The sequence below is a fragment of the Enterobacter cloacae complex sp. IR5403 genome (assembly GCF_049238705.1).
Classification (GTDB): domain Bacteria; phylum Pseudomonadota; class Gammaproteobacteria; order Enterobacterales; family Enterobacteriaceae; genus Enterobacter; species Enterobacter hormaechei_C.
The window spans coordinates 230,687-287,087 of the sequence record NZ_JBMKHP010000002.1; the positions used below are offsets into that span (position 1 = coordinate 230,687).

The 56,401-nt window shown below is 60.5% G+C and carries 50 protein-coding genes and 2 pseudogenes (2 of these 52 cut by a window edge); 28 read left to right on the forward strand and 24 right to left on the reverse strand.

Going from position 1 to position 56,401, the window contains the following annotated elements:
• A protein-coding gene (locus tag ACOTW6_RS04055; protein ID WP_063133767.1) for a YbdK family carboxylate-amine ligase crosses the window boundary here: on the reverse strand, window positions 1-904 show its 5' portion. It extends 218 nt beyond the left edge of the window; the window shows 904 of its 1,122 coding nt (coding positions 1-904); it begins with the start codon at window positions 902-904; the stop codon falls past the left edge of the window.
• A 105-nt stretch (window positions 905-1,009) separates the two neighbouring features.
• Between ACOTW6_RS04055 and ACOTW6_RS04060 the strand changes: the two genes are divergently transcribed.
• Window positions 1,010-1,900, forward strand: coding sequence for an oxidoreductase (locus ACOTW6_RS04060; protein WP_213788919.1), 891 nt, complete (start codon window positions 1,010-1,012; stop codon window positions 1,898-1,900).
• Window positions 1,901-2,120: 220 nt separating this feature from the next.
• On the opposite strand, the gene ACOTW6_RS04065 is transcribed toward ACOTW6_RS04060, so the two are convergent.
• From ACOTW6_RS04065 to ACOTW6_RS04075, 3 genes are all read right to left on the reverse strand, one after another.
• Window positions 2,121-2,657 (reverse strand): GNAT family N-acetyltransferase, encoded by a 537-nt coding sequence (locus tag ACOTW6_RS04065; protein WP_062932245.1) that lies wholly within the window; start codon window positions 2,655-2,657, stop codon window positions 2,121-2,123.
• Window positions 2,658-2,913: 256 nt separating this feature from the next.
• Entirely contained in the window at window positions 2,914-3,369 is a 456-nt protein-coding gene (locus ACOTW6_RS04070; RefSeq protein WP_213788918.1) for a hypothetical protein, read from the reverse strand.
• A 290-nt stretch (window positions 3,370-3,659) separates the two neighbouring features.
• Window positions 3,660-4,541 carry a LysR family transcriptional regulator gene (locus ACOTW6_RS04075; protein WP_213788917.1) on the reverse strand — a complete coding sequence of 294 codons (882 nt, stop codon included), beginning with the start codon at window positions 4,539-4,541 and terminating at the stop codon, window positions 3,660-3,662.
• A 105-nt stretch (window positions 4,542-4,646) separates the two neighbouring features.
• Between ACOTW6_RS04075 and budA the strand changes: the two genes are divergently transcribed.
• The 4 genes from budA to ACOTW6_RS04095 all read left to right on the forward strand — a co-directional run bounded on the left by budA (window position 4,647) and on the right by ACOTW6_RS04095 (window position 8,514).
• Entirely contained in the window at window positions 4,647-5,426 is a 780-nt protein-coding gene (budA, locus tag ACOTW6_RS04080; RefSeq protein WP_003858848.1) for an acetolactate decarboxylase, read from the forward strand.
• On the forward strand, window positions 5,398-7,119 hold the full coding sequence (gene alsS, locus ACOTW6_RS04085; RefSeq protein WP_407057589.1) for an acetolactate synthase AlsS: 1,722 nt from the start codon (window positions 5,398-5,400) through the stop codon (window positions 7,117-7,119). The genes budA and alsS overlap by 29 nt, the downstream gene beginning before the upstream one ends.
• Window positions 7,120-7,139: 20 nt before the next feature.
• Complete coding sequence (locus ACOTW6_RS04090) at window positions 7,140-7,910, forward strand: (S)-acetoin forming diacetyl reductase (protein WP_003858846.1); 771 nt, start codon at window positions 7,140-7,142, stop codon at window positions 7,908-7,910.
• A gap of 130 nt (window positions 7,911-8,040) precedes the next feature.
• Entirely contained in the window at window positions 8,041-8,514 is a 474-nt protein-coding gene (locus tag ACOTW6_RS04095; protein WP_015571193.1) for a cold-shock protein, read from the forward strand.
• Window positions 8,515-8,583: 69 nt separating this feature from the next.
• Here ACOTW6_RS04095 and ACOTW6_RS04100 read toward each other — a convergent pair whose 3' ends face one another.
• From ACOTW6_RS04100 to ACOTW6_RS04120, 5 genes are all read right to left on the reverse strand, one after another.
• Window positions 8,584-9,288, reverse strand: coding sequence for an ABC transporter ATP-binding protein (locus tag ACOTW6_RS04100; RefSeq protein WP_032103075.1), 705 nt, complete (start codon window positions 9,286-9,288; stop codon window positions 8,584-8,586).
• Entirely contained in the window at window positions 9,275-10,111 is an 837-nt protein-coding gene (locus tag ACOTW6_RS04105; protein WP_062932243.1) for an ABC transporter ATP-binding protein, read from the reverse strand. Before ACOTW6_RS04105 ends, ACOTW6_RS04100 begins: the two co-directional genes overlap by 14 nt.
• Complete coding sequence (locus tag ACOTW6_RS04110; protein ID WP_015571190.1) at window positions 10,104-10,937, reverse strand: ABC transporter permease; 834 nt, start codon at window positions 10,935-10,937, stop codon at window positions 10,104-10,106. The genes ACOTW6_RS04105 and ACOTW6_RS04110 overlap by 8 nt, the downstream gene beginning before the upstream one ends.
• Entirely contained in the window at window positions 10,937-11,950 is a 1,014-nt protein-coding gene (locus ACOTW6_RS04115) for an ABC transporter permease (protein ID WP_062932242.1), read from the reverse strand. The genes ACOTW6_RS04110 and ACOTW6_RS04115 overlap by 1 nt, the downstream gene beginning before the upstream one ends.
• Before the next feature lie 98 nt (window positions 11,951-12,048).
• The gene (locus ACOTW6_RS04120; protein WP_062932241.1) at window positions 12,049-13,617 is read right to left on the reverse strand and encodes an ABC transporter substrate-binding protein; all 1,569 of its coding nucleotides are present in this window, start codon (window positions 13,615-13,617) and stop codon (window positions 12,049-12,051) included.
• 200 nt (window positions 13,618-13,817) lie between these two features.
• Between ACOTW6_RS04120 and ACOTW6_RS04125 the strand changes: the two are divergent.
• Window positions 13,818-14,515, forward strand: a pseudogene (locus ACOTW6_RS04125) (GNAT family N-acetyltransferase).
• Window positions 14,516-14,608: 93 nt separating this feature from the next.
• On the opposite strand, the gene betA reads toward ACOTW6_RS04125, so the two are convergent.
• Genes betA through betI form a run of 3 tightly spaced genes read right to left on the reverse strand, consistent with a single transcriptional unit; the run spans window position 14,609 to window position 18,360 of the window.
• Entirely contained in the window at window positions 14,609-16,273 is a 1,665-nt protein-coding gene (gene betA / locus ACOTW6_RS04130) for a choline dehydrogenase (protein WP_062932239.1), read from the reverse strand.
• Between the two features lie 13 nt (window positions 16,274-16,286).
• Complete coding sequence (gene betB, locus ACOTW6_RS04135) at window positions 16,287-17,759, reverse strand: betaine-aldehyde dehydrogenase (protein ID WP_062932238.1); 1,473 nt, start codon at window positions 17,757-17,759, stop codon at window positions 16,287-16,289.
• 13 nt (window positions 17,760-17,772) lie between these two features.
• Window positions 17,773-18,360 (reverse strand): transcriptional regulator BetI, encoded by a 588-nt coding sequence (gene betI / locus ACOTW6_RS04140; protein ID WP_003858827.1) that lies wholly within the window; start codon window positions 18,358-18,360, stop codon window positions 17,773-17,775.
• A 128-nt stretch (window positions 18,361-18,488) separates the two neighbouring features.
• Here betI and betT point away from each other — a divergent pair, with 128 nt between their 5' ends.
• The 5 genes from betT to ACOTW6_RS04165 all read left to right on the forward strand — a co-directional run bounded on the left by betT (window position 18,489) and on the right by ACOTW6_RS04165 (window position 24,165).
• A complete protein-coding gene (gene betT, locus ACOTW6_RS04145) occupies window positions 18,489-20,522 on the forward strand; it encodes a choline BCCT transporter BetT (RefSeq protein WP_062932237.1) in 2,034 nt (677 codons plus the stop codon).
• A gap of 241 nt (window positions 20,523-20,763) precedes the next feature.
• Complete coding sequence (gene sitA / locus ACOTW6_RS04150) at window positions 20,764-21,675, forward strand: iron/manganese ABC transporter substrate-binding protein SitA (RefSeq protein WP_062932236.1); 912 nt, start codon at window positions 20,764-20,766, stop codon at window positions 21,673-21,675.
• A 2-nt stretch (window positions 21,676-21,677) separates the two neighbouring features.
• Window positions 21,678-22,484 (forward strand): iron/manganese ABC transporter ATP-binding protein SitB, encoded by an 807-nt coding sequence (gene sitB, locus ACOTW6_RS04155; RefSeq protein WP_047052905.1) that lies wholly within the window; start codon window positions 21,678-21,680, stop codon window positions 22,482-22,484.
• On the forward strand, window positions 22,481-23,332 hold the full coding sequence (sitC, locus tag ACOTW6_RS04160) for an iron/manganese ABC transporter permease subunit SitC (RefSeq protein WP_063133781.1): 852 nt from the start codon (window positions 22,481-22,483) through the stop codon (window positions 23,330-23,332). Before sitB ends, sitC begins: the two co-directional genes overlap by 4 nt.
• A complete protein-coding gene (locus tag ACOTW6_RS04165; protein ID WP_063133782.1) occupies window positions 23,326-24,165 on the forward strand; it encodes a metal ABC transporter permease in 840 nt (279 codons plus the stop codon). The genes sitC and ACOTW6_RS04165 overlap by 7 nt, the downstream gene beginning before the upstream one ends.
• On the opposite strand, the gene entD is transcribed toward ACOTW6_RS04165, so the two are convergent.
• A complete protein-coding gene (gene entD / locus ACOTW6_RS04170; protein WP_121479219.1) occupies window positions 24,101-24,790 on the reverse strand; it encodes an enterobactin synthase subunit EntD in 690 nt (229 codons plus the stop codon). The genes ACOTW6_RS04165 and entD overlap by 65 nt on opposite strands.
• Before the next feature lie 81 nt (window positions 24,791-24,871).
• A complete protein-coding gene (locus tag ACOTW6_RS04175; RefSeq protein WP_047052915.1) occupies window positions 24,872-27,112 on the reverse strand; it encodes a TonB-dependent siderophore receptor in 2,241 nt (746 codons plus the stop codon).
• Between the two features lie 146 nt (window positions 27,113-27,258).
• Between ACOTW6_RS04175 and fes the strand changes: the two genes are divergently transcribed.
• The 3 genes from fes to entF are packed head-to-tail and all read left to right on the forward strand — an operon-like array spanning window position 27,259 to window position 32,535.
• Complete coding sequence (gene fes, locus ACOTW6_RS04180; RefSeq protein ID WP_121479217.1) at window positions 27,259-28,458, forward strand: enterochelin esterase; 1,200 nt, start codon at window positions 27,259-27,261, stop codon at window positions 28,456-28,458.
• Between the two features lie 10 nt (window positions 28,459-28,468).
• Window positions 28,469-28,681 carry an MbtH family protein gene (locus ACOTW6_RS04185; RefSeq protein ID WP_062932231.1) on the forward strand — a complete coding sequence of 71 codons (213 nt, stop codon included), beginning with the start codon at window positions 28,469-28,471 and terminating at the stop codon, window positions 28,679-28,681.
• Window positions 28,678-32,535: an enterobactin non-ribosomal peptide synthetase EntF gene (gene entF, locus ACOTW6_RS04190; RefSeq protein WP_121479216.1), complete on the forward strand. Its 3,858-nt coding sequence runs from the start codon at window positions 28,678-28,680 to the stop codon at window positions 32,533-32,535. Before ACOTW6_RS04185 ends, entF begins: the two co-directional genes overlap by 4 nt.
• An 89-nt stretch (window positions 32,536-32,624) precedes the next feature.
• Here entF and fepC read toward each other — a convergent pair whose 3' ends face one another.
• From fepC to fepD, 3 genes are read right to left on the reverse strand one after another with little or no spacing between them, the layout of a single operon-like run.
• Window positions 32,625-33,425: an iron-enterobactin ABC transporter ATP-binding protein gene (gene fepC / locus ACOTW6_RS04195; protein ID WP_121479215.1), complete on the reverse strand. Its 801-nt coding sequence runs from the start codon at window positions 33,423-33,425 to the stop codon at window positions 32,625-32,627.
• Window positions 33,422-34,411 carry an iron-enterobactin ABC transporter permease gene (fepG, locus tag ACOTW6_RS04200; RefSeq protein ID WP_072203935.1) on the reverse strand — a complete coding sequence of 330 codons (990 nt, stop codon included), beginning with the start codon at window positions 34,409-34,411 and terminating at the stop codon, window positions 33,422-33,424. Before fepG ends, fepC begins: the two co-directional genes overlap by 4 nt.
• A complete protein-coding gene (fepD, locus tag ACOTW6_RS04205) occupies window positions 34,411-35,415 on the reverse strand; it encodes a Fe(3+)-siderophore ABC transporter permease (protein ID WP_121479214.1) in 1,005 nt (334 codons plus the stop codon). The genes fepG and fepD overlap by 1 nt, the downstream gene beginning before the upstream one ends.
• 108 nt (window positions 35,416-35,523) lie before the next feature.
• Here fepD and entS point away from each other — a divergent pair, with 108 nt between their 5' ends.
• Window positions 35,524-36,750: an enterobactin transporter EntS gene (gene entS / locus ACOTW6_RS04210; RefSeq protein ID WP_121479213.1), complete on the forward strand. Its 1,227-nt coding sequence runs from the start codon at window positions 35,524-35,526 to the stop codon at window positions 36,748-36,750.
• 77 nt (window positions 36,751-36,827) lie between these two features.
• On the opposite strand, the gene fepB is transcribed toward entS, so the two are convergent.
• Window positions 36,828-37,787 carry a Fe2+-enterobactin ABC transporter substrate-binding protein gene (gene fepB, locus ACOTW6_RS04215; RefSeq protein WP_121479212.1) on the reverse strand — a complete coding sequence of 320 codons (960 nt, stop codon included), beginning with the start codon at window positions 37,785-37,787 and terminating at the stop codon, window positions 36,828-36,830.
• A 188-nt stretch (window positions 37,788-37,975) separates the two neighbouring features.
• Here fepB and entC point away from each other — a divergent pair, with 188 nt between their 5' ends.
• From entC to ACOTW6_RS04250, 7 genes are all read left to right on the forward strand, one after another.
• Window positions 37,976-39,151, forward strand: a complete 1,176-nt coding sequence (gene entC, locus ACOTW6_RS04220; protein ID WP_032608824.1) for an isochorismate synthase EntC — start codon at window positions 37,976-37,978, stop codon at window positions 39,149-39,151.
• A gap of 9 nt (window positions 39,152-39,160) precedes the next feature.
• Window positions 39,161-40,771 carry a (2,3-dihydroxybenzoyl)adenylate synthase EntE gene (gene entE, locus ACOTW6_RS04225; RefSeq protein WP_213788915.1) on the forward strand — a complete coding sequence of 537 codons (1,611 nt, stop codon included), beginning with the start codon at window positions 39,161-39,163 and terminating at the stop codon, window positions 40,769-40,771.
• 10 nt (window positions 40,772-40,781) lie between these two features.
• Window positions 40,782-41,636, forward strand: a complete 855-nt coding sequence (locus tag ACOTW6_RS04230) for an isochorismatase (protein WP_121479210.1) — start codon at window positions 40,782-40,784, stop codon at window positions 41,634-41,636.
• Entirely contained in the window at window positions 41,636-42,388 is a 753-nt protein-coding gene (entA, locus tag ACOTW6_RS04235) for a 2,3-dihydro-2,3-dihydroxybenzoate dehydrogenase EntA (protein WP_176691873.1), read from the forward strand. Before ACOTW6_RS04230 ends, entA begins: the two co-directional genes overlap by 1 nt.
• Window positions 42,388-42,801, forward strand: coding sequence for a proofreading thioesterase EntH (gene entH, locus ACOTW6_RS04240; protein WP_032647647.1), 414 nt, complete (start codon window positions 42,388-42,390; stop codon window positions 42,799-42,801). Before entA ends, entH begins: the two co-directional genes overlap by 1 nt.
• 149 nt (window positions 42,802-42,950) lie before the next feature.
• Window positions 42,951-45,056 (forward strand): pyruvate/proton symporter CstA, encoded by a 2,106-nt coding sequence (gene cstA / locus ACOTW6_RS04245; RefSeq protein ID WP_047737918.1) that lies wholly within the window; start codon window positions 42,951-42,953, stop codon window positions 45,054-45,056.
• Between the two features lie 115 nt (window positions 45,057-45,171).
• On the forward strand, window positions 45,172-45,369 hold the full coding sequence (locus tag ACOTW6_RS04250; RefSeq protein WP_006809671.1) for a YbdD/YjiX family protein: 198 nt from the start codon (window positions 45,172-45,174) through the stop codon (window positions 45,367-45,369).
• On the opposite strand, the gene ACOTW6_RS04255 is transcribed toward ACOTW6_RS04250, so the two are convergent.
• The 3 genes from ACOTW6_RS04255 to ACOTW6_RS04265 all read right to left on the reverse strand — a co-directional run bounded on the left by ACOTW6_RS04255 (window position 45,366) and on the right by ACOTW6_RS04265 (window position 47,492).
• Entirely contained in the window at window positions 45,366-45,770 is a 405-nt protein-coding gene (locus ACOTW6_RS04255; protein ID WP_032670385.1) for a helix-turn-helix domain-containing protein, read from the reverse strand. The two genes, ACOTW6_RS04250 and ACOTW6_RS04255, sit on opposite strands and share 4 nt — an antisense overlap.
• Entirely contained in the window at window positions 45,742-46,047 is a 306-nt protein-coding gene (locus tag ACOTW6_RS04260; RefSeq protein WP_045142683.1) for a type II toxin-antitoxin system RelE family toxin, read from the reverse strand. Before ACOTW6_RS04260 ends, ACOTW6_RS04255 begins: the two co-directional genes overlap by 29 nt.
• Before the next feature lie 356 nt (window positions 46,048-46,403).
• Window positions 46,404-47,492: an oxidoreductase gene (locus tag ACOTW6_RS04265; RefSeq protein ID WP_121479208.1), complete on the reverse strand. Its 1,089-nt coding sequence runs from the start codon at window positions 47,490-47,492 to the stop codon at window positions 46,404-46,406.
• 159 nt (window positions 47,493-47,651) lie between these two features.
• Between ACOTW6_RS04265 and ACOTW6_RS04270 the strand changes: the two genes are divergently transcribed.
• The 4 genes from ACOTW6_RS04270 to ACOTW6_RS04285 all read left to right on the forward strand — a co-directional run bounded on the left by ACOTW6_RS04270 (window position 47,652) and on the right by ACOTW6_RS04285 (window position 52,555).
• Window positions 47,652-49,154 (forward strand): sugar ABC transporter ATP-binding protein, encoded by a 1,503-nt coding sequence (locus ACOTW6_RS04270; protein WP_062932220.1) that lies wholly within the window; start codon window positions 47,652-47,654, stop codon window positions 49,152-49,154.
• Complete coding sequence (locus tag ACOTW6_RS04275; protein ID WP_062932219.1) at window positions 49,151-50,146, forward strand: ABC transporter permease; 996 nt, start codon at window positions 49,151-49,153, stop codon at window positions 50,144-50,146. Before ACOTW6_RS04270 ends, ACOTW6_RS04275 begins: the two co-directional genes overlap by 4 nt.
• A 19-nt stretch (window positions 50,147-50,165) precedes the next feature.
• The gene (locus ACOTW6_RS04280) at window positions 50,166-51,230 is read left to right on the forward strand and encodes a sugar ABC transporter substrate-binding protein (RefSeq protein WP_062932218.1); all 1,065 of its coding nucleotides are present in this window, start codon (window positions 50,166-50,168) and stop codon (window positions 51,228-51,230) included.
• A gap of 83 nt (window positions 51,231-51,313) precedes the next feature.
• Window positions 51,314-52,555, forward strand: a complete 1,242-nt coding sequence (locus ACOTW6_RS04285) for an LVIVD repeat-containing protein (RefSeq protein WP_062932217.1) — start codon at window positions 51,314-51,316, stop codon at window positions 52,553-52,555.
• A 52-nt stretch (window positions 52,556-52,607) separates the two neighbouring features.
• Here ACOTW6_RS04285 and mtnK read toward each other — a convergent pair whose 3' ends face one another.
• Window positions 52,608-53,807 carry an S-methyl-5-thioribose kinase gene (gene mtnK / locus ACOTW6_RS04290; RefSeq protein WP_062932216.1) on the reverse strand — a complete coding sequence of 400 codons (1,200 nt, stop codon included), beginning with the start codon at window positions 53,805-53,807 and terminating at the stop codon, window positions 52,608-52,610.
• A 102-nt stretch (window positions 53,808-53,909) separates the two neighbouring features.
• Here mtnK and mtnA point away from each other — a divergent pair, with 102 nt between their 5' ends.
• Together mtnA and ACOTW6_RS04300 are read left to right on the forward strand one after the other, a co-directional pair.
• A complete protein-coding gene (gene mtnA / locus ACOTW6_RS04295) occupies window positions 53,910-54,926 on the forward strand; it encodes an S-methyl-5-thioribose-1-phosphate isomerase (protein ID WP_047052949.1) in 1,017 nt (338 codons plus the stop codon).
• 102 nt (window positions 54,927-55,028) lie between these two features.
• A pseudogene (locus tag ACOTW6_RS04300) lies at window positions 55,029-55,151 on the forward strand (polyketide cyclase); the annotation flags it as partial.
• Window positions 55,152-55,217: 66 nt separating this feature from the next.
• Here ACOTW6_RS04300 and ACOTW6_RS04305 read toward each other — a convergent pair.
• A complete protein-coding gene (locus tag ACOTW6_RS04305; protein ID WP_023315605.1) occupies window positions 55,218-55,760 on the reverse strand; it encodes a 1,2-dihydroxy-3-keto-5-methylthiopentene dioxygenase in 543 nt (180 codons plus the stop codon).
• On the reverse strand, window positions 55,757-56,401 hold the 3' portion of the coding sequence (gene mtnC / locus ACOTW6_RS04310) for an acireductone synthase (protein ID WP_047052951.1). It continues 45 nt past the right edge of the window; the window shows 645 of its 690 coding nt (coding positions 46-690); its start codon lies off the right edge, out of view; it ends in the stop codon at window positions 55,757-55,759. The genes ACOTW6_RS04305 and mtnC overlap by 4 nt, the downstream gene beginning before the upstream one ends.

Below are 56,401 nucleotides of genomic sequence, written 5' to 3' on the forward strand. Positions count from 1 at the left end.
CGGTATGCACGTCCGTCAGAATGCCTTCCAGCCCGTAGCGACAGGCCTGAAAACGGTTAAAGCGGTACAGCAGAAAATCCCGTTCCTGATGCTTATACGGCCGCGTGGTCAGCAGCCAGTGCGACGTCGCCTGAATAAGCCCGGCGATGTTAATGGCGTGGCCGAGCGTCAGCGGCGTATCCATCACCCGCACCTCGACGGTGCCGAAGTGCGGGCTGGGGCGGATGTCCCAGTGCAGATCCTTAATGCTGTCGATCATGCTGGTGGAACTCAGGCGGCGGAACAGCCCCTCGAACTCCTGCCAGCTGTTGACCCACGGCATCTGACCGTTATCCGGGAAGCCCGAGAAGATGTTGAGACGCGATGAGGCGAACTTCGTGTCCGTGCCCTGCATATACGGTGATGCGGCGGCCAGGGCGATAAAGTGCGGCACAAAGCGCGACAGGCCGTGCAGCAGATAAATGGCGTCGTCCCCGGTCCGACAGCCGACGTGTACGTGCTGGCCGAACACCGTCGCCTGCAAAATCAGGTAGCCAAAGCGCTCCAGCGTGACGTTATAGCGCTCGTCGTCGCACACCTCCTGACGCTGCCATTTCTGGAACGGATGCGTCCCACCGCCGCAGATCTGGATATGTTGCTCTTCCGCCGCCCGCAGGATGCTCTGCTGCATCACTGAAAACTGCGCCGCTGCCTGGTCGATGGTCTGGCACACGCCGGTGGCGATTTCGAGCATGCTTTCGGTGATGTCGTGTTTGACTTCGCCCCCTTTGATGTCGTCTTTGACGGCGGCGATGAGGGCAGAGGAGTCCTGGCTCAGATCGTAACCCGGCGGGTTAACCACCTGGAGTTCGAGCTCAATGCCGAGGGTATAAGGTTCAGAGGACTTGAAATCGGGTAAGGGCATGGCGCACTCCGTTGTCTGTTATGTGTTGAGTATAGACAATGGGCGTGGCGCGCTCTTTTCAGGGTGGTATAACTGATAGCAGGCTTAGCAAAAGGGGAGTGATCCATGTCTGACTATCCAACCATTGCGCTGACAGGACCCGGTGCAATTGGGACCACCATTGCCGCGGTGCTGCATGAAGCGGGCCGCACGCCGCTGCTGTGTGGTCGCACCGCGCATCCGGAACTGCGCCTGCGTCACGATGAGGGTGAAATTGTGGTGCCCGGTCCGGTACTCACCGATCCCAGCGTCATTACGCGCCCCGTTGACCTCGTTTTTTTGGCGGTAAAAACGACGCAAAATGCCGACAGCGCCGGGTGGCTGCACGCCCTGTGCGATGAAACCACCGTGGTCTGCGCGCTGCAAAACGGCGTGGAGCAGAAAGCCCAGCTTGCGCCTTTGGTCAATGGCGCAACGGTGCTGCCCTCGGTGGTCTGGTTCCCCGCCCAGCGCGAGCCGGATGCCTCCGTCTGGCTGCGGGCGAAGCCGCGCCTGACGTTACCGGACGTGCCGCAGGCGCAGCGGGTGGTGGAGGCGCTTCGCGGGACGCGCTGTGACGTTGCGCTCTCGACAGATTTCACTACCGTCGCCTGGCGCAAGCTGCTGCAAAACGCGGTCGCCGGGCTGATGGTGCTGGCCAATCGCCGCGCCGGAATGTTCAGGCGCGAAGATATCAGCGAGCTGGCGCTGGCCTACCTGCGCGAGGGGCTGACCGTCGCCCGCGCCGAAGGGGCGAAGCTGGACGATGCGGTGGCGGAGGAGATCCTGGCGAACTTCCAGCGCGCGCCAGTGGATTTGGGCACGTCGATCCTCGCCGATCGTCAGGCGGATCGCCCGATGGAGTGGGATATTCGCAACGGCGTGATCCAGCGCTATGGGCGCAGGCACGGGATTGCGGTGCCCATCAGCGATGTGGTCGTACCGCTGCTGGCGGCGGGGAGTGAGGGGCCGGGCTAACGGCCACTGTTTTTCCGTTCGGCAAGGTAATGGGCGGCCGTGCTGCCCATCGCTTTTCTAAACAGGGTGATAAACGTATTCATGCCTGAGAGTGGCGGCGGGCCGATAGAGAGGGAGGGAGATGAATATGAATGTCCGCTCTGTGCCAATGACGGACGTTGGTTCTTTCCAAAGCGCCGTAGAACGATTCTTTTGAATTAATGATTTAGAGTAAATACGCTCACATTGATTGTCTTAACCATTCACCGTGCGTAAGAGAAAAAAGCAGGCTCGGCGGCGCGCCTTTCACATCATGAATTTCTTTGATGTATTGCAACCCAGCTTTTTGAAGGACTTTCTGCGATGCCACGTGGTTACCTCTCACTACGGCAGATATCTCGGTTAGCTTTAATTCACAAAATCCATATCTGACAGAGTTTTTCGAAAACTCTGTCGCCAGACCTTTTCCCCATGCCTCGGTGGCGAAACGATATCCTAAATTATTAATTAATAAATTCGCATAACTGCTGATACTCAGACCGCCAAAACCGATGATTCTTTCCGGGCTATCCTTCAAAGAGATTGCCCAGTTTCCAAAATTGTGAGTTTCCCAGTGGTTAATCCAGCGAGCTAAAACAGTTTGTGCATGCTGTATGTCAGGATACGGCCCTGCTGGGTTAAAGGTGTTCGTAGCCGGGTCACCATAAATTCTGAAAAGGTCATCCAGGTCAGATTCAGTTACGCGACGAAGATACAGTCGGGTGGGGTGAAGTTGCAAAACTACTTCCTTAATAAAGAGTCATTAGCAAAGTTGGATAACTGTTTTTATAGTAAGGAAAAAGTAGGTTCGCAACATCTCACGCATCATTTACTTTACAGAGCTGTTGGCAAAAATTTCGATGCTGGATACAGATTTGAATATCGCTATGTCCGCTTCTCGATCTTAACGGACATTCAACAAACAACGCTATTCTTTTAGTAAGGCCAAAGTCCTGCTTTTTACCCAGCAGAGCCCCGGCCTCCCATCACCCGACTCAATGCGCCGTTATATAAGGCTCCTTCACAAACTCCGCCAGCAGCCAGACCATATCATGCAGCAGCCCGGTGAGTTCTTTCGCCACGCTCACAGGCAACGTTCCGCCCATTACCGCCAGCGTTAACGCCACGGCATAGTCCACCTGCAACGCCGTATCCTGCCAGCAGTCCGGCACGCAGGAGGCGATCTTTTCCCCTGCGATCAGCTGTTCAACCAGATACGAAGGCAGTTCGGCATCGCAGCATTCCCGCAGCCGTTTCAGCGCTGCCAGCAGTTGCTTACAGAGTGTGGCAAATGTCACCGCATCGTCCGTTTCCACCAGTACGCTTACGTACGCCGCACAGGTGTCAGCCAGTTCAAAGAGATCCGCAGAATCGGGAAGTTGCAGGTGAAGAAGGTGATGAACAGCGCTTTCTTCAGCGCGTACGTATGAAAATCCAGGGGTAGTCGCCATTTAGCATCCTCGTTGTCCAAAAAAATGTCATGTTATGCTAACGGGTTCCTACGCCCGGTTACGGATGTGCCGCAACGCAGGCACTTTACGACTGTGAAGAAGGGATGAAAAGGGATGCCCATGAATTACATAAGGTTGCTTGCAGGTTTGCGAGGCGGCTTCCAGAAGGGCATTGCCGGGTGGCGGATGCGCCTTACCCGGCCTACAAAACCGCCAACCAGCCAACCAACCCGCGACACGAAGCGTAGGCCCGCGCAAGCGCAGCGCCGCCGGGCACAGCCACACCGTAGTTACCCCTCGCTCATCATCGCCAGAAACCGCTTCACCGTCCGCGAACGCTCAAAGCGCCGCCAGCAGAGCGCGATATCGGTATAAAGCTCCGGCGAGCGCAGCGCATGGTAGGTGACATTCGGCGGAGAAATAGCGGCCATCGATTTCGGCACCAGCGCGAACCCGCCGCCAGCGGAGACCATGCTCAGGGAAGAGGAAAGTTGTGAGGATTGCAGCGTGTGTTGCATATCGATCCCGGCCCGCTCGCAGCTGCCGTAAACGCGGTCATACAGCCCCGGCGCGACCTCCTGGGGGAACAGCACCACCGGCGTATTCCGCAGCTCATCCAGCGCCAGATCTCCGCACGTCGCCAGGGGATGATCGCGATGCAGCGCCACCACCATCGGCTCCCGATCGAGGATTTTTAACTCAAACACCTTGCTGCTCTCGCACGGCAGGCGCACAAAGGCGATATCCAGCTCACCCTCCGCCAGCATCGTCGTCAGCGACGACATATTGGCTTCCACCTGGTGAACCTGCACCGCCATGTTCTGCACCTGAAACTGACGTATCAGGGCGAAGATTTTAGGATGAAAAGCATCTGAACTGGTGATGCCAATCGACAGGCTGCCGTTCAGCCCGCGCGCGATGCCCCTGGCTTTTTCCAGCGCGGCGTCGCTCAGCGCCAGGATCTTACAGGCGTCCTCATAGAAGGCTTCTCCCGCCTCGGTCAGCTCCACGCCCCGCGTCAGGCGCCTGAACAGCGGCGTGCCCACTTCCTCTTCGAGCCGTTTGATCTGCTGACTCAGAGGAGGCTGTGAAATACCCAGCGCTTTGGCCGCCCTGGTGAAGTGTCGCTCGCGTGCTACCGCGACAAAATAGCGCAGATAACGAAGTTCCATATCAAAAACGTCTCAAACCAGCATGGATTCTATATTGGAACTCTCTGCTGAATCGGGTCAACATTTATTTAACCTTTATAAATAAAGTTGAAGAGGACGGGCATGATGATGCATTCATCTGCATGCGACTGTGAGGCGAGTTTATGCGAGACCCTGCGTGGGTTCTCGGCTCAGCATCCTGACAGCGTGATCTATCAGACATCGCTAATGAGCGCCCTGCTAAGCGGCGTCTACGAAGGGGAGACGACCATCGCCGACCTGCTGGCACACGGTGATTTTGGTCTCGGTACCTTTAACGAGCTGGATGGCGAAATGATTGCCTTCAGCAGCCAGGTGTACCAGCTGCGCGCCGACGGCAGCGCCCGCGCCGCGAAGCCGGAGCAAAAAACGCCGTTCGCGGTGATGACCTGGTTCCAGCCGCAGTACCGCAAAACCTTCGACGGGCCGGTCAGCCGTCAGCAGATCCACGACGTGATCGACCAGCAAATCCCCTCCGATAACCTGTTCTGCGCGCTGCGCATCGACGGCAATTTCCGCCACGCGCACACCCGCACCGTACCGCGCCAGACGCCGCCGTACCGGGCAATGACCGACGTGCTGGATGACCAGCCGGTGTTCCGCTTCAACCAGCGCGAGGGCGTGCTGGTGGGGTTCCGCACCCCGCAGCATATGCAGGGCATTAACGTGGCGGGCTATCACGAACACTTCATCACCGACGATCGTCAGGGCGGGGGCCACCTGCTCGACTATCAGCTGGAGAACGGCGTGCTCACCTTCGGGGAGATCCACAAGCTGATGATTGACCTGCCCGCCGACAGCGCGTTTTTACAGGCCAACCTGCACCCCAGCAACCTTGATGCGGCTATCCGCGCCGTCGAAAACTAACAGGAGAACTACCGTGAACAGTGAGAAACAGTCACGTCAGTGGGCGCACGGCGCCGATATGGTTGTCGGCCAGCTGGAAGCGCAGGGCGTGAAGCAGGTGTTCGGCATACCGGGCGCGAAGATCGACAAGGTCTTTGACTCCCTGCTGGACTCCTCCATCGAGATTATCCCGGTGCGTCACGAGGCGAACGCGGCGTTTATGGCGGCAGCGGTAGGACGGTTAACCGGCAAGGCCGGGGTGGCGCTGGTCACCTCCGGGCCGGGCTGCTCCAACCTGATCACCGGCATCGCCACCGCCAACAGCGAAGGTGACCCGGTGGTCGCGCTGGGCGGGGCGGTGAAACGGGCGGATAAAGCCAAGCTGGTGCACCAGAGCATGGATACCGTCGCCATGTTCAGCCCGGTGACCAAATACGCCGTGGAGGTCAATTCGCCGGAGGCGATTGCCGAGGTGGTGTCGAACGCGTTTCGCGCTGCCGAGCAGGGCAGGCCGGGCGGGGCGTTTGTCAGCCTGCCGCAGGATATTGTCGACCAGCCCACCACGGGGGCGATTTTACCCGCCAGTGGCCCGGCGCTGATGGGCCCGGCTCCCGAATCGGCCATTAACGACGTGGCGAAGCTCATCGACAAAGCTAAAAACCCGGTCATCTTACTCGGCCTGATGGCCAGCCAGCCTGCCAACAGCGCCGCGCTGCATAAGCTGCTGGAGAGAAGCCGTATTCCGGTCACCAGCACCTATCAGGCCGCCGGGGCGGTGAATCAGGAACACTTCACCCGCTTCGCCGGACGCGTCGGCCTCTTTAACAACCAGGCGGGCGACCGGCTGCTGCATCTGGCGGACCTGATTATCTGCATCGGCTACAGCCCGGTGGAGTACGAGCCGTCCATGTGGAACAGCGGCGACGCCACGCTGGTGCACATTGACGTACTGCCCGCCTATGAGGAGCGCAAGTATGTTCCCGATCTGGAACTGGTCGGGGATATTGCCGCCACGCTGAATCTGCTTGCCAGTCGAATCGAGCACAAACTTGAACTCAGCCAGCGCGCCTCGGAAATTCTTGTCGATCGCCAGCATCAGCGGGACCTCCTCGACCGTCGCGGCGCATCGCTTAACCAGTTTGCTCTGCATCCGCTGCGCATCGTGCGCGCCATGCAGGACATCGTGAACAACGACGTGACGCTCACCGTCGACATGGGCAGCTTCCATATCTGGATCGCCCGCTACCTCTACAGCTTCCGGGCGCGTCAGGTGATGATCTCCAACGGTCAGCAGACCATGGGCGTGGCGCTGCCGTGGGCGATTGGCGCGTGGCTGGTCAACCCGGGGCGCAAGGTGGTCTCGGTCTCCGGGGACGGCGGCTTTTTACAGTCGAGCATGGAGCTGGAAACCGCCGTACGCCTCAACGCCAACGTGCTGCACATCATCTGGGTGGATAACGCCTACAACATGGTGGCCATCCAGGAAGAGAAAAAATACCAGAGGCTTTCCGGCGTCGAGTTCGGCCCGGTCGATTTCAAAGTCTATGCCGACGCGTTCGGTGCGAAAGGCTTTGCAGTCGAGAGCGCCGATGCGCTCGAACCGACGCTGCGTGCGGCAATGGATGTCGATGGCCCGGCCGTGGTGGCCATTCCCGTCGACTACAGCGATAACCCGCTGCTGATGGGCCAGCTCCATCTCAGCCAGATTTTGTGAATCAATATAAGGACAGAGAAATGCAAAAAGTGGCTCTCGTAACCGGCTCCGGCCAGGGGATTGGCAAAGCGATCGCGCTTCGCCTGGTGAAAGATGGTTTTGCCGTTGCTATCGCGGATTACAACGAAGAGACGGCGAAAGCGGTCGCGGATGAGATCACCCGCAACGGCGGGAAGGCCGTCGCCGTGAAGGTGGACGTCTCTGACCGCGAGCAGGTGTTCGCGGCGGTGGAAAAAGCCCGCACCGCGCTGGGCGGTTTTAACGTCATCGTCAATAATGCCGGGGTGGCGCCGTCCACGCCCATCGAATCCATCACGCCGGAAATTGTCGACAAGGTCTACAACATCAACGTGAAAGGGGTGATCTGGGGCATTCAGGCCGCAATTGACGCGTTCCGCAAAGAGGGGCACGGCGGCAAAATTATCAACGCCTGCTCCCAGGCGGGCCATACCGGCAACCCGGAGCTGGCGGTCTACAGCTCCAGCAAGTTCGCGGTGCGTGGCTTAACCCAGACCGCTGCGCGGGATCTCGCGCCGCTGGGGATCACCGTTAACGCCTACTGCCCGGGGATCGTCAAAACGCCGATGTGGGCGGAAATCGACCGTCAGGTCTCCGAGGCGGCGGGTAAACCGCTCGGCTACGGGACAGAAACCTTTGCCAAACGCATTACGCTTGGCCGTCTGTCCGAGCCGGAAGATGTCGCCGCCTGCGTCTCATACCTGGCCGGGCCGGATTCCGACTACATGACCGGTCAGTCGCTGCTGATTGATGGTGGGATGGTGTTCAACTAAATTCTAATAAGCTCTGACATGAACTTTCCCCTGCTCCCGTGCAGGGGCTTTTTTTTGTCTCCTCAGCCATTGTGCATTACACTGCGCGCTGCAAAACTTTAGTCTTGAGATCTGACAGGCGGTAACAGCGATGAACGGTACAATCACAACGTGGTTTAAAGATAAAGGCTTTGGATTTATCAAAGATGAAAACGGCGACAACCGCTATTTTCATGTGATTAAGGTCGCCAACCCTGATCTGATTAAGAAAGATGCGGCGGTGACCTTTGAGCCAACCACCAACAGCAAAGGCCTTTCCGCGTATGCGGTGAAGGTGATCCCGGAGAGTAAGCATCTTTATATTGCGGGCGAGCGCGTGAAGCTCACCTCGATCAAATCCTTCGTGGTGTTCAGCGAGGAAGAGCCCGTTGAGACCAAAATCGACAAAGAGAATGCGGTACTGTCGGTGGGGCTCCTGATGAACAGCATCAAACCCAAAACCGAGAAAAAGCCGGGCGAAATGCGCACGGTGAAGAAGCTGGCGATCACTACCTTCCAGAACACGACGCTGATCTTCACTGAAGATGAGATCGACATTGATGCCACGGTGAAGCTGCTGAAGTGATTTTTTGCCGGGTGGCGGCGATGCCTTACCCGGCCTACAAAATGCGTGCGGCATTCGCCGCCGCACGGTTTACCCCATCCTGTGCTCGCCCCGCAACATCGCCTCACGGTCAAACACCCGCTGGATCTCCCCGTGCGCCATAAATGCCGCCCGGTCGGACATATGCGCAATCACGTCCGCATCGTGGCTCACCAGCAGGTAGGTCATGCCGTGCTGCGCCTTCAGGCGGTTGAGCAGGTTCAGGATCTCCGCCTGCACCGACATATCCAGCGCCGAGGTCGGTTCATCCAGCAGCAGAAGCTGCGGGCGCAGCAGCAGCGCGCGGGCAATGGCCACGCGCTGACGCTGTCCGCCGGAAAGCTGATGCGGGTAACGCCTGCCCGCGTCGGCAGCCAGACCCACCTGTTGCAGCGCATCCGCCACCTTTTCGGCAACCTGGGTTTCGCCGTGGATATTTAACGGCTCCGACAGGGTGCGGGCAATGGTGTGGTTCGGGTGCAAAGACGCCCAAGGATCCTGGAACACCATCTGCACGTTACGGCGAAGCGCGCCTTCAAAACGTCGTCCCGGCCGTAAATTTTCCCCGAGGACGGAAATGTGGCCATTCCACTCGCGCAGCAGCCCCGCCAGCACGCGCAGAAGAGTCGATTTGCCGCAGCCGGATTCACCGATCAGGCTGAAGGTTTCGCCTTTTTCGATGGCAAAACTGGCGGCGGAAACCGCCGTTTTTTCACCAAAACTCACCCGGAGCTGGTTAACCTCAACGAGTGCCATTGTCGGCCTCCTTCCACGGTTGCGAACGGTCGAGCGTCGGCAGCATCTGGCCAAACGTCCCGGCGTTCGGGCGGCAGGTCCAGAGCGTGCGCGTGTAGGGATGGGTTGCCTGCGGCAACTGGCTCGCCGCCATTTCATCAACGTTCTCACCCTGATACATCACCAGCACGCGGTCACAGTGTTCCGCGACGAGCGGCAAGTCGTGGCTGATTAACAGCATCGCCATCTGCCGCGCCTCGCACTGCTGTACCAGCAGCTCCAGGATCTGGTTGCGCAGGCGTGCGTCCAGCGCGGAAGTCGGTTCGTCGGCGATCAGCACCTGCGGGTTGTTGATGAGCGCAATGGCGATCATCACGCGCTGGCCCATGCCGCCGGAGAGTTCGCCGGGATAGCGCTGGAGCACGTGCTCGTTCAGCCCTACGGCACGGATGATATCGTGAATGCGCGCCAGGCGTTCGGCGCGGGGCAGGCGCTGATGGAGGGTCAGCGCCTCATCAAGCTGGGCGGCGACGGTTTTCACCGGGTTTAGCGCGTAGCGCGGGTCCTGTAGAACCATCGCAATGCCGTTGCCGCGCAGCGCCTGCCAGCGGCGGCTGTTCAGGGTCAGCAGGTCGTTGCCAAGCACGTTAAGCCGCTTAGCGCTCACGATGCCGGGCTTGCGCACCAGCCCCATCAGGGCGCGGGCAGACATGGACTTGCCGGAGCCGGATTCTCCCACCAGCGCCAGCCGCTCGTTGCCAAGCGTAAAGCTCAGGTTGTGGACCACGCGCGCGGCGGGGTAGTCGATATTTAGCGCATCGACGATGACGCGGTGTTCAGTCATGCTGTGGCTCCAGTACGTCGCGCAGGCCATCGCCCAGCAGGTTAAAGGCCAGGCTGGCAAACAGAATCGCCCCGCCTGGAATGGCGGCAATCCACCACTGGTCAAAAATGACCTGCATGCCGTCGGCAATCATCGCGCCCCATTCCGCCATCGGTGGACGTGCGCCCAGGCCAAGGAAGCCCAGCCCGGCGGCGGCCAGAATGATCCCGGCCAGATCCAGCGCCAGCCGCACAATCGCGGAGGGCAGGCACAGGGGCAGAATATGGCCGACCAGCAGGCGCGGGCCGCGAATGCCCATCATCTCCGCGGCGGCCAGATAATCGCTGTGGCGCAGACGCTGGATTTCACTGCGCGCCTGGCGCGCATAGGCAGGCCAGGTCGTTAAAGCCAGCGCCAGCGCGCCGTTCACCAGACCGGGGCCGAGCATCGCGACAAACGCGAAGGCGAGGATCAGGCGCGGCATCGACATCACCACGTCGGTAAAGCGCATCAGGATGCGCTCCATCCAGCCGCCGTAGTAGCCTGACAAAATCCCCACCAGCAGACCGGCGGGGAGGGTAATTACGGTGACTAAGGCCACCAGCCCCAGTGCCGGACGGGTGCCGTAGATTAATCGGGAGAGCAGATCCCGCCCATAGCTGTCGGTACCCAGCCAGTGCTGCGCGTTGGGCGGTTGCAGACGCGCGGCGGCGTCCTGCCAGTTGGGATCATGCGGCGCAAGCCACGGCGCGAACAGGGCAATAAGCACCAGCAGCGCGATGGCGATCAGCCCGCAAAACGCGGCAGGGGAGCGGCGCAGGCGGCGTAAGAAGAGATAAAACGGCATTAGCGCACCCTGGGATCGGTCGCCCGCACAAGCAGGTCGGTAAGGTTATTGATCAGAACAAAGCAGACGCCAATCAGCAGCGTGCCGCCCATCACGGCGGTGGTGTCACCGGCGAACAGGGCCGTGGTGAGGTAGCGCCCGATGCCCGGCCATGAGAAGACGGTTTCGGTTAATACCGCGCCCTCCAGCATGCTGGTGTAGGCCAGCGCAATCACCGTCAATAGGGTACTGCGAATGTTCGGCAGCACGTGACGCAGCAGGATGGTCATCTCTCCGGCGCCTTTGGCGCGGGCGAGCAATATGTACTCTTTGTTCAACTCGCTCAGACAGGCGGAGCGCGTCAGGCGGGTGATACTTGCCAGCGAGTAGTAGGCCAGCAGCAGCACCGGCAGCACCAGGTGGCTGATGGCGTTGTGGAACGCCTCGCGGTCGCCGGAAAGCCAGGTATCAACCAGCGCAAATCCGGTTCGTGGCTCGACGGTGAATTGCCAGATGTCGTCCAGCCTGCCGGGGCCGGCGCTCCACTGTAGCTTCGCGTAGAACAGAGCCAGCATCAGCAGGCCGAGCCAGAATATCGGCACCGAATTGCCGAGCAGGGTGAGCGTTCTGATCGCTAAGTCCAGTGGCGAACCGGCGTAGCGGGCGCACAGCACACCCGAAATCACGCCGAGTACCGTGCCGATAATTAGCGCCAGCGTTGCCAGTTCCAGCGTGGCGGGAAAGGCGTGCAGCAGGTCCTGCAATACCGGCTGACCGGTAGCGCTGGCGGTGCCTAAATCACCGTGAGCGAGGTTTTGCAGGTAGTGCCAGAACTGCACGGGCAGGGGCCGATCCAGCCCAAGCTGGTGGCGAACCTGATCGTAAGTGGACTGGCTGGCGTGATCGCCGACGATCTGCAATACGCGATCGACCGGGGAAAAGGCAGAGAGCGCAAACGTGACCAGCAGTAGCCCGAACAGCGTGAGCAGGAGAGTCAGCAGACCCTGAAGCACGCGGGTGGAAAGTTGTGGCATGGGAAATCTCTTTATGCCGGGTGGCGGCTTCGCCTTACCCGGCCTGCAAAAACCAGGAACGTAGGCCGGGTAAGCGCAGCGCCACCCGGCAACAAGGGCTACTTCGTAACGCGATCGTACCAGACCATATCTGCGTTCAGCCCCTGCTGATACCCCTTCACGTTATCGCGCACCACGATCTGGGTTTTGCCCTGGTCAACGAACACATACGGCGAGTTATGCTGTAACTGTTCCTGCATCTTCTTATACAGATCCAGACGTTTTGCCGGATCCGGCTCGGCAACCGCCGCCAGCGTAGCGTTGTTCAGCTCCGGAATTTTCCAGCCGTTAAGCCCGGCCACGGTGCTGGATTTCCCGTCATTCCATGCGAAGGCGCTGGCGTTGGAGTGCGCATCGAAGTAATCCGGGATCCACAGACGTATGGCCGCCTGATGCTGTTTCGCACGCACGCGGGCGTACACCTGGCTACCCGCCGCGGGCAGCAGATCCACCTTCACGCCGCCCTGAGCGAAGCTCGCCTGCATGGATTGCGCGATGGTGATGAACGGCGGTTTATTCTCTACGTCCAGCGTGAAATGCGCGTCTTTGATGCCCGCTTTGGCGAGGATCGCTTTTGCTTTTGCCGGGTCAAACGTGAACGGATTGTCTTCCAGCGCGCCCGGCAGGCCGACCGGCAGGAAGCTCTGATGAACAAAATACTGGCCTTTCAGCAGGTCTTTGGTGATGCCTTCATAATCCACCAGCCAGCGCGAGGCTTCCCAGAACGCAGGATTATTCAGCAGCGGGTTGGCGCTGTTGCCGGTGTTAAACACCAGATAGTTTTGCTCGGCAGAAGGAATGCTTAGTACCTTCACGCCCGGCTTGCCGCTGAGGGCGCTTATCTGGTCTGCACCCAGATCGCGCGCCACGTCCGCATCACCCTGCTGGATCAGCAGGCGGCGGGAAGCGGGATCGGGGACGTTTTTAATGATGATGCTTTTAAGCTTCGGCGCACCGCCGGGGGCGGATTCGTTGGCTTCCAGCACGATGGCCTGATGCGGCTGGTAAACGCGCATTTTGAACGCGCCGCTGCCCGCAGAGTGCATTTTTAACCACGCGTTGCCGAAGTCGTTATCCTTCACGTTCGCCGCAACCTGTTTTTCATCGACGATGGAGGCAATCGGCGTGGAGAGAATATTCAGTGCCACCGCCGGGCTGACGTCGGCCGTCCAGTGAAGCGTGAGGGTATGGTCGTCCACTTTCTTCAGCTGGCTGGTGATGTTGCTGGCGTCCCAGCCCAGTACGTTGAGGATAAACGCCGGAGATTTGTTCAGCGTCACGGCGCGGGTATATGAGAAGATCACATCTTCCGGGCGCAGCGGGTTGCCGGAGGCGAATTTCGCATCGGGCTTAAGTTTGATGGTCAGGGTTTTTGCTGCCGCGTCCGCTTCCCAGCTTTCGGCCAGAACCGGGGTGATTTTTTCCGGGTTATCGCGGTCCGGCTGTACCAGACGCTGATACAAACTCGGTACGGTCTGGATGCTGGAAAGTTCGTTGGCTTCGGCCGGGTCAAGGCTCACGATATCATCCAGACCCTGGGCGACAACCAGCGTGTTGGGTGGGGTAGCGGCGTGAGCAGCGCTGGAGAGCGCAGCCAGCACCAGTAACGGCAGCAGTTTTTTAGTCATAGCGATCCCTGAAGAAAATATATTGTGATTGTTTTATGCACCGTTACGGTAGGCTGGCTGAGGATTTCCTCAAAGTCGAAATTCTGCTTTGCTTATGCCATCCGGGAATAACGCATTCGGTCTGGTTATGAGTCACCTCTCTTTGCGTTCGCTTTTTAACCTGCTATAACAAACTCCTTACCTTTCAGGGAGTCACCGCCGTGCCCGAAATCAATCAACATGGTCAAACCGTTAACGATATTGTCCCGGACTGGAAATGCGCCCGCGCGTTAACCCGTACCCTGCTCACCGGGCAGTATTGCCGCCTGGAGCCGCTGGATGCCGACCGCCATTCGGCTGATTTGTTTGAAGCCTATGCGCTGGGTGCGACAGCGACTGGACGTGGCTTGCCAGCACCCAGCCTGAGAGCGTTGAGGCCACTGCGCACTGGGTGCTCGGAAAGGTGCTGGATGACGACCTGGTGCCCTTTGCCGTCATCGATCTGCGCACCGAAAAGGCGGTAGGGCTGGTCAGCTATATGGCGATAGAACGCTTTCAGGGCTCGGTTGAGATCGGTCACGTCACCTGGTCGCGCAGGATGAAGGGCACCCGCGTGGGTACCGAAGCGGTGTGGCTGCTGCTGAAAAATGCCTTTGAGCATAAATATCGTCGACTGGAGTGGAAGTGCGATTCGATGAACATCGCCTCACGCAACGCGGCGGAGCGGCTGGGGTTTGTCTGGGAAGGGCGCCTGCGCCAGAAGCTGGTGCGCAAAGGACGCAACCGCGACAGCGATATGCTTTCGATTATTGACGGCGAATGGCCGCAGCGCGATGCAGAGCTGCGCGCCTGGCTGGCGGCGGAGAATTTTGACGGGGAAGGACGGCAGGTTAAGCGGCTTGAAGCATTTCGGAAATAATTTCCCCTCACCCTAACCCTCTCCCAAAGGGAGAGGGGACGATGACACCCTCTCCCTTTGGGAGAGGGCCGGGGTGAGGGGAGACGTTCGCACTCAGCGGCGAACCGGCGCCCCGTTCGCCACATAATACGCCGCCGTGCTCTTCGCCAGCGGCTCGCGCCCGCGAATGGCGTCGGCAATCTTTTCGCCAATCATGATGGTGGTGGCGTTCAGGTTGCCGGTGATAATCTGCGGCATGATCGACGCATCCACTACGCGTAACCCTTCCAGCCCGTGAACCCGGCCTTCGCCGTCGACCACCGCCATTTCGTCGTAGCCCATTTTGCAGGTGCCGCACGGGTGGAAGGCGGTTTCGGCGTGGTTACGCACGAACTCGTCCAGCTGTTCGTCGGTCTGGCATTCGATGCCCGGGCTGATTTCACGACCGCGATACTTGTCCAGCGCAGGCTGGTGCATGATCTCGCGGGTGATGCGGATCGCGTCGCGGAACTCCTGCCAGTCCTGCTCGTGGGACATATAGTTGAACAGGATCGCCGGATGCTGGTGCGGATCGCGCGACTTGATGCGCACGTGGCCGCGGCTCGGCGAGCGCATGGAGCCAACGTGGCACTGGAAGCCATGTTCTTTCACCGCGTTCGAGCCGTTGTAGTTAATCGCCACCGGCAGGAAGTGATACTGAATGTTCGGCCACTCGAACTCCTCGCGGCTGCGGATAAACCCGCCCGCTTCGAAGTGGTTGCTCGCGCCCACGCCTGTGCCTCCAAACAGCCACTCCGCGCCAATCTTCGGCTGGTTCCACCATTGCAGGGCAGGGTAGAGGGAGACCGGCTCCTTACATTCATACTGAAGGTACATCTCCAGGTGATCCTGCAAGTTTTCCCCCACGCCGGGTAAATCATGCACCAGCGGGATATCAAACTGCTTCAGTAGTTCAGCGTTGCCCACGCCGGAGCGCTGGAGGATCTGCGGAGACGCGATAGCGCCCGCGCACAGCAGTACCTCTTTCTTCGCTGTCGCTTTTGACGGAATGGTGCTTTCGCCTTCCAGCCACTCGACGCCCACCGCGCGCTTGCCGTCAAAGATTATATGATCGGTCATGGCGTGGGTGCGGATGGTCAGGTTCGGGCGTGGTTTGGCCTGGTCCAGATAGCCGCGCGCGGTGCTGGCGCGTCGGCCCTGCGGCGTGACCGTGCGGTCCATCGGGCCGAAGCCTTCCTGCTGATAGCCGTTGAGATCGTCGGTGCGCGGGTAGCCCGCCTGCACGCCCGCCTCTACCATCGCTTCAAATAGCGGGTTCACGCCCGGCTTAGAGGTGGTGACGCTCACCGGACCGTCGCCGCCGTGGTAGTCGTTCGGCCCCACGTCGCGGGTCTCTGCCTTGCGGTAGTAGGGCAGGCAGTTGAGATAGCTCCAGTGCTCCAGACCCGGTTCTTTCGCCCAGTTGTCCAGATCCATCGCGTTGCCGCGCACGTAGCACATGCCGTTGATCAGCGACGAGCCGCCCAGCCCTTTACCCCGTCCGCACTCCATGCGGCGGTTGTTCATGAAAGGCTCTGGCTCGGTTTCATACGCCCAGTTGTAGCGCTTACCCTGCAACGGGAAGGCCAGCGCAGCAGGCATCTGGGTGCGGAAGTCAAAGCGGTAGTCCGGCCCGCCCGCCTCAAGCAGCAGGACGGTGGTGTTCGGATCTTCAGTCAATCGTGTTGCCAGAACGTTGCCGGCAGAGCCGGCCCCGATAATGATGTAGTCAAATTGCAAATAAACCTCCCGGTTAAAATATGGACTGGAATTTACCCATCTCAACCTGGATGGACTTCACCTGGGTGTAACTCTGAAGCGTCATGACGCCGTTCTCGCGGCCAATGCCGGAGTGTTTGTAGCCGCCCACCGGCATCTCTGCGGCGGATTCGCCCCAGGTGTTGATCCAGCAGATGCCCGCTTCGAGCTGATGAATGGCGCCGTGGGCGCGGTTCAGATCGGCGGTGACGATGCCCGCCGCCAGACCGTAGTCGGTATCATTGGCGCGGCGAATGGCTTCTTCATCAGTGTCATAGGTAAGGATGGACATCACCGGGCCGAAGATCTCTTCGCGCACGATGGTCATTTCGTCGGTGCAGTCGGTGAACACGGTCGGGGCCACCCACGCGCCGTTATCAAAGCCGTCGCCCTTCAGTACGTCGCCGCCGCACAGCACGCGCGCGCCTTCCTCTTTGCCTTTGGTGATGTAGCGCAGCACGCTGTCGCGATGCGGGAAGCTGACCATCGGGCCAAAGTTGGTGTTTTCATCGAACAGGTCGCCCGCGCGGATGCGGCCCACGCGCTCGACGATTTTTTGCTCAAACGCGGCTTTGACCTTCGCGGGCACGAACACGCGGGTGCCGTTGGTGCACACCTGGCCGGAGCTGAAGAAGTTCGCCATCATGGCGATATCTGCCGCGAGATCCAGATCCGCGTCGTCAAATACTATTAGCGGGGATTTACCGCCCAGCTCCATCGTCACCTCTTTCAGGGACGAGGCCGCCGAGTTCGCCATCACCTTTTTGCCGCTGGCCACGCCACCGGTGAAGGAGACTTTGGCGATGCCCGGATGCTCGGTCAGGAACTGGCCGGTCTCTGCGCCCACGCCCGGCAGGACGTTAAACACGCCGTCCGGCAGGCCCGCCTCGGTGTAGATTTCCGCCAGCTTCAGGGCGGTGAGCGGGGTCACTTCGCTCGGCTTGAAGATCATCGCGTTGCCCGCCGCCAGCGCCGGGGCGGATTTCCACAGGGCGATCTGGATCGGGTAGTTCCACGCGCCGATGCCCGCCACCACGCCCAGCGGCTCGCGGCGGGTGTAGACGAACGAGGTGTCGCGCAGCGGGATCTGGCTGCCTTCCAGCGCCGGGATCAGCCCCGCGTAGTACTCCAGCACGTCTGCACCGGTGACGATATCCACGGTCGAGGTTTCGGAAAACGCTTTACCGGTGTCGAGGGTTTCCAGCGTTGCCAGCTCGTCGTTGCGCTCGCGCAGGATATCGACGGCGCGGCGCAAAATGCGCGAGCGCTCCATGGCGGTCATCGCCGCCCAGATTTTTTGCCCGCGTTTTGCGCTTTCGACGGCGCGGTCCACGTCTTCGCGCCCGGCGGCCTGCACGGTTGCCAGAACTTCACCGTTCGCCGGATTGATGGTCTCGAAGGTGCGACCGCTGGTGGCGGATGTATAACCACCATTGATATAAAGCTGCTGTTCTGCCATTCGGGACATAAATTCTCCTCGGTTAATCGGTCGGTAGATGCTGGCTGATAAAGTGGCTGGTGAGCGACTGGGCCAGGGTTTTATCCAGCGGTTTGCCGCTGAGCGCAGCGCGCAGCCACAGCCCGTCAATCAGTGCGGCGAGCCCGTAGCCCGCCTCTTCAGCCTGTTCACGCGGCAGCTCGCGGCGGAACTCGTACACCAGGTTTGAGAGCAACCGACGGCTGCTGACCTGCTGCAAACGGTAGAGCATCGGCTGATGCATGCTGCTCGCCCAGAAGGCCAGCCAGGCCTTCATCGCCGCGCCGCTGACCTGGGTTTCATCAAAATTGCCGCCAACAATCGCCTGCAAACGCTGCTCTGCGCTGCCGTCCGGCAGGGCGCGTAAACGGCTTAATACCGCGTCGCGCAGCTGACCGGTGATGTCGCGCATGGTTGCTTCCAGCAGACCGTTTTTATCTTTGAAATAGTGGCTGATGATCCCCGTGGACACGCCCGCCCGACGGGCGATTTGCGCGATGGTTGCGTCATGCATTCCCACTTCATTAATTGCTTCCAGCGTGGCATCGATTAGCTGCCTGCGCCGGATCGGCTGCATCCCCACTTTGGGCATTTTTGCCACTCCATTCATCAGCGTTGGTTAACTATTAAAGCGGTTTTTGATTGGACGTTCAATATAAAATGTGTCTTAATTGTTGCGATTTTGGATTTCAATAGTTACAAAAACAGTGGGGATACTGGATGACAGACCTTTCACAGGACAGAGAAAAAGACAAAATCAACCCGGTCGTTTTTTATACGTCCGCCGGGCTGATTTTGTTGTTTTCCCTGACGACGATCTTCTTTCGTGATTTTTCTGCCGAGTGGATTGGGCGCACCCTGAACTGGGTGTCGAAGACCTTCGGCTGGTACTATCTGCTGGCGGCGACGCTCTATATTGTCTTCGTGGTCTGCATTGCCTGCTCGCGCTTTGGGTCGGTGAAGCTCGGGCCGGAGCAGTCCAAGCCCGAGTTCAGCCTGCTGAGTTGGGCCGCGATGCTGTTTGCCGCGGGTATCGGCATCGACCTGATGTTCTTCTCGGTGGCGGAACCGGTTACGCAGTATATGCAGCCGCCGGAAGGGGCAGGGCAGACGATGGAGGCCGCGCGCCAGGCGATGGTCTGGACACTGTTCCACTACGGCCTGACGGGCTGGTCGATGTATGCCCTGATGGGCATGGCGCTCGGATACTTTAGCTATCGTTATAATTTGCCCCTTACCATCCGCTCCGCGCTGTACCCGATTTTCGGCAAAAAGATCAACGGCCCGATTGGTCACACGGTAGACATCGCGGCGGTGATCGGCACCATCTTCGGCATCGCCACCACGCTCGGGATTGGCGTGGTGCAGCTTAACTACGGGCTGAGCGTGCTGTTTGACATCCCGGATTCGATGGCGGCGAAGGCGGCGCTGATTGCGCTGTCGGTGATTATCGCCACCATCTCGGTGACCTCCGGCGTGGATAAAGGGATTCGCGTGCTCTCCGAACTGAACGTCGCGCTGGCGCTGGGGCTGATCCTGTTCGTGCTGTTTATGGGCGACACCTCTTTCCTGCTCAATGCCTTAGTGCTGAACGTGGGTGATTACGTGAACCGCTTTATGGGCATGACGCTGAACAGCTTCGCCTTTGACCGTCCGACAGAGTGGATGAACAACTGGACGCTGTTCTTCTGGGCGTGGTGGGTGGCGTGGTCGCCGTTTGTCGGCCTGTTCCTGGCACGTATTTCGCGTGGGCGCACCATCCGCCAGTTCGTGATGGGCACGCTGATCATCCCGTTCACCTTTACCCTGCTGTGGCTGTCGATTTTCGGCAACAGCGCGCTGCATGAGATCATTCACGGCAACGCGACCTTCGCCCAGGAAGCGATGGCGCACCCGGAGCGCGGCTTCTACAGCCTGCTGGCGCAGTATCCGGCGTTTACCTTTAGCGCGTCGGTAGCGACCATTACCGGTCTGCTGTTCTACGTCACCTCGGCGGACTCCGGCGCGCTGGTGCTGGGGAACTTCACCTCGAAGCTGAAGGACATTAACAGCGACGCGCCGAACTGGCTGCGCATCTTCTGGTCCGTCGCCATCGGCCTGCTGACGCTCGGCATGCTGATGACCAACGGTATCTCTGCGTTGCAGAACACCACGGTGATCATGGGCCTGCCGTTCAGCTTCGTGATCTTCTTCGTGATGGCCGGGCTGTATAAATCGCTTAAGGTGGAAGACTACCGCCGCGTCAGCGCCAGCCGCGACACCGCCCCGCGTCCGCTGGGCGCGCAGGACAGGCTGAGCTGGAAAAAACGCCTCTCGCGCCTGATGAACTACCCTGGCACGCGCTACACCAAACAGATGATGGAGACGGTCTGCTTCCCAGCGATGGAAGAGGTGGCCCAGGAGCTGAAGCTGCGTGGCGCCTACGTGGAGCTGAAAAACCTGCCGCCGGAGGAGGGCGAAAATCTGGGGCACCTGGATCTGCTGGTGCACATGGGCGACGAGCAGAACTTTGTCTATCAGATCTGGCCGCAGCAGTATTCGGTACCCGGGTTCACCTACCGGGCGCGCAGCGGGAAGTCGACCTACTACCGGCTTGAGACGTTTTTGCTGGAAGGCAGCCAGGGGAATGATTTGATGGATTACAGCAAGGAGCAGGTGATCACGGACATTCTGGATCAGTATGAACGGCACCTGAACTTTATCCATCTGCACAGGGAAGCGCCGGGGAATAGCGTGATGTTCCCGGATGTTTAAGTAATGACAAACTCCTTTAATTAAAAATCCAGCCATTTTTTGCCGGGTGGCGCTGCGCTTACCCGGCTTACAAAACTCCAAAACTGCTTTTCCGTAGGCCTGATAAGCGAAGCGCCATCAGACACGCCCTTCATTGACACAACTTTAATGATAATTATTTTCATTTAAATATAGCCTGTGCTATACCTTATAGCACAGGCTAATTTTGCTTTGATTTTAATCACCTCAGGAGACTTCTGCGATGCATCCACGGCAAGGATTGAAGCGACTGTTGCTCGGCGCGCTACTCATGACCGCGACCACGACCGGCGCGCTGGCGGCTGAAAAGTTCCAGGTCATCACCACTTTTACCGTTATTGCTGATATGGCGAAAAACGTGGCGGGGGATGCCGCAGAGGTCACCTCCATTACCAAACCGGGCGCGGAAATTCACGAATACCAGCCCACCCCGGGCGATATCAAACGTGCGCAGAAGGCGCAGCTGATCCTGGCGAACGGCATGAACCTGGAGCTGTGGTTCCAGCGCTTTTATCAGCATCTGAACGGCGTGCCGGAGGTGATTGTCACCAAAGGCATCACCCCGATGGGCATCAGCGAAGGGCCGTATAACGGCAAACCCAATCCGCACGCGTGGATGTCGCCGGACAACGCCCTGATTTACGTCGATAACATCCGCGACGCGCTGGTGAAGTACGATCCGGCCAACGCCCAGACCTACCAGCGCAATGCGGAAGCCTACAAGCAGAAGATCACCGCCACTCTCGCACCGCTGCGCAAGCAGGTCGCGGAGATCCCGGAAGACAAGCGCTGGATGGTGACCAGTGAAGGCGCTTTTTCCTATCTGGCGCGGGATTTGGGCCTGAAGGAGCTGTACCTGTGGCCGATCAACGCCGATCAGCAGGGCACGCCCCAGCAGGTGCGCAAGGTTATCGATCTGGTGAAAAAACATCGCATCCCGGCGGTGTTCAGCGAAAGCACGGTCTCGGATAAACCCGCCCGTCAGGTGGCGCGGGAAACCGGCGCCCACTACGGCGGCGTGCTGTACGTTGACTCCCTGAGCGCGGAAAACGGTCCGGTGCCGACCTATATCGATCTGCTGAACGTCACCACCCGCACGCTGGTGCAGGGCATCCGTGACGGGATGAAGGAGTAACCATGCAGAAGGGGATTGTTGTAACCGACGTGACCGTGACCTACCGCAACGGCCACACGGCGCTGCGTGACGCGTCGTTCAGCGTGCCGGGCGGATCGATTGCCGCCCTGGTGGGGGTGAACGGTTCCGGCAAGTCCACGTTGTTTAAGGCGGTGATGGGGTTTGTGCGGGCGGCGAGCGGCACTATCTCCATTCTGGGGTTGCCGCCTCACCAGGCGCTGCGTCAGAACCTGGTCGCCTACGTGCCGCAGTCGGAAGAGGTCGACTGGTCGTTTCCGGTGCTGGTCGAAGACGTGGTGATGATGGGCCGCTACGGGCATATGGGGTTTCTGCGTCGGCCCAAAGAATGCGATAAGCAGATCGTCACCGATGCCCTGAAGCGCGTGGATATGCTTGAGCTGCGCCATCGGCAGATTGGCGAACTGTCCGGAGGCCAAAAGAAGCGCGTGTTTCTGGCGCGGGCGATTGCCCAGCAGGGCGAAGTGATCCTGCTCGACGAGCCGTTTACCGGCGTGGACGTCAAAACCGAAGCCAGGATCATCAGCCTGCTGCGGGAGCTGCGCGACGAGGGCAAAACCATGCTGGTCTCGACCCACAATCTGGGCTCGGTCACAGAATTCTGCGATTACACGGTGATGGTCAAAGGCACCGTGCTGGCGAGCGGCCCGACGGAAACCACCTTCACCGCCGAGAATCTTGAGCACGCCTTCAGCGGCGTGCTGCGCCACGTGGTGCTCAGCGGTTCGGAAGATCGCATTATTACCGACGACGAGCGCCCCTTCGTCACGCACCGTCAGGAGGCCAAATGAACGCGCTTCTCGAACCCTTCGGCTACGAGTACATGCTCAACGCGATGTGGGTCTCGGCGATGGTAGGCGGGCTGTGCGCGTTTCTCTCCTGCTATCTGATGCTCAAAGGCTGGTCGCTGATCGGCGATGCGCTGTCGCACTCCATCGTGCCAGGCGTGGCGGGTGCTTATATGCTCGGGCTGCCGTTCTCGCTGGGGGCGTTTTTATCGGGCGGGCTGGCGGCGGGCAGCATGCTGTTTCTCAACCAGCGCAGCCGTCTGAAGGAGGACGCCATTATCGGGCTGATCTTCTCCTCCTTTTTCGGACTGGGGCTGTTTATGGTCTCGCTCAACCCGACATCGGTGAACATTCAGACCATCGTCCTCGGCAATATTCTGGCTATCGCCCCGGAAGATATCGTCCAGCTGGCGATTATCGGCGTAGTGTCGATGGTTATCCTGCTGTTCAAATGGAAAGATCTGATGGTGACCTTTTTTGATGAGAACCACGCCCGCGCCATCGGCCTGCGCCCGGAACGCCTGAAAATTCTCTTCTTTACGCTGCTGGCGGTCTCTACCGTGGCGGCGCTGCAAACCGTCGGCGCGTTTCTGGTGATCTGTCTGGTGGTCACGCCCGGCGCGACCGCGTGGCTGCTGACCGACCGCTTCCCGCGCCTGCTGATGATTGCCGTCGCCATTGGCAGCATCACCAGCTTCCTCGGCGCGTGGGCCAGCTATTACCTGGACGGTGCCACCGGCGGCATTATCGTGGTCGCCCAGACGCTGCTGTTCCTGCTGGCGTTCGTCTTTGCGCCGAAGCACGGTCTGCTTGCCAGCCGTCGTCGGGCGCGGGAGGCACACCCATGTTGACGCTGCTTCTCGAACCGTTCCAGTTTGCGTTTATGAACAACGCGCTGCTGATTTCACTCCTGGTGGCCGTGCCCTGCGCGCTGCTGTCGGTTTTTCTGGTGCTGAAAGGCTGGGCGCTGATGGGCGACGCCATGAGCCACGCGGTGTTTCCCGGCGTCGTGCTGGCCTGGATGATGGGCCTGCCGCTGGCGCTGGGGGCATTCGTGGCCGGTCTGTTCTGCGCGGTCGCCACCGGATACCTGAAGGATAACAGCCGCATCAAGCAGGATACGGTCATGGGGATCGTCTTTTCCGGCATGTTCGGCGCCGGGCTGATCCTCTATATCGCCGTCAAACCTGAGGTGCATCTCGACCACATTCTGTTCGGCGATATGCTGGGTATTAACGGGATGGACATTCTGCAAAGCGGTCTCGTCGCGGGGCTGATTGCGCTGGTGATTGGCCTGAAGTGGCGCGATTTTCTGCTGTTCTGCTTTGACTATCAGCAGGCGCAGGCGAGCGGCCTGCGCACCCGCTGGCTGCACTACGGCTTACTGTGTATGGTCTCGCTGACCATTGTGGCAACGCTGAAAGCGGTGGGGATTATTCTGTCGATTTCCCTGCTGATTGCGCCCGGCGCGGTGGCGGTGCTGATTACCCGACGCTTTCACATGGCGCTGCTGGTGGCGGTCGCCGTTTCAGCGCTGGTGTCGGTAAGCGGCGTGTATGCCTCGTTTTATCTCGACAGCGCGCCTGCACCGACCATTGTGGTCCTGTTCGCGATGGTGTTTATCGTGACGTTTGTGGTGACCAGCGTGAAGGTTCGTCGCCAGGAACGTGTGACAGCAGGGTGATGACCTGTTCGCCGTGCTGCTGCCAGTGCAGGGTGAAGGCGGTGCCTTCGTTAAAGCCTGCCAGTTGACGGGTCAATACCAGCGTAATCGTTTGTGCATCGAGCACCGTTACGCGGGCGCAGTCAAAACCCATATATGATTTCACCTGCGGAAAGAGGGCCTTGAACAGGCTCTCTTTGGCGCTGAAGACCAGCGTCAGGGCGAGGGCGAACGGGTATCGCGAGCGGGAAAGCACAGGTTCTTCCTGCGCATCAATAATGCCGTCTTTGATTTCCCTGGCTTCGTTTTCGGAGAGGAGCGTTTCACAGTCGATGCCGATAAGCGCCGGGTATTGCGTGACGACGGCTATCGCCTGCGTGCCGCTGTGGGTGATGCTGCCGGAAATACCTTGCGGCCAGAGCGGTTCCCCGCTGGGGCCGATGGCGGGCATGGTGTGGTCAGGTAAGGCGTGCGCGGCGGCGATGCGGCCTGCGAGGTGGTCGGCCTTGCGTTTGCGTCCTGCGTCAGCGAGCTGGGCGTGATGGGGTAGCCAGAGGAGATCGGCGTCGGTAAAGGTGGTGGGGTCGAAGGTGATGCGGTGGAGGGTGTGGCCGGCGAGAGAAAATGTGCTGTGGGTGGTGTGCATGGTTTTCCCTTCAGTATTGTGCGGCCTGATGCCCTCACCCCGGCCCTCTCCCACAGGGAGAGGGGGAAGTCATTGCCTATATCAGAACCTCGTATTCACGCTCATATACCAGGTACGGCCCGGTTCATTATACGTATACGCACCCGCACCGTACATATACGCACCCGTCGTGGTATTACCCGTGGTCTGGGCGTTACCTGCGCGCCACTGGCGTTTGTCGAAGACGTTGTCCACGCCGCCGGTCAGGCTGACGTTTTTGGTCACGTCCCAGGTCGCGCTCAGGCCAACGATGCTGTACGGGCTGACTTCGTCTTTCTCAGACCCGGTCACCGGCTGACCTTTGTAGTTGTACTTCTTCGGCTGCTGCTTGCCGTACCAGGTGAAGGTCGACTGCAATGACACATCCTGACGTACCTGCCAGCTCAGGGTGGAGTTCAGCGTGTACTCCGGGATGATCGACAGACGATCGCCGGTTTCCTTGTTCTTGCTTTGCAGCATGTAGGTGATGTTGTTGGTCCAGTTGATGGTGTCGCTGACCGGCACGTTCAGGGAGCCTTCCAGACCTTCCACTACCGCCTTCGGCACGTTTTCCCACTGGTAGATATCGGTGGTGACTTTGCCGGTGGACGTCTGGCCAATCGGCGCGTAGCCCGCTTCAATCTTGTTGCGGTAGTCGTTGCGGAACCAGGTCACGCCCGCCAGCCAGCCGTCGCGTTTCCACTCCAGGCCAATCTCTTTGTTGATGCTGGTTTCCGCTTTCAGATCGTCGTTACCCATCATGTAGCAGCCCACGCCGTCGGAACTGGCGTAGCAGCCCTGGCCTTTGCTGTACAGCAGGTAGTTCGGGTTGGTCTGATACAGGCTCGGCGCTTTATAGGCGCGCGCGATGCCCATCTTCAGGGTGAAGTCATCCCCCAGACCCTGCGACAGGTTCAGGGACGGGCTCCAGTTATTGCCGACAATAGTATGGTGGTCGAAGCGCAGGGCAGGGGTCAGCATGGTGCTGTCGGTCAGCTCCATGTTGTTTTCGGCAAACAGGGAGAAGATCTCCGCTGAAGTGTACGGGCTACGGTCTTCGCTCATGCCCGGGATGGTGCCCCCCTGCTGGGTTTGCGAGAAGGAGGTCGAGTCCTTCATGCGCTGCTGGTTCCACTCGGTGCCGAGCGTCAGGTTCTGGTTCACAATGAAATCAATCGGCAGGTTGATTTCGCTGTGCAGCATCACGTCGGCCAGATCGGTATCGGTGAACTTATTGCTGTTGAACAGGCCCTCCAGACCGCCCGCCAGCCCTTCACCCAGACGAGAGTTGCGGGTGTGCTCGTACTGCGCCCAGTTGCTGGTGGTGATGCCGTTATCCCAGCCGCCGTTCCAGGTCACCGCGAAGTTCTGACGATAGATACGGTTAGTCTCTTTACCGTAGTTTTTCTTCACCAGCGCGTTGTCGTTGTTGGTGTTCTGCGTGTCACCCGCATACAGGTTGTTCTGGCGGCTGTAGCCCGCTTCAAACTCCAGCGACTGCATCGGTGCGAAGTCCCAGCGCACCACGCCGTTGATGTCTTTATTTTCCACCCCTTCACGGCCTGCGGGCAGGGTGTTGGCGTAAGCGCCCGTGCGATCGGACTGATGACCCTGGTTGATGTCCCACGCGTCGGCCTGGGTTTTATCCAGGTTACCGTACATGCGGAAGCTGAAATCCCCGCCCAGCGGGCCGCTCAGGCTGAAGTTGGTGCGTTTGGTGGAACCTTCGTCTTTATGCTCTGGTGCGTTCAGATAGGTGTTCCAGGAGCCGTGCCACTGGTCGTCGAATTTTTTGGTGATGATGTTCACCACGCCGCCCGCAGCACCATTACCGTAGCGGGCAGCAGCCGGGCCACGGATCACTTCGATGCGCTCGATCATCTCCGGCGGGACCCAGCCGGTATCGCCGCGGGTATCACGCTCGCCGCGCCAGCCCAGACGGATGGAGTTGCGGCTGGTAACCGGCTTGCCGTCAATCAGGATCAGGGTGTTTTCCGGGCCCATGCCGCGAATGTCAATCTGACGGTTGTTCCCGCGCTGGCCGCTGGTGGAGTTGCCGGTCAGGTTAACGCCCGGCATGGTGCGGATGATTTCCGCCACGTCGCGCGCGGGCGGGTTTTTGCGGATCTCGTCGGCGGTGATGGTCGACACGCCCGGCGCCTGCAAATTCTGCTCGGCGGCGGTGATCACCATGGTGTCTTCGTGCTGCGCGGAGGCGGTGTTGTCGTCTGCCATGGCGGGCAGCGCGACACCATAAATCCCTAAATTGACCAGCAAGGCCAGAGAGTGAATCTTCTTATTCATTGTACGTCCCGCTTTTATGGTTATTTAATGAGCGCGCTTCCCACAGCGCGGGCATTACGCTATTGCAAATGAAAATAGTTATCAATAATATTATCAATAAAATTTGCTCTGCAACAAAAAAGACTGTTAAACATGGGGTTATAAGGGTGACGGCGTTAACAACCGGAAGTGAAGCGTGGTGGCAGGCGAAAAACGGGCCGGAACGGGAACGTCAGCAGGAAAACTATCGCGTGACATTCTGGTGGCGGGACCCGGCGGGAACGCAGAAAACGTCGACGGTGAAACGCGTCTGGCTTTACGTCACCGGCGTGACCGATCACCATCAAAATGCCCGCCCGCAGTCCCTTGAACGTATCCCGGATACCGACGTCTGGCAGTGGCAGGGCGAGTTCAGCCCGGAATGGCGCGGCAGCTACTGTTTTATCCCCTCCGACAATGAAAACGATTTTGCCAGCGCAGTGTTTGACGGCGAGCAGCCGGACCGGATGGCGCTGCGGGAAGGCTGGCGCAAACTGCTGCCGCACGCGGTGTCCGACCCGCTGAATGCCCAGAGCTGGCGCGGCGGGCGCGGGCACGCCGTCTCGGCGCTGGAGATGCCGGAGGCGCCCGTACAGCCCGGCTGGAACCATCCCGATACCCCTTACAAAAAGCCTGTCTGCATTGAGTGGCACAGCGCGCGTCTGAAGAACCGTCGCCGCGTATGGATTTTTACCACCGGGGATGAAAGCCCTAAGCGCCCGCTGGCGGTGCTGCTCGACGGGCAGTTCTGGGCCGAAAGCATGCCCGTCTGGCCTGCGCTGGCGTCGCTCACCCATGAAGGCAAACTGCCGCCTGCGGTCTATGTCTTAATCGACGTGATTGACACCGCACACCGCAGCCGCGAGCTGCCGTGTAACCCTGATTTCTGGCTGGCGGTGCAGGACGAACTTCTCCCGCAGGTGAAAAGCATGGCCCCGTTCAGTGACCGCGCCGACCATACCGTGGTGGCGGGCCAGAGCTTCGGCGGCCTTTCCTCCCTCTACGCGGGCCTCAACTGGCCGCAGCGTTTTGGCTGCATTCTCAGCCAGTCCGGATCCTACTGGTGGCCGCACCGCGGCGCGCAGCAGGACGGGCTGCTCATCGAACAACTCAAAGCGGGTGAAAAAACCGCTCGCGGGCTGCGCATCGTCCTTGAGGCCGGGCGCAACGAGCCGCTTATCTTGCGCGCAAACCAGGCGATCCTCGCCGAACTACACACTCAGCAACCGGTTTTCTGGCGTCAGGTTGACGGCGGACACGATGCGCTTTGCTGGCGCGGTGGGCTGACGCAGGGGCTGATGACCCTCTGGCAGCCGCTTATTCAATAACGGAGTCTGTATGGAATTCAGCAATCCTTTCGATAATCCGCAGGGACAGTTCGCCATTTTGCAAAATGACCAGGGGCAGTACAGCCTGTGGCCGCAGCAGTGCGAGTTGCCCGCGGGCTGGCGCGTGGTCTGCGAACCGCAATCTCAGGAGGCGTGCCAGCAGTGGCTGGCGGAACAGTGGCAGACGCTTGAGCCGTCTTATTTTGCGGGGGAGCGCGCATGAACCGTCTCCCTCTTGTCGCCGCCCAGCCGGGGATCTGGATGGCAGAGCAGCTTTCCTCCCTGCCAAACGCCTGGAGCGTCGCGCACTACACCGAACTGAAAGGCGCTATCGATGCGCCATTGCTGGCAAAAGCCATCGCTGAAGGCATGATGCAGGCCGACACCCTGCGGATGCGTTTTACCGAAGATAACGGTGAGGTATGGCAGTGGATCGATGAGGCCATGATCCTGCCGGAGCCGTCCATCGTGCGCGTTGACTCCCACGACGCCGCCGTGGCGCTGATGGAGGCCGATCTCAACCAGAACCTGCGCGTCGACAGCGGTCAGCCGCTGGCGTTTCACCAGCTGATTCAGGTGGGAGAAAACCGCTGGTACTGGTATCAGCGGTATCATCATCTGGTGGTGGATGGCTTCAGTTTCCCGGCTATTACCCGTCAGATCGCCGCCATTTACGCTGCGTGGCAGAAAGGTGAACCCGCGCCCGCCTCCCCGTTTACCCCGTTCGCCGAGGTGGTGGAGGAATACCAACGCTATCGCGACAGCGAGGCGTATCAGCGCGACGGTGCTTTCTGGGCCGAGCAGCGCAAACAGCTTCCTTCTCCGGTCTCGCTCTCTTCCGCGCCGCTGCCGGGACGCGCCGCCACTACCGACATTCTGCGCCTGAAAATTGCGATGGACGGCCGTGCGTTCAGCCAGCTTGCACAGATGGCAGGCCAGGCGCAGCGTACCGATCTGGCCCTTGCGCTGGTGGCGCTGTGGCTGGGCCGCCTGACCGGACGGCTGGACTACGCCGCCGGGTTTATCTTTATGCGCCGCATGGGCTCCGCCGCGCTGACCGCGACCGGACCGGTGCTCAACGTCCTGCCGCTGGCGGTCAATATCGATCCGCAGGAGAGCCTGCCGACGCTGGCGCTGCGCCTGGCGAACCAGCTGAAAAAGATGCGCCGCCATCAGCGCTACGACGCTGAGCAGATCGTGCGCGACAGCGGGCGTGCCGCAGGCGATGAAGCCCTGTTTGGTCCGGTGCTGAACGTCAAGGTGTTCGATTATCAGCTGGATATCGACGGCGTGGAGGCCATTACCCACACGCTGGCGACCGGCCCGGTGAACGATCTGGAGCTGGCGCTGTTCCCGGACGAGCAGGGCGGACTGAGTATTGAGATCCTCGCCAACGGGCAGCGTTACGACGAGGCGACGCTGAAGGGGCACGCGGCGCGCCTGAACGCAATGCTGACGCAGTTTGCCGCCAATCCGGACCTGCGCTGTGGCGACGTGGAAACCGTATCAGAGCAGGAATACGCCCGGCTGGCGCGCATCAACGATACCGGGCTGGCGCTGCCGTCCACCACGCTGGCGGATCTTGTGGCGGAGCAGGCGAGCAAAACGCCGGACGCCCCCGCGCTGGCGGATGCCCATACTGAACTGAACTATCGCCAGATGCGCGAGCAGGTGGTCGCGCTGGCAAACCTGCTGCGCGCGCGCGGCGTGAAGCCGGGCGACAGCGTGGCGGTGGCGCTCCCGCGCTCGGTGTTCCTGACCCTGGCGCTGCACGGGATTGTTGAAGCAGGCGCCGCCTGGCTGCCGCTGGATACCGGTTACCCGGACGACCGTCTGCGGATGATGCTGGAGGACGCGAAGCCGTCGCTGCTCATTACCACCGACGAGCAGCTTCCGCGCTTTAACGATCTGCCGATCGCTACTTTTAGTTACAACACACTATTACCTGCCACCGATCCTGAACCTCTGCGCCTGGCGACGCCGGAGCAGACCGCGTACATCATCTTTACTTCCGGTTCGACGGGACGTCCAAAAGGGGTGATGGTCGGCCATACCGCCATCGTTAACCGCCTGAAGTGGATGCAGGATCATTATCCACTGGCGGCGCATGATGTAGTGGCGCAGAAAACGCCGTGCAGCTTTGACGTGTCGGTGTGGGAGTTCTGGTGGCCGTTTATCGCCGGGGCGAAGCTGGTGATGGCCGAGCCGGACGCGCACCGCGATCCGCAGGCGATGCAGAGCTTCTTCGCAGAATATGGCGTAACCACCACCCACTTCGTGCCGTCGATGCTGGCGGCGTTCGTCGCCTCGCTGACGCCGGAAAACGTCCACTGTTGCAGGACGCTAAAGCAGGTGTTCTGTAGCGGCGAGGCGTTGCCGACTGCGCTGTGTCGCGAGTGGGAACAGCTCACCCAGGCGCCGCTGCACAACCTCTATGGCCCGACCGAAGCAGCGGTGGACGTCAGCTGGTATCCGGCGTACGGCCCCGAGCTGGCGGCGGTGGAAGGGAACAGCGTGCCGATCGGCTTCCCGGTGTGGAATACGGGGCTGCGCATTCTGGACGCGATGATGCGCCCGGTGCCGTTCGGCGTGGCGGGCGATCTGTATCTCACCGGCATTCAGCTGGCGCAGGGGTATCTGGGACGCCCCGACCTTACCGCCAGCCGCTTTATCGCCGATCCGTTTGCCCCCGGCGAGCGAATGTACCGCACCGGGGACGTTGCCCGCTGGCTGGACAACGGCGCGGTGGAATATCTCGGCCGCAGCGACGATCAGCTGAAAATCCGCGGGCAGCGCATTGAGCTGGGCGAAATCGACCGGGCGATGCTGTCATTGCCTGACGTGGCCCAGGCGGTGGCGCACGCCTGCGTGTTCAACCAGGCGGCTGCTACGGGCGGCGATGCCCGCCAGCTGGTGGGATACGTTGTCTCCGAATCCGGCTTACCGCTGGATCGCGACGCGTTGCTTGCATCACTTAAAGCCCGGCTGCCGCCGCATATGGTGCCGGTGGTGCTGCTGCAAATCAGCGCGCTGCCGCTGAGCGCCAACGGCAAGCTGGATCGCAAAGCGCTGCCGCTGCCGGAGCTGACCAGCAAAACTTCCGGTCGCGCGCCCGAGACGCAAACCGAAGTCGCCGTGGCGCAGGCATTTTCTGCCCTGCTGGGCTGCGCGGTGAACGATATCGAAGCCGATTTCTTTGCCCTCGGCGGCCACTCGCTGCTGGCGATGCGCCTCGCGGCTCAGCTCAGCCGTGCGTTCAGCCGCAAGGTCACGCCGGGGCAGATTATGGTCGCCTCCACGGTGAGTAAGCTTAGCGCCCTGCTGGACTCGCAGATGAGCGACGAGCAGGCGCAGCGTCTGGGGTATGAAACTGTTCTCCCGCTGCGTGAAAGCAACGGCCCGACGCTGTTCTGCTTCCATCCGGCGTCCGGCTTTGCCTGGCAGTTTAGCGTCCTGGCGCGCTATCTCAGCCCGCGCTGGTCAATCGTCGGCATTCAGTCGCCGCGCCCGGACGGGCCGATGCAGCAGTGTGCGGATCTCGATGCGGTGATCGAACATCATCTGAACACGTTGCGTAAGCAGCAGCCGCAGGGACCGTATTATCTGTTCGGCTATTCCCTCGGCGGCACGCTGGCGCAGGGCATTGCGGCGCGTCTGCGCGAGCAGGGTGAAGAGGTTTCATTCCTCGGCCTGCTGGATACCTGGCCGCCGGAAACCCAGAACTGGGCGGAGAAAGAGGCCAACGGCCTCGATCCGGAGGTGCTGGCGGAGATCGAGCGGGAACGTCAGGCGTTTATCGCCGCCCAGCAGGGGCAGGGCTCAAGCGAGTTGTTTAACGCCATTGAAGGTAACTATGCGGACGCGGTGCGGCTGCTCACTACGGCACACAGCGCGCGGTTTGACGGTAAAGCGACGCTGTTTGTCGCCGAGCGAACGCGAACGATGGATCCGCAGGTCGCGTGGGCACCCTGGGTGGGTGAGCTGGAGGTATACAGCCAGGACTGCGCCCACGTGGATATTATTTCACCGCAGGCGTTTGAGAAGATTGGGCCGGTACTGAAGGAAATTTTGGGGTAACGTTTAAAGCCCCTCACCCTAACCCTCTCCCACGGGGAGAGGGGATGGTTTGCTCCCTCTCCCTGTGGGAGAGGGCCGGGGTGAGGGCATCAGACCGCACGCTTGCCCAACGGCACCACCAGCGGCGTACCCGCCACCGGATCGTCAATAATCATGCAGCGCATGCCGTAGATCCGCGCGATCAGATCCGGCGTCACAATCTCCTTCGGCGCGCCCTGCGCCACAATCTCGCCGTCGCGCAGCGCAATCAGATGCGTCGCGTAGCGGCACGCCTGATTTAAATCATGCAACACCGCCGCCAGGGTGTACCCCTGCGTGCGGTTCAGCTCGCTCAGCAGCTCCAGCAGGTCAATCTGATGGCTGATATCCAGCCAGGTCGTCGGCTCGTCCAGCAGCATGATCGAGGTTTCCTGTGCCAGCACCATCGCGATCCACGCGCGCTGGCGCTGTCCGCCGGAGAGGGTATCGACGCTTTGCCGGGCGAGATCGGTGATGCCCGTCGCCTGCATCGCGCGCTTCACGGCCTCGTCGTCCTCCTTGCGCCAGCGGGTAAACAGTGGCTGGTGCGGGTAGCGCCCGCGGGAGACCAGCTCCTGTACGGTAATATCCCCCGGCGTGGTGGCGTTTTGCGCCAGCAGCCCAATTCGGCGCGCCACCTCTTTGCTGGCGAAGCGCTGGATCTGCTCCCCGTCGAGGAACACGCTGCCCTCAACCGGCGTCATCAGGCGGCTCAGCGTGCGCAGCAGGGTCGATTTGCCGCAGCCGTTCGGCCCGATAATGGCGGTGAAGTGGCCGTCCGGAATGGCAACGGATAAGTCCCGGGCAATGATTTTTTTACCGTAGCCGAGGGTCAAGTTTTCGCCGCGCAAGCGGGGTGTTGAATCTGTCATTTCTTGCGTGACTCCTGAACGAGCAAGACGATGAGGTAAATCCCGCCGAGGCTGACGGTCACCACGCCCACCGGCAGTTGATAAGGCGTAAACAGCTGCTGAGCGCAGAGATCGGCGGCCAGCAGTAATACTGCGCCGCACAGCGCTGCCTGGGTTAATCCCCAGCGCGCGGTGCCGCTAAGTCGCCGCGCGATATGCGGCGCGACAAGGGCAATAAACGAGATCGGCCCGGCGATAGCGGTAGAGGCAGCGGTCAGCAGTACCGCCACCAGCATCAGCATCAGGCGCGAGCGCTCTACGCTCACGCCCAGCGCGCAGGCGCTGTCGTCGCCCATCTCCAGCAGCCGCATGCGCCTGACCAGCAGCAACGCGCCAATAAACATCAGGATAATCAGCGGCGCGGCGGGCCAGGTTTTTCCCCACGTCAGACCGTTGAGGGAACCGGCGTACCACAGCCCGGCGGAGAGTGCGGTTTCCAGCGACGCCTGTAGCAGAAGCCAGGTGTTAAACGCCATCAGCATCGCGCGGATGCCGATCCCGATGATGATCAGGCGGAAGGTGTCGATGCCGTTGCGCCAGGCCAGGGCCCAGATAAGCAGGGAGGTGAGAATGCCGCCCGCCATCGCCGTAAAGGTAATGGCCATGAGATGCTGCCCGAACAGCACCATCGCCACCAGCACGCCGCTCCACGCGCCGGTATTCAGGCCCATCACGTCCGGGCTGCCGAGGGGGTTACGCATCAGCGACTGGAATATCGCGCCGCTGACGCCAAGCGCCGCGCCAACCAGGATCGCCATCGCCACGCGCGGCAGTCGCCATTCGGTGACCACCATGGTGATGTTACGCGGCGCGCTGCCGGTGAGAGCATGAAAGACCTGCGCGAAATCAAGCGTTACGGCACCGCTTTGCAGGCTCCAGACCGCCAGCAGCAGACTGGCGACGACCAGCAGGGCGACGCTGGTGAGTAATCGACGGGACGGGGCCATCATGCGCCACCCCCGCGTCTGCGTCGTACCAGGAAGATCAGCACCGGCGCGCCGATAAAGGCGCTGACCACCGAGACGCGCAATTCACCCGGCACCAGCAGGCGGCCCAGTACGTCGGCAAACAGCAGCAGGGCTGGGGTCGCCAGCAGCGTCACCGGCAGCGACCAGCGGTGATCCGCCCCCACCAGCCAGCGCGCCATGTGCGGCATCATCAGGCCGATAAAGGCAATCGGCCCGACGACGGCGGTCGCGCTGCCGCACAGCACGGTGATGGCAAGCAGGCCCGTCAGCTGCGTGCGCGCCACGCGGTTGCCGAGTGCGGTCGCGGTGTCGCTGCCGAGGCTCAGGCTGTTGAGCGCCCGGCTTAAACACAGCGCCACAGCGGCAGCGATAATGACCGGGAATGCCACCACTTTCAGGGTTTCAAGGGTACGGATATCCAGCGAACCGGCCTGCCAGAAGCGCAGCTGGTCATACACGTCCGGGTTGAGCAGGGCGATGCCGTTGGACAAGCCTTCCAGCACCGCCGCGAGCGCCACGCCCGCCAGTGTCAGACGTACCGGGCTGAGCTGTCCGCCGCCCTGGCTGCCGGTAAACGCCACCACCAGCGAGGCCGCCAGCGCGCCGCAAAAGGCCATCACCAGCTGTTCAGAGGGGGACGTTAACCCGAACAGCGCCGCGCCGAGCACGATGGCAAAGCTGGCGCCGGAGTTAACGCCGAGAATGCCGGGGTCCGCCAGCGGGTTGCGGGTAAGGGTTTGCATCAGGGCACCGGCAAGGCCCAGCGCGCCGCCGGCCAGCAGTCCGGCAAGGGTGCGGGGCAGGCGCGCGTCGAGCACGATGGTGCAGTCGGCGCTCTGACAGGTACCGGAGAGCGCATCGACAATAACGGACGCGGGCAGCGGTTTTGCGCCGACCAGCAGGCTGAGTGCAATCGCAAGGATTAGCAGTAGCAATAAAACAGGCACGGCAATGGCGCGCACCGCAGAAGAGGAAAACGACATAGCAACATCCATGATTTGATAATGATAGTGATTATCGTTATCTATCTTATTTGGCTATGTTAGCATGTGCGCCCATGGAATTGGTAGAAATAGACTCAAGGCCTTGTCATGAATCAAAAATCCTGGCTGCTTAACCTCAGCCTGCTTAAGACGCACCCGGCGTTTCGCGCCGTCTTTATCGCCCGCTTTATCTCTATTTTGTCCCTCGGCCTGCTTGGGGTTGCCGTGCCCGTCCAGATCCAGTCCATGACCCACTCCAGCTGGCTGGTGGGGTTATCCGTCACCTTAACCGGCGGGGCGATGTTTATCGGTCTGATGGTGGGCGGCGTGCTGGCGGATCGCTACGAGCGTAAAAAGCTTATCCTGCTGGCGCGTGGCACCTGCGGGGTGGGCTTTGTCGGGCTGTGTCTGAACGCCATGCTGCCGGAGCCGTCGCTGATGGCGATTTATGCCCTGGGCCTGTGGGACGGCTTTTTTGCCTCGTTAGGCGTGACGGCGCTGCTGGCGGCGACCCCCGCGCTGGTCGGGCGCGAGAACCTGATGCAGGCGGGGGCGATCACCATGCTCACCGTGCGTCTGGGATCGGTGATTTCGCCGATGGTCGGCGGCCTGCTTCTGGCGACCGGCAACGTGGCGTGGAACTACGGCCTTGCCGCGGCGGGAACCTTTATCACCACCTTGACGCTGCTGCGTTTGCCGCTCCTGCCACCCCCGCCGCAGCCGCGCGAGCATCCGCTGAAGTCCCTGATGGCCGCGATTCGTTTCCTGTTCAGCAACCCGCTGATTGGCGGCATTGCATTGCTCGGCGGCCTGCTGACGATGGCGAGCGCCGTGCGCGTGCTGTACCCGGCGCTGGCGGGCGAGTGGCAGATGAGCGCCTCAGAGATTGGCGTGCTGTACGCCGCCATTCCGCTCGGCGCCGCGTGCGGGGCGCTGACCAGCGGAAACCTGGCGCAGAGCGCGAGACCGGGGTTAATCATGCTGGTGGCGACGCTGGCCTCGTTTATCGCGATTGGTTTCTTCAGCCTGATGCCGGTGTGGGCGCTGGGGGTGATGTGTCTGGTGATTTTTGGCTGGCTGAGCGCGGTCAGCTCTCTTTTACAGTACACCCTGATCCAGACCCAGACGCCGGAAGGGATGCTCGGGCGCATTAACGGCCTGTGGACGGCGCAGAACGTCACGGGCGATGCGATTGGCGCAGCGATCCTCGGCGGGCTGGGGGCGATAATGACCCCGGTGGCGTCGGCGAGCAGCAGCGGGTTTGTGTTAGCCGTGGTTGGCGTAATTTTATTGGCGGTTTTGGTGGAGTTGCGTCGGTTCAGGCAGAATCTGTAGGTCGGGTAAGGCGTAGCCGCCACCCGACAAAACGCCCGGTGGCGCTGCGCTTACCGGGCCTACGGGAAACGTGCCTCTTATTTAAAAATTGAATTCAAACGCTGCAACACCAACAACGCGCTGTAATAATCCAGGCGGAACGTCTCCGTTCCCAGCGCCCAGACGCGCTTGTTCTTGACCGACGGCAGATGCGCCAGCAGCGGATTGGCGTAAATCGCGTCCACGTCTTTCTGGTCGCCGGCAAACACGAACAGCCCTTCGCCGTTCAGCCCCGTCGCCAGGTTTTCCCCGCCCAGCTGAATAATGTCGTGACGCTTGCCCTGGCTTTTCGAGGTGTGCAGCCCGGCGGGAAGGTCGGCCAGCGTAAAGCCCAGCTGGTGCAGCAGCTTGCCCTGAGCCGAGTCTGTCGTCCACAGGTTCGCCGTGTGCGCCGCGGCGGTGTAGACGATGGCGTTCACCGGCTGCGGCGGCAGCTTCATCTGCTGCTTCACCTGGGCGAGCTGTTTATCGAAGGCAGCGATGCGCTCTGCGGCCTGTGTTTCCTGCCCGGTGATCGTCCCCAGCTGGGTCAGCAGTTCCTGCCAGCTTTTGTCGTCGTAGTTAATGATAAGCGTCGGGGCGATGGCGGAAAGCTGGTCGTAGAGCGCCAGCGCGGAATCACCGCCGGTGGCGCTGATCAAAATCAGGTCCGGCATTTGCGCCGCGACCGCTTCGGCGCTCGGCTCGCCGATGTACAGCCGGGCAACCTTACGCTGCTTCGCGATATCGCCCCACTGACGTAAAAAGCCCTGCGCATCCGCCACGCGGTTGTTCGGCGTGGTCGCACCGCTGGCAATGACCGGCGCGTCAATGGCCAGCAGGGAGCCGGTTAAGGTCACGCTGGTGGAGACAATGCGCGTCGGTTTGCTCTCAAGCGTATGAACGCCGCGGCTGTCGGTGACCTGACGCGGCCAGTCGGCGGCGATGGCTGAGGTTAGTCCTAAAACAAAAAGTCCTGTTAAAAGAAGGGCATTGCGGCAAACGGCAGCGATTTTCACAGAGCGGCATCCTGATTTTATTGAAGATAATGCTTCTCATTTTCAGGGCTGTGGGGAAGGGATGCAAGCGTTTGTCGCACAAGTTATTTGCCCGACGGTTGACAGCGGGGCGATGTGGGATTAGGTTAGCCGACGAAAATATAAATGATAATCATTATTGCTTCTTTTATCATTTTAAGGAGGATGATATGGACACGTCCCTGGCTGAGGAAGTTCAGCACACCGCGACCACGCTGCAAGCAGACAGCTTTTTCTTTATGTCGCCTTACCGCAGTTTCACCACGTCCGGCTGTTTTGCCCGTTTTTCTGAACCCGCCGTCGGCGGTGACGATCCGGCGGGTCCTTTCCAGCAGAAATTAGCTCAGGCTTTCCGGAATGCGAAAAACAGCGGCATTGCTCATCCGGTGATGGTAGGGGCGATCCCCTTCGATACCCGCAAACCGTCATCGCTGTTTATTCCGCAACGCTGGCAAACCTTCTCCCGCCCGGCGCGTCAGCAGTCCGCACGCTACGCCTCCGGCGCGCAGACGCTGAACGTGCAACAGCGCACCGAGATCCCGCCGCAGCCGGTTTTCGAGGAGATGGTCGCCCGCGCCGCGTCGCTCACCGCCACGCCGCAGGTGAATAAGGTGGTGCTGTCGCGCCTGATTGATATCGCCACCGACAAACAGATTGATAGCAGCGCGCTGATGGAGCGTCTTATCGCCCAGAACCCGGCGAGCTTTAATTTCCACGTACCGCTGGAAGACGGCGGCGTGCTGCTGGGCGCCAGCCCGGAACTGCTGCTGCGTAAAGAGGGCGCGCACTTTAGCTCGCTGCCGCTGGCGGGCTCTGCGCGCCGTCAGCCGGACGATGTGCTGGATCGCGAAGCGGGAACTAAGCTGCTGGCCTCCGAAAAAGACCGTCACGAGCACGACCTGGTAACCCAGGCGATGAAAACCATTCTGGAACCGCGCAGCCATCATCTGAGCATGCCGGCTTCCCCGCAGCTCATTACCACCCCAACGCTGTGGCACCTGGCGACGCCGGTAGAAGGTGACGCGCGTGAAAACGAGAACGCCCTGACGCTGGCCTGCCTGCTGCACCCGACGCCAGCGCTGAGCGGTTTCCCGCATCAGGCGGCAAAAGAGCTGATTGCCGAGCTGGAGCCGTTCGATCGTGAGCTGTTCGGCGGCATTGTCGGCTGGTGCGACAGCGAAGGTAACGGCGAGTGGGTGGTAACTATCCGCTGCGCGCGTCTGCATCAAAATACCGTTCGCCTGTTTGCCGGCGCGGGCATTGTGCCTGCTTCCTCCCCGGTGGGCGAGTGGCGCGAGACGGGCGTGAAGCTCTCCACCATGCTCAACGTGTTTGGTTTGCACTAAGGAATACTCATGACTATCCCTTTTACCCGCTGGCCTGAGGAGTTTGCCCGCCGCTACCGTGAAAAAGGCTACTGGCAGGATCGGCCGCTGACCCACATCCTGACGGACCATGCGGATAGCGATGCGGTCGCGATAATTGACGGCGATCGCCGCATCACCTACCGCGCGTTTAATCAGGCGGTGACGAATCTGGCGTCTGTCCTTCAGGCGCAGGGGCTGCATCGCGGCGAGACCGCGCTGGTGCAGCTCGGCAACGTGGCCGAGTTCTACATCACCTTCTTCGCGCTGCTGCAAATCGGCGTCGCACCGGTCAACGCGCTCTTTAGCCATCAGCGCAGCGAACTCAACGCCTACGCGGTGCAGATCAAACCCGCCGTGCTGATTGCCGACCGCGACCACGCGCTGTTTGCGGGCGATGATTTTCTCAATACCTTTGTGGATACGCATCGCTCGGTACGCGTCGTGCTGCTGCGCGGTGACAAGGGTGAACACGCGCTGGAGGCGGCGATCGCGCGCCCGGCGGACAATTTCATCCCGAACCCGACGCCCGCCGACGAAGTGGCGTTCTTCCAGCTCTCCGGCGGCAGCACCGGCACGCCGAAGCTGATCCCGCGTACGCATAACGATTACGACTACAGCATTCGCCGCAGCAACGAAATCTGCGGTATCACTGCGCGCACCCGCTATCTGAACGCGCTTCCCGCGGCGCATAACTACGCCATGAGCTCGCCGGGATCGTTAGGCGTTTTCACGGCGGGCGGCTGCGTGGTGCTGGCGAACGATCCGAGCGCCACGCTCTGCTTCCCGCTCATTGAACAGCATCAGATAAACGTCACCTCGCTGGTGCCGCCCGCGGTCAGCCTGTGGTTGCAGGCGATTGCCGACGGCGCGGGGAACGCCCAGCTGAAATCCCTCGAACTGCTCCAGGTAGGCGGCGCACGTCTCTCCGCCACGCTTGCGGCGCGTATTCCGGCGGAAATTGGCTGCCAGCTTCAGCAGGTGTTTGGCATGGCTGAAGGGCTGGTGAACTACACCGCCCTCGACGATGCGCCGGAGCGCATCATCAATACCCAGGGCCGCCCGATGTGCCCGGACGATGAAGTGTGGGTGGCGGACGAGGACGGCAACCCGCTGCCGCGCGGGGAAGTCGGGCGTCTGATGACACGCGGCCCTTACACCTTCCGCGGCTATTTCAATAGCCCGGAACACAACGCCAGCGCCTTTGATGCCAACGGTTTCTACTGCTCGGGCGATCTGATCGCCATCGATGAGCAGGGTTACATCACCGTGCAGGGGCGCGAGAAAGATCAGATCAACCGCGGTGGCGAGAAGATCGCCGCCGAAGAGATCGAAAACCTGCTGCTGCGCCACGACGCGGTGATCCACGCCGCGCTGGTGAGCATGGAGGACAGCCTGCTGGGCGAAAAAAGCTGCGCGTACCTGGTGGTGAAACAGCCCCTGCGCGCGGTGGAGGTGCGCCGCTTCCTGCGCGAGCAGGGCGTTGCCGAATTTAAGCTGCCGGACCGCGTGGAGAGCGTGGATGCGCTTCCGCTCACGCCGGTCGGCAAAGTTGATAAGAAACAGTTGCGCCTGTGGCTTGCTGAACGCGCCCGGGGCTGAGGAACAGAGAATGGCCATTCCAAAATTAACCGCATACGCGCTGCCAACCGCCGCCGAACTGCCGACCAGTAAAGTGAACTGGACGTTTGAGCCGGAGCGCGCCGCGCTGTTGATCCACGATATGCAGGAGTACTTCCTGAACTTCTGGGGCGAAAATAGCGACATGATGCAGCAGGTAGTGGCGAACATCGCTAAACTGCGCGCGTACTGCAAAGAGCACAATATTCCTGTCTACTACACCGCGCAGCCGAAAGATCAGAGCGATGAAGACCGCGCCCTGCTGAACGATATGTGGGGGCCGGGTCTGACTCGCTCACCGGAGCAGCAGTGCATCGTCGCTGAACTGACCCCGGACGAAGCGGACACCGTGCTGGTGAAGTGGCGCTACAGCGCGTTCCACCGCTCGCCGCTGGAGCAGATGCTGAAAGAGACCGGGCGCAACCAGCTTTTGATCACCGGCGTGTACGCCCACATCGGCTGCATGACCACCGCCACCGACGCCTTTATGCGCGACATCAAACCGTTCTTTATCGCCGACGCGCTGGCGGATTTCACCCGCGACGAGCACCTGATGTCGCTGAAATACGTGGCAGGACGTTCGGGCCGCGTGGTGATGACCGACGAGCTGCTGCCGTCCGTTCCGGCAACGAAAGCCGCGCTGCGTGAGCTGATCCTGCCGCTGCTGGACGAGTCCGACGAGCCGATGGATGACGAAAACCTGATCGACTACGGTCTGGATTCAGTGCGGATGATGGCGCTGGCCGCCCGCTGGCGCAAAGTGCACGGCGACATTGATTTCGTGATGCTGGCAAAAAATCCGACCCTCGATGCCTGGTGGGCGCTGCTCTCCCGCGAGGTGAAGTGATGGGTTTTGATTTCACCGGTAAAACCGTCTGGGTGACGGGCGCGGGTAAGGGCATTGGCTATGCGACCGCGCTGGCATTTGCGGAGGCCGGGGCGCAGGTGACCGGGTTCGATCTGGCTTTCCCTCACGGCGAATATCCGTTTGCCACCGAAACGCTGGACGTGGCGGATGCGGCACAGGTGAGTGACGTCTGCGGGCGTTTGCTCAGCAGCCTTGAGCGGCTCGACGTGCTGGTTAACGCGGCGGGCATTCTGCGTATGGGCGCGACGGATCAGCTCTCGCAGGAGGACTGGCAGCAGACCTTTGCGGTCAACGTCGGCGGCGCGTTCAACCTGTTCCAGCAGACGATGGGCCAGTTCCGTCGTCAGCAGGGTGGGGCGATTGTGACGGTGGCCTCTGACGCGGCGCACACGCCGCGCATCGGCATGAGCGCCTATGGCGCGTCGAAAGCGGCGCTGAAAAGCCTGGCGCTGACCGTCGGGCTGGAGCTGGCGGGCAGCGGCGTGCGCTGTAACCTGGTGTCGCCGGGTTCAACGGATACCGACATGCAGCGCACCCTGTGGACCAGCGATGATGCGGAACAGCGGCGCATTCGCGGCTTTGGCGAGCAGTTCAAGCTCGGCATTCCGCTCGGTAAAATTGCCCGTCCACAGGAGATTGCTGCGACCGTGCTGTTCCTGGCATCCGATGCCGCCAGCCATATCACCTTGCAGGATATCGTGGTGGACGGCGGCTCCACGCTGGGGGCGTAATGATCTGGAAACGTCATTTAACGCTCGAGGAGCTGAACGCCACCAGCCAGAACACAATGGTGGAGCACCTTGGCATCGTCTATACCCGCCTCGGGGACGATACGCTTGAAGCGGAGATGCCGGTGGATGCCCGCACGCACCAGCCGTTTGGCCTGCTGCATGGCGGCGCCTCAGCGGCGCTGGCGGAAACGCTGGGCTCAATGGCCGGTTTTCTGATGACCCGTGACGGGCAGAACGTGGTGGGCACGGAACTGAATGCCACGCATCACCGCGCGGTCTCTCACGGTAAGGTACGCGGCGTGTGTCAGCCGCTGCATCTGGGCCGTTCCAGCCAGAGCTGGGAGATCGTGGTGTTCGACGAGCAGGGGCGGCGGTGCTGTACCTGTCGGTTGAGTACGATGGTGTTGGGGTAAGTCATTCAGCTGAAAGTGATCGGCTTAACACTGTGGTGTAAATCTCTGGTTTGACCACGCATTATTGCGTTTCAAAGTTGTTAAATTTTATCCGTTGTTCTAGAAACAAAATGTAACATCTCACTGTTTCACAACAACGGACAACAACTATGAACAACTCAGGGAAATACCTAACGTGGGCGGTGCTCTCCGTGGTGGGAGCCTTTGCCCTGGGCTATATCGCCCTCAACCGGGGGGAACAGATCAACGCGCTGTGGATCGTCGTCGCCTCCGTCTGCATTTATCTGATCGCGTACCGTTTTTATGGCCGCTATATTGCGAAAAACGTGTTAGGGGTTGATGCCACGCGCATGACGCCTGCCGTGCGTCATAACGACGGTCTGGACTACGTGCCGACCGATAAAAAAGTGCTGTTCGGTCACCATTTCGCGGCGATTGCCGGGGCAGGCCCGCTGGTGGGGCCGGTACTGGCCGCGCAGATGGGCTACCTGCCAGGGATGATCTGGATCCTCGCGGGGGTGGTGCTGGCGGGCGCTGTGCAGGACTTCATGGTGCTGTTCGTCTCCACCCGCCGCGACGGTCGTTCGCTGGGTGAGCTGGTGAAAGAGGAGATGGGCGCAACCGCCGGGGTGATTGCGCTGGTGGCGACCTTTATGATCATGGTGATCATCCTCGCGGTGCTGGCGATGATCGTTGTGAAAGCCTTGACCCACAGCCCGTGGGGAACCTATACCGTCGCCTTCACCATTCCGCTGGCGCTGTTTATGGGGATCTATATCCGCTATCTGCGTCCGGGGCGCATTGGTGAAGTTTCAGTTATTGGCCTGGTGTTCCTGGTGTTTGCGATTATCTCCGGCGGCTGGGTAGCGGAAAGCCCGACCTGGGCGCCGTTCTTCGACTTCACCGGCGTGCAGCTGACCTGGATGCTGGTGGGCTACGGCTTCGTGGCGGCGGTGCTGCCGGTATGGCTGCTGCTGGCCCCGCGTGACTACCTCTCTACCTTCCTGAAAATCGGCACCATCGTCGGGCTGGCGATCGGCATTCTGATTATGCGCCCGACCCTGACCATGCCTGCGCTGACCAAATTTATTGACGGCACCGGCCCGGTCTGGACCGGCAACCTGTTCCCGTTCCTGTTTATCACCATCGCCTGTGGGGCGGTGTCGGGCTTCCACGCGCTGATCGCCTCCGGGACCACGCCGAAGATGCTGGCGAATGAAAATCAGGCCTGCCTGATTGGCTATGGCGGCATGCTGATGGAGTCCTTCGTGGCGATTATGGCGCTGGTTTCGGCCTGTATTATTGACCCGGGCGTTTACTTTGCGATGAACAGCCCAATGGCGGTACTGGCCCCGGCGGGCACCGTTGACGTGGTTGCCTCTGCCGCGCAGGTGGTCAGCGGCTGGGGCTTTGCGATTACCCCGGAAACGTTGACGCATATCGCCAACGAGGTCGGCGAGCAGTCGATTATCTCCCGTGCGGGCGGAGCGCCAACGCTGGCGGTGGGTATGGCCTACATTTTGCACGGCGCGCTGGGCGGGCTGATGGATGTCTCGTTCTGGTATCACTTCGCCATTCTGTTCGAGGCGCTGTTTATTCTGACGGCAGTGGATGCCGGTACGCGTGCGGCGCGCTTTATGTTGCAGGATCTGCTGGGGGTGATCTCCCCGAACCTGAAGCGTACCGATTCACTCCCGGCTAACCTGCTGGCGACGGCGCTGTGCGTGCTGGCGTGGGGCTACTTCCTGCATCAGGGCGTGGTCGATCCGTTGGGCGGGATTAACACCCTGTGGCCGCTGTTCGGTATCGCCAACCAGATGCTGGCGGGCATGGCGCTGATGCTCTGCGCGGTGGTGCTGTTCAAGATGAAGCGCCAGCGTTACGCATGGGTGGCGCTGGTGCCAACGGCGTGGCTGCTGATCTGTACCCTGACCGCGGGCTGGCAGAAAGCCTTCAGCCCGGACAACAAGGTGGGCTTCCTGGCGATCGCCAACAAGTTCCAGGCGATGATCGACAGCGGCAAGATCCCGGCACAGTACACCGAGTCGCAGCTGTCGCAGCTGGTGTTTAACAACCGTCTGGACGCCGGGCTGACCATCTTCTTTATGGTGGTGGTTGTGGTGCTGGCGTTGTATTCTCTGAAAACCGCGCTGGCGGCGTTGAAAGTCGACAAACCGACGGCGAAAGAGACACCGTATGAGCCAATGCCTGAGAACCTGGACGAGATTGTCACCCAGGCGAAAGGGGCGCATTAACATTACCAAACCCCCCTCACCCCAGCCCTCTCCCCACAGGGGCGAGGGTGTTAAAGTTCCCTCTCCCCTTTGGGGAGAGGGTCAGGGTGAGGGGAATACAAACGAGAAACTGATTATGTTCGACACCCTTTCCAAAGCAGGTAAATACCTGGGCCAGGCCGCTAAAATGATGATTGGCGTGCCGGATTACGACAACTACGTCGAGCATATGCGCGTCAACCACCCGGACCAGACGCCCATGACCTACGAAGAATTTTTCCGCGACCGCCAGGACGCCCGCTACGGCGGCAAGGGCGGGGCGAAGTGCTGTTAACCCTCTTTTGGTAAATAGAGGCTGATCTGCTCCTGTTTACAGCCGTAAATTGCCGCCAGCTTTTCGCGGGTGCGCTTTTGCGGTCGGGAGTCCAGCGCTTCAAGCTGTGACACGGCGGACTGGCTGATGCCAAGCTTCTCCGCCACCTCCTGCTGGGACATGCCGCGTAAAATGCGCCAGGCGGCCTGTAGGCTGACGTTTTGCCAGGTCATGATGCTGCATACTTCTCCGGGCAATTCCACGTCATCCAGACTATCGTGTTCGACTTCAATATCCTCCAGATCGTCGTCGGTTTCGTCGTCAATTTCTGACATCTGTAAGAGCATACGAAAATATTCGTGATAGGGAATAACGGCGTACTGCGTTTTCCCGTTATCGTCCTTGATTAGCTGAACAGCCATAGGTGGCACTCTCCTCATGCAGGTAAGTCGTTGAAGTTCTGCGCTTGACGGCCAAAACATAACAATGGTTATCAGGATTGTCCCGAAGCGTATAGACGATGCGGTAATCGCCTACGCGAAGCCGGAAATGATCTTCGGTCGCCGATATTTTTTTGATATCGGGCCGGGGAGCCGAGCGGTCATCCAGCTCAGTAAGCTTTACCTCAATGCGACGCTGATACCGCTCGTCAATTCTGGAAAATGCCTTTTTTGCACCATTGGACCAGACAATCTTCATCCGTACCTCCACTGTACGCCCACACAAAATATAAGGAAATAATAAGACTATTAGATAAATTCCGAATTTCTTATGGGCTACTGTAGAGCGGAGAAAAACCGCGAGAAAGCGGCAAACCGCGAATCGTCGAGGCGGCTCGAACAGGCCTCTGCCGGGCGACAGAGGCATACAGTAAACTTGCGATCAGGCGTTCAGACCGCCGTCGACATCCAGACCGGTGCCGGAAATTTGACCCGCGGCCCCAGCCCACGACTGGCGCCGGTAACCAGCGCCTTTTTACCTGTTAAATCGATCTGCATGATGACCTCGTTACGAGAGTGGAGAGAATCATCATTAGGTATAGTCCGTCGGCGCGATTAACGGCTGAAGGATTCCACCTTCTCAAACGCGGTGCGCAGAACCTCAGGCGTTAACGTCACCGGCAGATAGTGAATCGACTCCACCGGGCGCAGGGTGTGGGCAATGACCTTATCCAGCTCGTCGCGGTTGTGAATATCGACGTCCAGCTCGCGAAGCGTGGTCGGCAGATTGAAGCGCTGGTACGCCGCCACCAGCTGCGCCAGCACGTCGTCCTGACCGAGCAGGGCGCTCTGCACCAGAATGCCGTAGGCCACCTTGGTGCCGTGCAGGTATTTTTCCGTCTGCGGCAGCACGGTTAAGCCGTTGTGCACCGCGTGCGCTGCCGCCACGCGGGTGTAGCGCTCACCCAGACCGCCGACCATTCCGCCTCCGGCAATAATCGCGTCCACCACGTCCCGGAACGCCTGCGTCTGTTCGCCGCGCTGCTGATCCGCAAGCGCCTCTTCACTGCGTTCCAGCAGCACGTCGCGGATCGCCAGCGCACCGTTCAGGCCAAGACGCACGGTCAGCGGCAGACTCTCAGGTTGAGGGGCGAGCACCGCCGCTTCGTACCACTTCGCCAGCGTATCGCCGATGCCCGCCAGCAGGTATTCCGCCGGGGTGTTAAGGATGATCTGCGGCTCCACCAGCACCAGAAAGTTGGCGTCGTCAAAAATCTCAAACTGTAGCGCCTGACCGGCATCGTTGTACCACACGGAGAGGGGCGTCCACGCCGCGCAGGTGGCGGCGATAGTGGGAATGCCCACGAACGGCACGCCCAGACGACGCGCCACGGCCTTGACGGTATCCATTACCGCGCCGCCGCCCACGCCAATCACCACGCTGGCTTCACTTCCCGATTCGTTCACCAGATGAGTGACGTCACGCTCGCTGCAATGGCCCTTAAACAACAGATGTTTTGCCCCCGTCGCGTTAAAACTCTGCGGCAGATAAGGGCGTGCGCCCTCGATTGCCCGCTCGCCGTAGATCCACACTGCGCGGGAAAGCTGTTCCGGAGTAAAGAAATCATCCAGGTGCGCAAGGCTTCCCGGATGAGAGTAGTAGTTCGCCGGGCCAGGCACGACGCGGATATCGGTGTTGCTCATGAAGTTGTCCTTTTTTAGCAAGCGCTAACCCGATGTTATGTCTGGACATCCGGATGGCTAATAATATTTCGCTTTATCTTATGCCTTTTCCGTCGTTGTCAGTCAACAGGAGCTGTGAAAAATTCGCTAAATCAGAAGAGTAATGAAGGATTTACGCGGATGGTTTCCAGTCGCCTTGAGATGCGCGGTATCAGTCTGGCCTTTTCCGGCTTTCAGGCCCTGTCGCGCGTGGATTTCACCCTGAACGGCGGGTCGGTGCATGCGCTGACCGGCGCCAACGGCGCGGGGAAATCGACGCTGATGGCGGTGCTGTGCGGGACGCACGATCGTTATGAAGGCGAAATCTGCATTAACAACCAGCCGGTAAGTATCCGCGAGCCGCTGGACGCTAAACGACTGGGTATCCACCTTGTGCAGCAGGAGGTGGATGTGGCGCTCATCCCCGGGTTAAGCATTGCCGAAAACATCATGCTCGACCAGCTGGCGCATCCGGGGCACCGCTACAGCTGGCGCGCGGTTCGTCAGCAGGCGCGGCAGGCGCTGGCGCAGCTGGATGTTTCGCTCGACGTACGCCGCTCCATCGACAGCTGCACGCTGGCCGAAAAGCAGCAGATTTTGCTGGCGCGGGCGCTGTCGCACCACTGCCGTTTTTTGATTCTTGATGAACCCACCGCGCCGCTGGACGCGCACGAGAGCGAGCGTCTGTTTGCGGTAGTAAGACGTCTGCAACAGCAGGGCATCGGCGTGGTGTTTATCTCTCACCGCATTCACGAGCTGAAGGCCATCTGCGACACCCTGACGGTGCTGCGCGACGGCAGGCTGATTGAGTCCGGCCCGATGGCGGATCTGAGCGGAGAGGAGATCGTCGAGAAGATGCTCGGCCACGAGCTGAGCGATATCTATCCGCCCCCGCGTCCGCCGCACGGTGAAGAGACGCTGCTGCGGGTGGAAGGGCTGCACGACGACGCGCTGCTGAAAGATATCTCCCTGCACCTGCGCAAAGGCGAAATCCTCGGCATTGCCGGGCTGGCGGGAGCGGGGAAAACGGAACTCTGCAAGGCGCTGTTTGGCGCCAGCAAAAGCCGCGTCGCGAGCGGCGAGCTGAACCATCAGGCCTGGAAACCGCGCGACCCGGCAGACTCGGTGCTGCGCGGTCTGGCGCTGGTGCCGGAGGAGCGGCGCAAAGAGGGCATTTTTATCGACGAGCCGGTGAGCATGAACCTTGCCGTGTGCGCCGATAACAGCTTCTCGCGCTGGAGCCTGTTTGGTCATCGTCAGGCGTGGCGCTGGGCAGAAGAGGTGATTGCCCGCGTCGGCGTGCGCACGCGCGGGCCGGGGCAGGTGCTGCGTCGGCTTTCCGGCGGTAACCAGCAGAAGGTCGCCATCGGGAAATGGCTGCGCAATGACGCCAGCGTGCTGATATTCGACGAGCCGACTAAAGGCGTGGACGTGAAGGCCAAAACCGATCTGTTTCAGCTGATCGACGGCCTGGCGCGCGAGGGCAAAGGTGTCATATACGCCTCGGGCGAGTTCGCCGAGCTGGTCGGGCTGTGCGACCGCATCTGCGTGCTGTGGGACGGACGCATCGTGGCGGAAATCGCCGGGGCCGAAGCCCGGGAAGAGACACTACTTTATTATTCAACCGGAGGAACGGCGTCGTGAGCAAGGCCCTTTCAGTGAACTCGGCGGCGTCTGGCCGTCAGCAGATTTTCGATTTTCTTTATAAGTGGGGCATGCTGCTGACCGTCGTCGCGCTGGTGGCCGTCTTTGGCCTGGCGTCGGACAGCTTCCTCGATCCGAACAACATCATCAACATTCTGCGCGCGATCGCCATCGTGACGGTGATTGCCGTTGGCGTGTCGATCTCCCTGACCGTCGGCGGGTTCGATCTCTCGGTGGGGTCAACCGCGTCGCTGGCGAACGCGCTGGTGATTTCGCTTTTCGTCTGGCACGGCTTCGGCACCACCGAGTCGATTCTGATCACCCTTGCGCTCTGCACGCTGGTCGGCCTGTTTAACGCCTTTCTGATCGTCATTCTGCGCATTCCGGACATGCTCGCGACCCTTGCCAGCCTGTTTGTCATCCAGGGCGTGGCGATGACCTACAGCTACGGCGGGTCGATTACCGAGAACATGGTGCTGCCGAGCGGCGACATGGCGGAAGGGACCATTCCGGCGGCGTTCAGCCTGCTCGGGCAGGTGCCGACCATTGTGATCGTCATGCTGGTGGTGACGATTCTTGCGCAACTGGGCCTGTCGCTGACCACCCACGGACGCCGGATGTACGCCATTGGCGGCAACCCGGAAGCCGCGCGACTCTCCGGCATTCGCACCACGCGCTACAAGGTGGCGGCCTACGTAATTGCCTCGCTGCTGGCGGGGCTGGGCGGCATTCTGCTGGCCTCGCGCATTGGGTCGTCGCAGGTGAATGCGGGCGGCGGCTACCTGATGGATGCGGTGGCGGCGGCATGGATTGGCTTCTCGCTGGCCGGGTCCGGCAAGCCGAACGCGCTGGGCACGCTGGTGGGGGCGGTGATCCTCGGCGTGCTCTCCAACGGGCTGGTGATGCTCTCCGTGCCGTATTACGCCATGGACATTATAAAAGGGCTGGTGCTCGCGGTGGCGCTGGCGATTACTTACATACAAAAACGCTGACAACACAACGGGATAATGAATGAAAAAGATTGCACTCTCTTTGGTGGCTCTTGGGTTACTCACTGCTCTGCCGGGCCTGGCGGCTACCCCCGCGCCGGTTCCGGCTGCCATTGCGAACCATGACGGCCCCATTCGCATCGCGGTGATCCGCAACCTGGGCTCGGACGACAACACCACGCAGTTTGTTGCCGGGGCGATTCAGGAAGGGAAAAAGCTCGGCTTTAAGGTCAGCACGTTTTTAAGTAACGGGGACGACGCCAGATTCCAGGACTTCGTTAACCAGGCCATCAGCCAGAAATACGACGGGATTATTCTCTCTCAGGGGCGCGATCCGTACTCCACCGCGCTGGTAAAAAAGGCGGTGGATGCCGGGATCAAAGTTTCGGTGTTTGATACCGCCGTGAACGGCGAGATCCCGGGCGTAACCGTTACCCAGCAGGACGATGCCTCCCTGACCAACCTCTCTTTTGGTCAACTGGCGAAAGATTTCAACGGCAGGGCCAATATCGTCAAGCTGTGGGTCGCGGGTTTCCCGCCGATGGAGCGCCGTCAGGCGGCGTATAAAGAACTGCAAAAGCAGTATCCGGAGATTAAAGAGCTGGAGTCCATCGGCGCGGTCTCCTCTGACGTGCAGGGCGACACCGCCAACAAGGTGGGGGCGATCCTGGCGAAATACCCGAAAGGTAAAATCGACGCCATCTGGGGGACCTGGGATGCCTTCAGCCAGGGCGCGTATAAGGCGCTGAAAGAGAACGGCCGCACCGAGATCAAGCTCTACAGCATCGACATCTCCAACCAGGATTTACAGCTGATGCGTGAGCCGGGTAGCCCGTGGAAGGTGAGCGTGGCGGTAGATCCGAAGCTGATTGGCGCGACCAACGTACGCCTGATCGCCAATAAGATTGCCGGAGAAGCGACGCCTGCCACCTACGATTTCAAGGCGGCGGCTATTCCGCAGGCGCTGCTGACCGCCCAGCCGGGCGCGGTGAACGTGGCGTCGCTGGGGAAAATCATTCCGGGCTGGGGCCAGACGGAAGATTTTATCGCGCCGTGGTTTGCGACGCTGGAAGCCAGGTCAAAATAATGCCCGGTAGCGCTTCGCTTACCGGGCCTACGGTGTTGTAGGCCGGATAAGGCGCAGCCGCCATCCGGCGAAAGGACTTACACATGTCTGCATTACCTCAACCCGAATACAGCCGCAATATGCGGCTAATTGGCCATAGCGACCAGGGCGGTCGTCCGGATGGTGTACAGCTGATGGTGCACCGTGGTTTCGCCTGGATCGGCCATATGGTGTCGCAGGGCTTTTCCATCGTTGATGTGCGCGATCCGAAAAATCCAAAAGCCGCAGGTTACGTGCCCGCGCCGCCGGGGACCTGGAACGTACATCTCCAGGCGCACGACGATTTGCTGCTGGTCATCAACGCCCGGGATCTGTTTGCCGATGCGCGTTTTGCCGATGAGAAGATCTACTACACCCGCCAGGTGGGGGAGACCGTCAGCGACGTGCAGGATAAAGGCTGGAGCGCCGGGCTTCGCGTCTTTGATATCTCCAAGCCGGACAGGCCGCGCGAAATCGGCTTTCTGTCGCTGAGCGGCATCGGCATTCACCGCATCTGGTACGTCGGTGGCCGCTGGGCGTACGTGTCGGCGCTGATCGACGGCTTTACCGACTACATTTTTCTGACTATCGACCTGGCCGACCCGCGCAAGCCTGAAGTGGCGGGGCGCTGGTGGCTGCCCGGGATGAACCAGGCCGAAGGCGAACAGCCGGACTGGCCGGAAGGGAAACGTTACGCGCTGCACCATGCGATTATTGCCGGCGATACGGCGTACGGCAGCTGGCGCGACGGCGGCCTGACGCTCCTAGACGTGAAGGATCGCACCCGGCCTAAGCTCATTAGCCACCGTAACTGGAGCCCGCCGTTTGGCGGTGGGACGCACACCGCGCTGCCGCTGCCGGACCGCGATCTGCTGGTGGTGCTGGATGAAGCGGTGCTGGATAACCAGCAGGACGGCGAGAAGCTGATCTGGCTGTTTGATATCCGCGAGCCGTCGAACCCGGTAAGTATCTCTACCTTCCCGCAGCCGGATGAAACCGACTACGTGGCGAAAGGGGCGCATTTCGGCCCGCACAACCTGCACGAGAACCGGCCGGGGAGCTTTATCAGCTCAACGCTGATCTTCGCGACGTACCAGAACGCAGGCGTGCGCGCGTATGACATTTCCAATCCGTATCGCCCGGTGGAAACGGGGGCGCTGGTGCCTGCCGCGCCTGCGAAGATGATGGATACGCGGCCGAATCGTCCGCAGGTGATCCAGTCGTGCGACGTGTTTGTGGATGCGCAGGGGATTATTTACAGCACGGATTATAACGGTGGGTTGTCGGTGATTGAGTATTTGGGGTGAGTGCGGTTTGATGCCCTCACCCCGGCCCTCTCCCACAGGGAGAGGGAGAAAATCAGCTGTACTGCCGCACCCTTGCCACCAGCTCTTCTGCGCTGTCGATACGGTCGGCAATCACAATCAGCGCTTTACCGAGCGTTATCGCATGGCGCAGGCACTCGTGGCGCATCGCCTCGTCCTGGATGGTGTCGATATCCGCCACGTGGGAAAGCCCGACGCTGCGGCGAATCAGCTCGGTGCCACAGAATCCGATGGCGTCATGCCAGACCTTTTTCAGAAACGCGGAGGCATAGCCCGGCGCGCTGAGTGCGGCGTCGCGGGCTTTCTCGTTCGCCAGCGCCTGGAAGCGTTCCGCGAAGTTGTTCCACAGCTCCTGAATATCGGTCAGGCGCTGCTCGCGCGCGGCGGCGGCATCGCGAATGCCGAGATGACCCGGCAGGCCGCAGAAGTTCAGCAGCAGGTTGCCGATGGCGGTGCCGACGTCAAAACCGATTGGGCCGAAATAGCCGAACTCAGCGTCGATGGCCTTCAGGCTGCCGTCGGCCACAAAAATCGAGCCGCTGTGGATGTCCCCGTGCAGCAGGGCTTCGGCGTGCGAGAAAAAGCGGTGCTTGAGGGAGGCCACGGCGATTTTAAGCTGGGCGTCGTCGCGCAGGGCGGCGACGTCATTTTCCAGCTCGGCCGGGTAGCTGTTGCGCGCGTGGATCTGGTACGGATCGTTGAAGAACAGATCTTCGGTGATCTCGCACATCTCCGGGTTGATGAATTTTGCCACCTGCGCTTTTTTCTCGTGCGGATGCAGATAAAAGTCGCTGGTGTGGAACAGGGTGTGAGCCAGATATTCCCCCAGCTGATGCGCTGCCTGGGGGTAATAATTATTTTTGATCAGCTCGCCGCGCCAGATGCGATGGCTGGAGAGATCTTCCATCACCATCACCGCCAGTTCCGGATCAAAGTGGTGGATTTTCACCGTGTGCTGCGGGCTGTGCTGGTAATGCTCGACCAGGGTTTGCGCTTCAAGACGGGCGCGGTCCAGCGTCAGCGGCCAGGATTCGCCGACGCAGCGTACATAGGGCAGCGCCTGCTTAACGACGATGCGGCTCACGCCCGCGCCGTCGAAAATTTTAAAGACCAGGTTGAGGTTGCCGTCGCCGATTTCCTGCGCCTCTACCAGCGATGAAGGATCGTCAAGTCCGCCAAACTGCCTGGCATACTCCACGGCATCCTGAGCGGTAAAGGTACGGTATTGCGACATGGCCTGCTCCTCAGTTTTGCTAATTAAGACATGTAGACGTCTATACATCTGGATTTCATCCTGACACAATGTGCTACAACAACGCAACAGGGAATTAACGACATGCAGACATTACAGACGACCAGCCTGCGGGTGGCGGATAATCAGCTCTTTATTCTCGACCAGCAGGCGCTTCCGCAGGAGAAACGCTGGCTGGATGCCTCGACGGTCGAGGCGCTGGTCGGGCACATCCACGCGCTGCGGGTGCGCGGCGCGCCGCTGATTGGTCTCTCTGCAAGCCTGCTGCTGGCGCTGTTAGCGGAAAGCGGCAAAAGCCGCGATGAGCTGGCGGTGGCGCTGGAGACCCTGCGCGCCTCCCGCCCTACGGCGGTGAACCTGATGAACAATCTCGACCGCATGAAGCTGGCGCTGTGGCAGGAAGCGTTCGTTCCGGCGTTGGTGGCTGAAGCGCTGCGGCTGATTGACGAAGACAAACGGCTCTGTGACGCCATTGCCAGTGCGGGCAGCGCGCTGGTGAAGCCCGGCAGCCGTCTGCTGACCCACTGCAACACCGGCGGGCTGGCGACGGCGGGCGTGGGTACCGCGCTGGGGGTGATTGCCCGCGCGCATCAGGAAGGCAAGGTCAGCAACGTCTGGGTGGATGAAACACGTCCGCTATTGCAGGGCGGCAGGCTGACCGCATGGGAACTCGGCGAGCTGGGCGTACCGTATCAGCTGATTACCGACTCCATGGCCGCCAGCCTGATGGCAAAAGGGCAGGTGGATGCCGTGTGGGTGGGTGCAGACCGCATTGCCGCCAACGGCGACGTGGCGAACAAGATCGGCACCTATTCCCTGGCGGTGCTGGCGAAGTTCCACGGTATTCCGTTCTACGTCGCCGCCCCGCAAACGACTCTCGACCCGGACTGCCCGAACGGGGATGCGATCCCGATTGAGCAGCGCGCCGCCAGCGAAGTGACGGGCGTCGCGGGAAGCTTTGGCGCGGTGCAGTGGGCGCCGCAAGAGGCGCAGGTTTATAACCCGGCGTTTGACGTCACGCCTGCCTCGCTGATTAGTGGCTGGGTGCTGGATACAGGCGTGGTCACACCGGACGAGGTGGCGGAAGGGAAATTTGCCTGAGTCCGGCTATCCTTTAAGCGGGGCCCTGAGAGGACAACATCGTGACGCTCGATCCTGACACAGACTTAAAACTGGAGCGCGTGGTGGATGCACCGCGCGACCTCGGCGATTGCGCGTCACCCGACGAAGGAGATCCGCGAGCAGCATGAGCAGATGGGCTTCCATGAAGGGTGGGGTGTTGTGCTGGATCAGCTGGTGGGGTATGTTAAGGGGCTTAACGCGTAGTGCGCACGGGTGCCCTCACCCCAACCCTCTCCCACAGGGAGAGGGGGCTAACCGTGCCTGTTCAGACTAGGCCAGGCGTGGATACGCATCCGCAATCGCATCCCCGGTAAACTGCGCCACCCAACCCTCCGGGTTATCGAAAATACGGATCGCCGTAAAGTTCGGCTCTGATCCCATGTCAAACCAGTGCGGCGTGCCCGCGGGTACGGAAATCAGGTCGTTTTTCTCGCACAGCACCTGGTACACCTCATCGCCAATGTGCAGGCAGAATAATCCCGCTCCTTCCACGAAAAAGCGCACTTCGTCTTCGCCGTGGGTGTGTTCGTTCAGGAACTTCGCGCGCAGCGCCTCTTTCTGCGGATTGTCGGCGCGCAGGCTGATCACATCCCAGCTCTGGTAACCTTTCTCTGCCACCAGCTTGTCGATCGCATGCTGATACGCCGCGATCACGGCTTCAGGCGCGGGATCGTGCCCTAAATCGCGATCCGCCGCCCAGCGTTCAAAACGCACGCCTTTGGCGTTCAGCTGTTGAGCAATCTCGGCGGCGTCGGTGCTGTGCCACTGGTGCTGACTGGCGTCTTTATCGGAATAAATGGTCAATGCGCTCATGAAGGGATCTGCTCCGGATTAATCTCGTCAAACTGGTGGATCTGATGATGATGGCTTGCGCCGTCATCTTCACCGCGAATCAGTTGCAGGGTGCGAAAACCCGCCTGTTCAGCCGCGTCCAGCTCCTGATGAATATCCGACAGGAACAGGATCTGCGACGGGGCGATGCCCGTTTGCGTCGCAATATTTTGATAAGACTGCACCTCGCGCTTGGCGCCAATGTGGGTATCAAAATAGCCGCTGAACAGATGAGTAATATCACCTTCGTCGCTGTAGCCAAATAACAGTTTCTGCGCGGCGACGGAGCCAGAGGAATAAACATAAAGATCAATCCCTTGCGCCTTCCATTTTTCCAGCGCGGGCAGTACGTCAGGATAGAGATGTCCGGTAAAGTCACCGTTGACGTAACCGTCCTGCCAGATGATGCCTTGCAGGGCTTTGAGCGCCGTTGATTTGCGGTCTTCATCCATAAAGGTAAACAGCACGTTGATGAGATCGCTGACGCTGGCATGCGGAGCGCTGATTTCATCGCGCAGGTTGTCCAGAATCGATTTGACCGGCTCGGCGTACTGCTGCGCGGTCACAAAGGCCGCCAGCCGCTCACGCGCGTAGGGGAACAAAACATCATGGACAAAACGGAT

Excerpts from the sequence above, each read along its gene's own strand:
- ACOTW6_RS04255 (WP_032670385.1), bottom strand. The coding sequence starts at position 45,770 with ATGGCTGTTCAGCTAATCAAGGACGATAACGGGAAAACGCAGTACGCC.
- entA (WP_176691873.1), top strand. The coding sequence starts at position 41,636 with ATGGGTTTTGATTTCACCGGTAAAACCGTCTGGGTGACGGGCGCGGGT.
- mtnK (WP_062932216.1), bottom strand. The coding sequence starts at position 53,807 with ATGTCGCAATACCGTACCTTTACCGCTCAGGATGCCGTGGAGTATGCC.
- ACOTW6_RS04115 (WP_062932242.1), bottom strand. The coding sequence starts at position 11,950 with ATGCCACAACTTTCCACCCGCGTGCTTCAGGGTCTGCTGACTCTCCTG.
- betT (WP_062932237.1), top strand. The coding sequence starts at position 18,489 with ATGACAGACCTTTCACAGGACAGAGAAAAAGACAAAATCAACCCGGTC.
- sitC (WP_063133781.1), top strand. The coding sequence starts at position 22,481 with ATGAACGCGCTTCTCGAACCCTTCGGCTACGAGTACATGCTCAACGCG.
- ACOTW6_RS04165 (WP_063133782.1), top strand. The coding sequence starts at position 23,326 with ATGTTGACGCTGCTTCTCGAACCGTTCCAGTTTGCGTTTATGAACAAC.
- fepC (WP_121479215.1), bottom strand. The coding sequence starts at position 33,425 with ATGACAGATTCAACACCCCGCTTGCGCGGCGAAAACTTGACCCTCGGC.
- cstA (WP_047737918.1), top strand. The coding sequence starts at position 42,951 with ATGAACAACTCAGGGAAATACCTAACGTGGGCGGTGCTCTCCGTGGTG.
- sitB (WP_047052905.1), top strand. The coding sequence starts at position 21,678 with ATGCAGAAGGGGATTGTTGTAACCGACGTGACCGTGACCTACCGCAAC.
- entH (WP_032647647.1), top strand. The coding sequence starts at position 42,388 with ATGATCTGGAAACGTCATTTAACGCTCGAGGAGCTGAACGCCACCAGC.
- ACOTW6_RS04285 (WP_062932217.1), top strand. The coding sequence starts at position 51,314 with ATGTCTGCATTACCTCAACCCGAATACAGCCGCAATATGCGGCTAATT.
- ACOTW6_RS04270 (WP_062932220.1), top strand. The coding sequence starts at position 47,652 with ATGGTTTCCAGTCGCCTTGAGATGCGCGGTATCAGTCTGGCCTTTTCC.
- ACOTW6_RS04305 (WP_023315605.1), bottom strand. The coding sequence starts at position 55,760 with ATGAGCGCATTGACCATTTATTCCGATAAAGACGCCAGTCAGCACCAG.
- ACOTW6_RS04075 (WP_213788917.1), bottom strand. The coding sequence starts at position 4,541 with ATGGAACTTCGTTATCTGCGCTATTTTGTCGCGGTAGCACGCGAGCGA.
- ACOTW6_RS04120 (WP_062932241.1), bottom strand. The coding sequence starts at position 13,617 with ATGACTAAAAAACTGCTGCCGTTACTGGTGCTGGCTGCGCTCTCCAGC.
- entS (WP_121479213.1), top strand. The coding sequence starts at position 35,524 with ATGAATCAAAAATCCTGGCTGCTTAACCTCAGCCTGCTTAAGACGCAC.
- mtnA (WP_047052949.1), top strand. The coding sequence starts at position 53,910 with ATGCAGACATTACAGACGACCAGCCTGCGGGTGGCGGATAATCAGCTC.
- ACOTW6_RS04230 (WP_121479210.1), top strand. The coding sequence starts at position 40,782 with ATGGCCATTCCAAAATTAACCGCATACGCGCTGCCAACCGCCGCCGAA.
- betI (WP_003858827.1), bottom strand. The coding sequence starts at position 18,360 with ATGCCCAAAGTGGGGATGCAGCCGATCCGGCGCAGGCAGCTAATCGAT.
- ACOTW6_RS04060 (WP_213788919.1), top strand. The coding sequence starts at position 1,010 with ATGTCTGACTATCCAACCATTGCGCTGACAGGACCCGGTGCAATTGGG.
- fepD (WP_121479214.1), bottom strand. The coding sequence starts at position 35,415 with ATGTCGTTTTCCTCTTCTGCGGTGCGCGCCATTGCCGTGCCTGTTTTA.
- ACOTW6_RS04250 (WP_006809671.1), top strand. The coding sequence starts at position 45,172 with ATGTTCGACACCCTTTCCAAAGCAGGTAAATACCTGGGCCAGGCCGCT.
- sitA (WP_062932236.1), top strand. The coding sequence starts at position 20,764 with ATGCATCCACGGCAAGGATTGAAGCGACTGTTGCTCGGCGCGCTACTC.
- ACOTW6_RS04265 (WP_121479208.1), bottom strand. The coding sequence starts at position 47,492 with ATGAGCAACACCGATATCCGCGTCGTGCCTGGCCCGGCGAACTACTAC.
- ACOTW6_RS04110 (WP_015571190.1), bottom strand. The coding sequence starts at position 10,937 with ATGCCGTTTTATCTCTTCTTACGCCGCCTGCGCCGCTCCCCTGCCGCG.
- ACOTW6_RS04100 (WP_032103075.1), bottom strand. The coding sequence starts at position 9,288 with ATGGCACTCGTTGAGGTTAACCAGCTCCGGGTGAGTTTTGGTGAAAAA.
- fepG (WP_072203935.1), bottom strand. The coding sequence starts at position 34,411 with ATGGCCCCGTCCCGTCGATTACTCACCAGCGTCGCCCTGCTGGTCGTC.
- ACOTW6_RS04070 (WP_213788918.1), bottom strand. The coding sequence starts at position 3,369 with ATGGCGACTACCCCTGGATTTTCATACGTACGCGCTGAAGAAAGCGCT.
- ACOTW6_RS04105 (WP_062932243.1), bottom strand. The coding sequence starts at position 10,111 with ATGACTGAACACCGCGTCATCGTCGATGCGCTAAATATCGACTACCCC.
- betB (WP_062932238.1), bottom strand. The coding sequence starts at position 17,759 with ATGTCCCGAATGGCAGAACAGCAGCTTTATATCAATGGTGGTTATACA.
- budA (WP_003858848.1), top strand. The coding sequence starts at position 4,647 with ATGATGCATTCATCTGCATGCGACTGTGAGGCGAGTTTATGCGAGACC.
- alsS (WP_407057589.1), top strand. The coding sequence starts at position 5,398 with ATGCGGCTATCCGCGCCGTCGAAAACTAACAGGAGAACTACCGTGAAC.
- entF (WP_121479216.1), top strand. The coding sequence starts at position 28,678 with ATGAACCGTCTCCCTCTTGTCGCCGCCCAGCCGGGGATCTGGATGGCA.
- ACOTW6_RS04260 (WP_045142683.1), bottom strand. The coding sequence starts at position 46,047 with ATGAAGATTGTCTGGTCCAATGGTGCAAAAAAGGCATTTTCCAGAATT.
- entD (WP_121479219.1), bottom strand. The coding sequence starts at position 24,790 with ATGCACACCACCCACAGCACATTTTCTCTCGCCGGCCACACCCTCCAC.
- entE (WP_213788915.1), top strand. The coding sequence starts at position 39,161 with ATGACTATCCCTTTTACCCGCTGGCCTGAGGAGTTTGCCCGCCGCTAC.
- ACOTW6_RS04280 (WP_062932218.1), top strand. The coding sequence starts at position 50,166 with ATGAAAAAGATTGCACTCTCTTTGGTGGCTCTTGGGTTACTCACTGCT.
- ACOTW6_RS04090 (WP_003858846.1), top strand. The coding sequence starts at position 7,140 with ATGCAAAAAGTGGCTCTCGTAACCGGCTCCGGCCAGGGGATTGGCAAA.
- entC (WP_032608824.1), top strand. The coding sequence starts at position 37,976 with ATGGACACGTCCCTGGCTGAGGAAGTTCAGCACACCGCGACCACGCTG.
- ACOTW6_RS04185 (WP_062932231.1), top strand. The coding sequence starts at position 28,469 with ATGGAATTCAGCAATCCTTTCGATAATCCGCAGGGACAGTTCGCCATT.
- ACOTW6_RS04095 (WP_015571193.1), top strand. The coding sequence starts at position 8,041 with ATGAACGGTACAATCACAACGTGGTTTAAAGATAAAGGCTTTGGATTT.
- ACOTW6_RS04175 (WP_047052915.1), bottom strand. The coding sequence starts at position 27,112 with ATGAATAAGAAGATTCACTCTCTGGCCTTGCTGGTCAATTTAGGGATT.